Genomic DNA, 57,671 nt, shown 5'->3' on the forward strand with positions numbered 1-57,671 from the left:
TTAAATCAGCTTTCATTTAAGGGACAATGGCGACAGTACCAACAGCGTGTTCTCGATAAAGCCGAAAGCTTTATGGATGATGGAAAGATTCACTTGGTGGCTGCTCCTGGTTCTGGTAAAACAACCTTAGGAATTGAATTTATACAGCGTTTTGGTAATCCAACTTTAGTTTTAGTTCCGACAGTTACCATCCGTCAACAATGGGTAGATCGGATTAAACGAGCTTTTTTAAGTGATGACAATCTAGTAGAACAACTCATTTCACAAGATCTAAAAAAGCCGAAAGTCATTACAGTGGCAACCTACCAAGCTTTACATAGCGCCATGAATCAGGGTGTGGGTGAGAGTCTCGTTGAAGATACTGATGATAATGCTGAACAAGAGCATTTCGATTTTCAAGGGTTCGATATTCGAAAAACTTTTGGGGACCAAGATTTAGGGACTCTTTGTCTGGATGAATGCCATCATTTAAGAAATGAATGGTGGAAGAGTTTAGAGAGTTTTCAAAAAGCTTTTCCAAATATAAAGATGATTTCTTTGACAGCAACACCCCCATACGAGGGAGAACCTGCACTTTGGGAACGTTATATTAGCATGTGTGGTGAGATTGATGAAGAAATTACAGTGCCTGAACTTGTTAAGGAAGGGACGCTCTGTCCTCACCAGGACTATGTCTACTTCGCTTTTCCAACAAAGGAAGAACGTGCACAATTGGACCAATTTGAAAAGCAGAAACTTAACTTTCTAACTAAATTGTCTACAGATATAAACTTTTCGAACACTATTCAGTCTAGCTCAGCACTAAGTGGCCAAATTGGCGATGATGACCTATTGGCTAATCCTAAATACCTTTCCGCTACCCTGATTTTCTTACGGTCTAAAGAATTGCCTTTTCCTCAACGTTTTCAAGAACTTCTCTCTGCAAAAACCTTGCCAACTTTTACGCTTGACTGGTTTGAAACCTTGCTTAATGGCGTGATTTTCAAGGTCCCAAATTGGTATGGATTTACCGAGGAAGCCTTTAATCAGCTAAAGAGTGATTTGAAAGCAAATGGTCTTATCGAGAGAAATCAAGTTAAACTTATCCGGAATAAGAAGCAAGATGTCCTGCTTAATCAATCATTGGGAAAACTCAATGCTGTTAGAGATATTTTTAAGGCAGAATACCAGTCTCTAGAAAATAATCTCCGTCAACTTGTTTTGACAGACTTTATACGTAAGGATTTTCAAATTCATCTAGGCGATAACAGTGCACAATTTACACAACTAGGTGTGCTCTCTTACTTTGAATCTATTCGTAGAGAAATAATTGAACAATCTTGGACGGTGCCTGTGGCTGTATTGACAGGAAGTTTAGTGATTATTCCAACTTCAGCTAAAGAACATCTAGAGCGACTCATCCCTAATTCTCGTTTATCCTTTGATGTTATTGGACAGTTGAGCCAAGAAGACTATCTTAAGGTGAGTATTTCTGGTTCTCAGCATGATCTAGTGACTGCTCTTACCCAACTTTTCCAAGAAGGGCATATTCAGGTGATTATTGGGACCAAGTCTTTATTGGGCGAAGGTTGGGATGCCCCTTGTGTTAACACCCTTATTTTAGCTAGTTTTGTTGGAAGCTTCATGCTAAGTAATCAGATGCGAGGCCGTGCCATCCGTGTCTGGCCAGAAAATCCTAATAAAACGAGTAATATCTGGCATTTGGTTTCTATTAATTTATCACCTAGGAGATGGTTTGATTTTCAAGATGAGGAAGAAAAATACGATGAGACATTAGAGCTGCAGTTGTATGCACTTAGTCCTGACTTAGATTTGTTAGATCGGCGTATGACACAGTTTCTGGGCCTCCATTATCAAGAGCCTACTATCGAATCTGGTATTGATCGCCTTGACCTCAATCAAATAACTTTTAGCCGAAAGGGTCTAGAAAAACTTAATCAAAATGCCATTACACTATCTCAAAAACGTCAGGAGCTTAAAGACCGTTGGCAACAAGCCCTCCCGCTATACGAAGAAATGGAAGTGGTCAACCAAGTTGAGGTTGACAAACAATTTCTACCGTTGGTATACCTTAATGATTGGATGAAGGCCTTTCTTATTTCCCAAGCCCTTGCTGCCACTTTTTTTATTATTGATTTGGGAAGATATCTGATTGTTGGGAAGCCGTTTGATCAAAGACTACCTATATTCTTACTTGCGCTACTTGTACTGGCTATCTTTTGGGGAAGATATTTTATCTATAAGAGCCCCTATAAACGTTTGGAAATTTTTGGCAAAGCTATCCATCAAGCCCTGCTGGATTCAGGTCAGATTGAGACTAAAGAATCTGCTCCTAGAGTGGTAAAAGACAGTAAACAAGCGATTTATAACGCCATCTATCTCAAGGGTGCTAGCATGAGGGAAAAAGAAATCTTTGCTCAGACTATGACTGAATTTTACGCTCCTATCGAAAATCAACGCTATATCTTAAAGGCTTGTCACAAAGTGAAGGACCAAACCGAATTTTTTGCCGTTCCAAGTATGTTTGAAAAGCGAAAGGCAGATGCAGAGTCTTTCCTCCGACATATACAAAAAAGCCTAGGAAAATATGATCTTATTTATACGCGAAGTGTTCAAGGACGTCCTATTCTCCTAGAAGCCCGCATCAAGGCACTTGGAGATAAGCAAGAACGAACAGTTACACATAAAAAAGTCATGTCAACTTTAGAATGATAAATATCCCTAACCACTTTAACCGTTTTTATCATGATATAATAAACCAAAGAGAATATATTGGAGAATTCTATGACACTCACACATATTTTTTTCGACCTTGATGGTACCCTCGTTGATAGTTCTGAGGGTATTCACAATGGTTTTGTTCAAACTTTTGAAAGACTAGGCCTTCCTGTTCCTACTGATCAGAAAATTCGTACCTTTATGGGACCACCTCTCGAGGTTACCTTTAAAGAAGAGGTTAGTGAAGAAGGTGCTGCCCAAGCTGTCAAGGTTTATCGTGACTATTATGAGACCAAAGGACAATTGGAAGCTCACCTCTATGATGGCATTAAGGAAGTTCTTGAACAACTTAGTAAAGACCCTAACAAGAAAATCTTTATCACAACTTCAAAAAATGAACCCATTGCCCTAGAAATGTGCCAACACCTTGGGATTACTGAATATTTTGAAGGTATTTATGGCTCTACCCCTACTGCTTTTCATAAGGCTGATGTCTTGCAGCGTGCCATTACTGAAAATCAAGCCCCTAAAGACCAGTCCGTCATTGTTGGTGATACTAAGTTTGATTTGATTGGTGGAAAAACAGTTGGCATCAAAACAATAGCGGTGACCTGGGGATTCGGGGCTAACGAAACCCTATTAGCAGAAAATCCAGATTTTGTAGCTGAGACTACACAAGAACTTTGGGATATTTTGAAATAAAAATTAGAGCATGACCATACAATCATGCTCTTTTTGTCGCTTGTCATCAAGAAAATCTTGCCAAAGCCTTTTAAAATCATCTTTAATAAATTAAAAACCGGTAGTGGTCTCAAATAACATTCATTTTACTATTCTTATCTTTAATCATCATCTTCTATTACTAGATTCTCATCCTCATAAAAGACGACTTTCCCAGCTTTTACTTTAAAAGAATAACTGATTGAATCATGATTCTCATCCTTGGTATTGGAATAAAAGAAATTATATTTACCATTCGGAAGATCACTAGCATCTAACTTTTTAGCCGCATCTTTCATATCTTGTTCTTTGACTGATTCATTATCATCAATAAAAATAGTCATATAGACCAACTCTTTATCAATCAAGGTTTGAAATGGAATTTGATAGTAGCCTGCAAAGTCCTTCTTACCTTCCTTAAGATTTTCGGAGGCAATAGTATCCAATATTTTTTCCTTTTCATCATGACTGAAATAAGATAGAAAACTAAAAAACCTAATAGGAAGACCGAGATTTTGTTTTTTCAATTGTTTTTCAATTTTCTTCTCAACTTTTTTGACAGATTTCTGTTCCACAAATACTTCCTTATAGTGTAAAAATTGAATACTGTCATGAGAATCAGATGACCTATTTTCAGGAATAGCCCTATTGTTCTCTTCCAATTTTATTGTTTGCCCATCGTAGGTGTTCTCAGAATAGGTATAAGATACGTAGTAAGTTGGACTTTCTAGTGGAGTCCAATGTAAGTCAGTGATGGTAACTTTGCCATGAAGACCTACTTTATTACAATCTTCGATGATGATTCGCTTAATTTTTATGTAATCACTAGGCATCATCACCTTGCAACCGCTCAAAACCAAAACTGATAGCAGCAAGGGAATCAAGAATAGAATGCGATAGATTTTCTTTTTCATAGCTCTATCTCCTATAATCTAAAGCTAACAAAAGAAAGACAAGCGAGTGGAAAAATCTATTTTCTGAATATATGTATAACGTTACTCAATTAATGTAAACGGTTATATTATCTTATCTTTATTTTAACATTCTTTACATGAAATGTCAGATGAAATTGGATTCGTTCTTTTACTTCTCTTCTTTGCCAACCCAATCATTGTATTAAAAAAAATCTAGTAGACAGCCTCTACTAGAATTTTTTGTATTCTTATCAACTCATTTTCCCCACAAGAAAGCATTTAGAGGCTTATCAACCAAGGCTGTTTCATGGAGTTTACTGTGTTGGCCGTTAGGACCTGTGATTTCCTTTTCTTGGTAGGATTTGACATGACCTTTAAGCAGATAGGCTAGGGATTGACTGGATAGATTGGTCACGCGCTCATCACTCTCTTTACCTGTATTGCCATAGATGTTGAGGACTTCAACTTGTCCTTGAGGATAGTTGTCTCCAAGAGACAAGAGCTCCTCATATGACTCGGTCATGCTAGTTGGTTTTCCTTCGCCATCTAGAGAGTTATTTTCCGGTTCATTCATGCCGATGATCCCGTTAAAGTGTCCGGCGATATCCACCTGCTTAACTAGTTTAGGCAGACTAGTATCACTGCCGTGTTGGAGCATATAGTAGACGATGGCCATATTGCCGTATGAGTGACCAACCATATTCATCTCAGTAATTCCGTAGTTATCTTGGAGAGCTTTGACGACAGCGTAGGCATAGTCGCCCTGGTCCCTAGTGCTGGCACCTCGATTATTGTCAAAATTGACTAGGACAATAGGATTGATGGCACCTTTGGGAATAGAGCCGTCCAGAGTAACTTGCCCATCCTTATCCACCTTGGCATCAATGATAGTTTTAGTCACACCAGCGTCTTTTGCTGCATTGGCCATATGTCTTTCCGCACGACTGCTTGAGCCCCAACCATGGAAAAAAATAGTCGGACGGCTTGATTGAATAAATGTTTTTCTTGCTTCTGCTTTTACGGCCTGCGTTTGGTTTTGGGAAATAAAATACCAACCACCTACACAAACAAGACCAAGCATTGCTAAAAGACTGAAAATAAGAGCTTTTTTCTTCATAAATACCTTTCCAATTTGCTTTATGAAAGAGCAAGATGTTCCTAAACTCTTTTACTAGCAATACTAATTTTGAGCTAGTTCATCTTACATATTTTCTTTTATAACATATAAAAAGGCTTGGAAAAACAACTCTCTTGCATTACCAAGACTTTTGTATAACTTAACTAATCTAAAACAATCATAGATTTAATAGACTTGCGTTCATCCATATCTTTATAGGCTTGATTAATATCTTCCAAGCTATAGCTCTGGGTGAAGACGCGTCCTGGATTGATATCTCCATCCAATACAGCCTTGAGCAAGACTTGTTTGTCATAGGTAGTAACAGAGGCGGGTCCTCCACCAATCGTTGTATTTTGTCCAAAGGTAGATCCAATGGCACGATTTTCATAGTGTGGAACACCAACAAATCCCATACGGCCACCATTGTGAAGGACACCAAGAGCTTGGTCCACCGCTGCTTCAGTACCGACACATTCGAGAGCTGCATCTGCTCCCCCTCCGAGGATTTCACGAACCTTGGCAATGCCTTCTTCACCACGTTCGGCCACAACAGCTGTTGCACCTGACTCCAAAGCCATTTTTTGACGATCTTTGTGACGACTCATAAGGACAATTTGTGAAGCACCACGCATCTTAGCTGCGATGACAGCACATTGACCAACAGCCCCATCTCCGATAACGACCACCTTGTCACCTTTTTGCACATTAGCCACACGCGCCGCATGGTAACCCGTCGGCATGACATCAGCCAGTGTCAAAAGTGACTTGAGCATGCCTTCGCTATAATCTGAAGGTTGCCCAGGAATTTTGACAAGGGCCCAGTTGGCAAAGTGGAAACGGATATACTCAGCCTGCACGCCCCCAGACCAGTTATTACCTGGGTGGTTGTCACAAGAGCCATCAAAACCAGCACGACAGGCATCACACTGTCCACAACCATGTGTGAAAGGGGCAATGACAAAGTCACCTGGTTTTACTGTAGTAACTTCCTCACCAACTTCTTCGACAATTCCGATAGCCTCATGACCGCTATTTCTATGTCCTTCTTCCATTTCCGGATTACGGTAACTCCAAAGGTCCGATCCACAAACGCAAGTACGTACTATCTTGATAATGGCATCATCTGCCTCTTGAATGCTTGGACGTTTGATTTCCTCAATGCCGACCTGACCTGCCTTTGTGTAAACTGCTGATTTCATTTAAAAACCTCTATTCTTTCGTTTCTGATAGTATACACTTTTTAACAAGAAATCGCTCACATCAAACACTCCCTATTACGCTCATATTTAGTTACTTAATCATATTTTTTTCCATACTTCTTTTCAAGCATTTTCTTAACTAGATATGGCATCTTGACATTCTCTCGACCTTTTTTAGCAATCAATTTTTTGACGAAGTCAGGCATCTGAATATCTTCTTCCTCTTCTAAAATCTGTCCTGTGTTTGAAGGGGCTTCCAACTCATCAAAAGTCTCTAGTTGAGGTTGATAGTAACGATAGTCACCGTCTATATGAGACTGAATGGTTGAAAGAAGGGCTTTAATCAAACGAGAATCGCTATTTGGCATAGGAGGACGGTGATAGGCCACACCAAGCTCATGACAAAGCTCCTTACACTCCACATCATTATCAAAAAGAACCTCAATATGCTCACTAATAAAAGCTATCGGGACAAAAATATAATGGTTAGGGTGTTCCTTCTCATCACGAAGGTATTCTAAGACATCAGGTTTAATCCAAGGAATACCAATATCACTTTCACTCTGCCATGTATTGGTATACTGGTCTTCTTCAAGGCCTAAAATTTCCACAATCAAGCGAGTATTGTCATAAATCTGATCGATATAAGGATCACCAAAATCAAGTGCCAAAACTGGGACACTATGAGCTGAAAAAATCACCTTATAGCTGTCATCTCTAATTTGATCTAAAATATTTCGAATCTCATCAGCCCAGTAGTGAAGAAGTGAAGGTTCTTGGTACCAATCCTTGATAATTTGGAACCTAATCTGCTCACTTTCTAAAAATTTCTCATATCCCATGACAGAATAATAAGAATAATGGGGCTCTAAAATCAAGCACAAACATTCTTCAATTCCGTCATTCTCCATCTCTTTGATTACATCAGTGATAAAAGGGCGGGAAAATTTATTAGCAAAGTAGACCGACGCTCGTTCTCCAAGAGCAGTAGCAACCATGTCCACTTCTTCTCTAGTTATCCTTTGGAGTGGGGTTCCACCGATTCGGACGTAATTGTTATATAAAGTCTGAATTTCATGTGGTTCAGGACGAACCCCACGGCGTATATTTGTGAAAAATTCCGCTACTCCTTCATAGGTAATCTCTTCTGGTGACCCAAAGGTCATCATCAACACAGCTCTCTTACTCATAATTACTCCTTGTTCTACATTTGTTCTATTTTATCATGAAAATGCTTACTTTAGGGAACTTGGTATCAAAATAACTCTTAAAGGTAGACTCTAAGAGTTAAAAAAACAAACCTTAATGATGGTGTTTCTGCTCACTTTCTACTTCCAGCTCTTCGATATTTCTCTTGTGAGCTCGGTGGGTTGCCAAGTCTTCATCAACTTCGATGGTGACATTTTGAAAGCCACTCTCTTTGAGCAAGTCTCGGATAGACTCTTTACAGACCTCCATATGTTTGACATGGTCCAGACAAACATGGACAATAGCATTTTTCTCCAAGCCGTCCATGGTCCAAAGATTAAGCTGATTGATACTAGCGACATTATCCAACTGCTCTAAGTCATTCTTAACTTGCTTGATATCAACCCCTTCTGGCACAGCATCCAGAAAAATCTTGAGCGTGCTCCAAAAACGTGGAATGGCTTTGGACAGAATAAAGAAGGAAATAGCAAGAGACAAGAGGGGATCTAGGATATACCAGTCAGTAAATCGGAGGACAATGGCCATCAAGATGACAGCCAACCAACCCAAGGTATCTTCCAAAAAATGTAGGCTGAGAATGGATTCATTCTTGGTCTGCCCCTTACGAATCACCAGACTTGCTAAGACATTCACACTGATGGCAATGATTCCAAGCCAGAGAAGACCTTCTTCATTGACAGGTTGTGGGTGAAAGAGTTTGACCAAATTTTCCAAAATCACCATACCAGACCCTGTCATCAGAATCACAGCGGTCACCATGGCCCCTAAAAGGCTAAAACGCTTGTAGCCCAAGGTATAATGATTATCCTCCTCTCGATTAGAGATTGTTTCTAGAAAGGCTGAGAACCCAATTGCTAGAGCATCCCCCAAGTCGTGTACAGAATCAGCGAGAACCGCACTGGAACCAAAAATTCCACCCGCAATAAATTCAACAATGGCAAAGCTTAGATTCAAGAAAAAAGCCAACCAAACCGCATATTTTGTCTTCATTATATTACTTCCTTTGTTATAATAGATTCATGAACATCATGTTCATTATCTATTATCCAATACTATCAACAGAAAGGATAGGGGCAAACCGTTCGCTGTGTACGTTACTGAACAGTTTGTTCATAGTGTCCATATGACTGCACAAGACCGTCGCATTACCAAGACTAGAAAAGCCATCTATCAAGCTTTCTTGCACTTACTTAACCAAAAAGATTATGAGGCCATCACCGTTCAGGAGATTATTGACTTGGCTGATGTGGGGCGTTCGACCTTTTACAGCCATTATGAGAGCAAAGAGTTACTACTGGATGAGCTCTGCCAAAAGCTCTTTCACCATTTGTTTGAGCGTGCTCAATACCTCTCTCCACAAGACTACTTGGCCCATATCTTTCAACATTTCAAGAAAAATCAAGACCATGTAACCAGTCTCTTGCTTTCAAAAAACGATTATTTTATCCGGCAGCTGCGAAAAGAACTGGAACATGACGTCTATCCAATGGTAGCCGACGAACTGATTCAATCACACCCCAACATTCCTCACTCCTATCTCAAGCACCTGGTTGTCAGCCACTTTATCGAAACCCTCAGCTGGTGGCTAAAAAATGGAAAGTCCTATAACGAACAGGAAGTTGTCCAGTTTTATTTGGAGATACTGAAAGTTGGTTCAAACTAGAAAGAAGTTTTTTTAATGACCCTCACTCAATTTTATTTTCTCTTTCCAGCCTTATTCATGCTTCACGAACTTGAGGAAATCATATGGATGCCCTCCTTTGTCAAAAAACTATCAGCACAGTTTCCAGATATTCGATTCCTTTCTTATTACACTCCTTTTACTTTCAGTGCCATTGTCTTGGAGCAGTTTCTGACCCTGCTTCTATCACTTTTTCTTAGCTACCAGTTTAGCAACTATACTATTTACGCAACCATTGTAATTGCTTATATCTACCATATTTTCGGACATCTGATTCAGACAATTGTCCTTCGAAAATATGTTCCTGGCTTGTTAACGGGCAGTTTAACGAGCTTGTTCTCCATCGCATTTCTAAAAATTGAAATTTCAGTCAAACTCTATGGTTACTCTTTTTTGACTTTACTGGTTATCGTTTTAAATCTTGTAGTATCATTTATGATTCTTAATAAAATCAGTCATAAAAAATAGCACTCAGACAATCATATCTTAGAAAGGAAACATCTATGTCACTTTATCTTATCTTTAGCATCATCACAGTCTTCTTATCCCTTGCTTTTGCTCTTCTTCATTTAATGGCCAGTCTTTCAGAATTAAGAAAGCACAAGAATACTCTAGGAAATCGGCTTCTCCTTATCGGAAGCAACCTTGCGACCTTCTCTCTCATCCTCTACTTCTTTTTCCCGATTGTCGCACTATCTCTTTGGCTGATTGGTTGTGGGTTGATTTGCTACGGAGCCTATTGGAATGGCAAGCACAAAGAAAACTTCCATCTAGCCCACCATGTCATTCGGATTGGAATCGCTCTGATTCTTACTATTTTGTTAGCCCTCATCTAAGAAAAACTCAAGGTTTCATTGATAAAACCTGAGTTTTTTTATTTATGTGACTTTCAGTCTGTCTCGCTCCGTTAGGTGCGAGACAAAAGAACCACCCGCTATGATATTTAACCTGTCTATTTGACAGAGTGCATACCATAGACGGGTGGTTTTAATTATTTTCTACGGGGTTTTAGAGCAGAAAGTCCATTTGATTTAATAGTCTGTAGCAGGTAGGGCCAAGCATTCGTATCGATTTTCACATCTTTCCCTATTCCAAGGCGCTTCATCTGTTCTTCATAATAACTAACACCAATAATTGGTCCCAACGATTTATCCAGTTGAGAAATCTTCGTTGTTAAGCGAGGGGTAGAAAGATTTAAGTTCCCTGTTTTTTGATAATCTTGAACTAACCTAGCGTTTAAAACGAAAGGTCTAGCAAGGCCAATCATTGATACTCCGTTAGTCAAGGCCTCTTTCATTTGTTGACTTTTGCGAAAGCCTCCTGTTGAGACAATTGGAATATCTGTTAGGTCAGAAAGTGCTACCGCATAACTCAAAAAACTTGCTCCTTTTTCATGCTCACTACCAAAAACCGGCGCTTCATAATTTCCGCCAGAAATTTCAATCAAATCAATTCCTAGTTGTGACATAGTTTTGACTACCTGTTTGCAATCCTCAAAGTCAAATCCTTGCTCCTTAAAATCAGTTGCATTCAGTTTTAGGGCAATTGTAAACCTTGTTCCAACTATATTTCTCATCCTTTGGAAAATTTCTACTAGGAAACGCATCCGATTTTCAAGACTTCCTCCATAGTTATCAGTCCGTTGATTATCCGCTGGTGATAAAAATTGGTTGATCAGATAGCCGTGTGCAGCGTGGATTTGAACTCCAGAAAAACCTGCTTCCTTAGCTAAAAGTGCTGCAGTAACAAATTTTTCTTTAGCCTCTTCAATCTCTGTCAGTGTCATTTGGCGTGGGTGACGAAAGGCAGATGCAGAAGTCCCACTTATGGGAATGGCACTGGGAGCGATGGGTTCTTGGTTAATGGTACGGTACATCTGTTTTCCTGGATGATTGATTTGAAGTAGGATGGGTGTATTATGCTTTTTTCCAACCTTGGCCCAGTCTGAAAATAGTGATAAATCAGATTTTGTGTCCAAAACGACATTTCCTGGTTCTCCAAGATAGCGCCTATCCACCATGACATTTCCAGAAACTAAGACCCCGATTGACTGTTTTGACCAATGTTCATACAAGGTAATTAATTCCCTGTTGGGATTGTGATGTTGGTCAGCCATCGTCTCACTCATTGCTGATTTGAAAAATCTATTTCTAAATCGAGCGCCGTTGGGCAAAACCAAATCATCTAATAGGATGTCACTCATACCAATCCTTTCTCATAAGTCGTAATGGCCTGTTCACAATAGTGTAGGAGCTTTTGAGCTTTCTCAAAAGTATAGCCTTTTTCAGATACAGACTTGACTTTCTTTTCATCAAAGTAGTAGCCAGTCAAGCCCCTGACTTCTTCTGATAAGGTGAGATAATAACCTGTTTCGATTCCCTGATCTAGATCTTTTGAGAGAGATTTCATCAGGCGTCCAAAGAGGGACTTCTTCGTTTTTTCATCACTAGAGTTATTCCCTAAGTTAGTCGAGATAAGACCAGGATGGTAGGCATTAATAGTGATATTTGAACCTTTTAAAAAGAAATCTCTTGCTAGATAGCGTGTCATCCAAATGGTATAGAGTTTGGAATTATTATAGGCCAATCCTGGATTGTATTCTTTCTCAAATCCAAAGTCAAAATCCTTGATCTTGGCAAAATGATGCATATAGGAAGAGGTATTAATGACACGACCGTCAGGCGATTCTTCTAATAGAGTACTTAGCTCGGTTGTCAAAATATAGGGAACCAGAACAGACAGCATAAAGGTTAGTTCGACGTTTTCAGAACTCGCTTTTCGCTCTTTCCCTGCATACAGTCCTGCATTGTTAAACAAGACATCGATACTTTGAAAGTCTCGCTTGATTTCCTCCGCAAAGCGATAAACATCATCTAATTTTGAAAAATCTGCCAAGTAGCTCGAAACTCTGCCTCTCAGGGAAACGGCCCGAACCTCTTGAAGCGCCAATTCCAGTTTTTGAGGATTTCGTCCATGAAGAATGACCTGATGACCTTCACTAGCCAGTTTCTTTGCCAAGTGCTTTCCAATGCCATCCGTAGCACCTGTTATTAGAATGGTTTTGACCATATTAGTCCTCCAAGAAAGCAATGAGTTCTTTTGAAAACTCTTCTGCATGTTGGAAGATCGAACCGTGACCGGCATTTGGATAGATGATGAGCTTACTATCTTTTATTTTCTCATGCATATCATAAGAATTTTCTGTTGGAACCTGCATATCCTTGTCTCCGTTGACGATTAAGGTTGGTTGGGTGATAAATTGAAGGTCGTCCTGCGAATCTTTTCCCCAACGTTTAATAGCTTTGAGTTGCGTCAAGAAACCAGCCACACTAATGTCTTTGTCCGCAAATTCCTTGGTTCGCATTCCCATTCGTCCTAGAACTTTCAAGGCTTCGATTTTTCCTTGTTCATCATGCTTATAGAAGATATAGCGTTTAGGATCGATGCGCTCGAGTCCAGCTTTAAACATATAGTTAAAGGTTTTCCCTGTGACCTTATCGACCTCTTTTCCACCTCGAGGTCCTGTTCCCGCCAAGATGAGACGGTTGACCAAATCAGGCTTGATTCGGATGATTTCTTGGGCAATCATACCCCCCATAGAAAGGCCAAGGAGATTGATCTTATCGTAACCAAGGGCTTTTACAAAGTCAATTGTCTGCTCAGCCATTCCAGGAATGGTTGGCGCCACTTTGCCTTGACTGGCTCCGACACCAGGAAGGTCGACCACAATCACATGGTGTTTTTCAGCAATCAAGTCCAAGAGTTTTGGATCCCAGTTGTCGAGAGTTGCTGCCAAATGGACCAGCATCAGAAGAGGCAGTTTTGATTTGCCTTTGCTGAGTTCGCGATAGGCGATTTTGTTCCCGTCGACAGTGATGTATTGATTTTTAGTTGTAAGATATGACATTGTGTTTTCCTTTTTATTTCTTAAAGCTGAGGACTGTTTTTCCACGTGAGCGCCCATTAGCGACCTTGTCTAAGGCGCTATTCACCTCTTCAAATGGATAGACTGTATCGATAGATGGCTTGATTTCTAATTTGCTAAAGAGGTCAGCTACCTCTTGTAATTGAGCACCATTGCTTTCTACAAAGATAAAATAGTAGTGAACACCGTATTTGTCAGCCATCTTATCAAATTTGTGACCGGCTAAGCCAAGAATCATCTGTTTCCATTTTGGCAGCTTCATGCGTTTGGCAAAATCACCATTTGGCATAGCCCGAAGGGACACAAGATGACCACCTTTTTTCATGATAGACATTTGTTTTTCAGTTTCAGCTCCACCAAGGGTATCGAGGACATAATCAACCTGGCTAACCGTTTTTGTATAATCCTCTGTTTTGTAATCGATAAAACGGTCTGCTCCTAGGTTCAAAACACGCTCAGCGCTATCTCCAGCCCCATTGGTAATGACCTTCAAACCTTTAGCTTTAGCAATCGGAATGGCCATTCCACCAACACCACCTGTACCACCAGAGATAAAGATGGTTTTGCCAGCTTGAGCCCCCATGAGTTCTAAAGCTTGCATAATGGTCAAGGCAGTCAAAGGAACAGCAGCGGCTTCCTCGTCTGAAAGATAGTCTGGAACTTTAGCTAGAGCCTGACTATCGACAGCTACGTATTCTGCAAAGGCACCAATGTGGTCGAGTGGTAAACGCCCAAAAACTCGGTCTCCGACTTTGAGATTTTTGACTTGTCTACCGGTCTCTTCAATGATACCGACCACTTCATTTCCCGCAGTTTGTGGGAGTTTATAAGGGACGATCATATTGACTTCTCCTCGAGAAATCATGTTATCCAGAGGATTAACACCAGCTGCAGTGACTTTGACCAAGACTTCTTTGTCTGTGATACTTGCTTTTGCGATTTCTGTGATGTTAAGAGTGATATTCTTTTTGTTATAAGTAGTATGTTGTGCAGCTTTCATTGTCTTCTCTTTTCTATTTTTTGTTGTATCTGATATAGATACAAGTATAGTCTTTTTAAAACTGATCTGCATGCAAATCAGTTTCGTTTTTGTTTGGCATCTTTATAAAGATTGTTAATGACATCTTCTAAGGTTTGCTGGGCTAGTTCCTTCTCAAGTTGAGCTTCAGCACTAGCAAATAGTGATGAAACGGCAGCCTGGATATGTTTCCCTACTGGGCAATCCGGATTGCTATTTTGGTGAACAGGAAATAAGCTGATGTGGCTGACTTCTTGTGTGGCAAAATAAATGTTAAGTAAGGTGATGTCCTTTGGCGATTTACTAAGTTGGTAGCCCGTTTTTCCTTGATGAGACTGGATTAGTCCAGCATTTTTCAATAAGGCGATTACCTTTCGAATGTAACTCGCATTGGTGCCAACACTCTCAGCCAGAGCTTGTGAACTCAAGGTATCCTTGCTCTCACTAATCATGGTTAGGATATGCAGGGCTACTGAAAATTTCGTATCCATATAAACTCCTTTAGATAACCTGTATCTGATACAAGGACAAGTATATCACAAATAAAAAGAAAAGCAAGACTTTTGCTTCACTGTAAAAACACAAAAAAAGGACCCTACTGGATCCTCTTATTAATTGATAAACATAAGTATTAAGCTTTCTTAGCTGCCTTGCTCCATTGGTACCAACCAACAAGACTGTTGATAAGATAAATGAAGTATTTCCCTTGAATTTGAAGGCTTTCTCCCCACCAGAGGTAGATAGAGAAAATATTAGTGGCTGCCCAGAAAATCCATTGCTCACGATATACAGCTGTCATCAAGAGCTGACCAACACCGTTTGTCGCATCAGTAATAGAATCACGATAAGTACGATTAGCTCCAATTGACTGGTAAATAAGACCAAAAGCTAGCCACCAAAGTACACTAATTGAGAGGTACTTGGTCCATCCCACCGCATCCAATTTACGGGCAACAAATTCCTGCTGTTCTTTTTTGAACTGGGCTTGATAGATCAAAAAGTGTTAAAAATAAGACAGTAACCTCAGAATAGATACTGTCTTATCTCTTTTTTTTACTTAAAGCCTTGATAGACTTGACAAATGGTAGAAAAGAACCGTGAGTTCTTGCCAGAAGCTGAAGTTAATCCTTCAACCTGGAAAACCCGCAGAGGTGACTTTTTCTATACATCTCGATTTTTCTGGCAATAATCATTAACCGATAAATATGTCTGTGAATCACCCAGCGACTCCGCTATGTCCATAATCCGCGGTGGTAGTAATCCCACTCGCTGGACAAGTTCGTGATCGCTGAACAATTCCCGTGGACTGCCGGCGAAGCCAAACTTCCCGTGTTCCATAACATACACCGACTCAAACTCGGCGGCGACCCAATCCATGTCATGGGTGATGGTCACAACTTGGTGACCCGAATCAGCCAACTGATGGAAAATTGCGGTCAACTTGCGCCGGCTTTCCCAATCAAGCGACATCATCGGCTCATCAAATAAATAAATCGCCGGATCCACTGCCAAAACTGTGGCAACGCTCAACAGCTTGCGTTCCGACAATGACAGGTCATATGGACTTTCAGCTGCTTTATCATCCAAGCCAACTCTTTTTAGAGCCGCTAAAGCCCGCCTCGTAATCGTGTCGTGGTCATCCATGACCTGCGCGACACTCCACTCCACCTCTCGTTGAACGGTCGGGTTGAAAAGCTGATCGTCAGGATTCTGAAAAGTAATCCCAACCTTCAGTAACTTTTCGACTGGTTTAAGATCATTAAAATTTTCTCCATCGATCTTAATCACACCGGTTTGTGGTGTCAGCAAGCCCGTCAACAATTTGAAGAGCGTTGATTTACCGGCACCATTTTGGCCGACAATCGCCACCATCGGATCGGCGAAGTGTTTGTCTTCAACATCCAAGCTAAAGGACCGTTCCGGATAAGTGAACGTCAGGTGGTTCAGTTCAATTGTGGACATAACAAGCCTCCTTCAGATCAGCGCCATTCACCGGATACCGGCCATCAGCCAAGTGCCAATCCATTTTTTGAGCAAGTTGCTGGATTGTCGGGGCTGGAATCTGCCAGTCAGCTGCCAAATGATTAAACACCTCACCCGGCCTGCCCTGGGCTACCAATTGACCCTCGTGCAGCACCCACACAACGTCGGCGACTTCGCACAAATCGTCAATTTCACTAGTGACAATGAAGACAGTTGTCTCTTTGACTTGGGCCAGCCATTGGAAAAATTGCCGGCGGCCAAGGGGATCCATCTGACTGGTCGGATCATCCATAATCAAAACAGCAGGATTAGCCACAATCGCCGTGGCAATTGCCAACCGCTGGATCTGACCACCGGAAAGGCTCTCGGGACGCAAATTCAGCTGTTCAATCAGCCCCATTTGCGTGGCAACTTCTTCAACCCGTTTTTGAATCAGTCCTTCAGCCATTCCCTGATTAATCAAGTCAAAGGCGATTTCATCGGCAACCGTGTCTGCCAACCCGCTTAGTTGGCCAGCTGGATTTTGCAGTACAACTCCATTCATGGCATTATAAACGGGCCAATTGTCGGACACTCGCTGGCCAAACATGTGCCAGTCGCCCTCAATCTCAGCAGACACAATTTTGGGAATGACCCCTGCCAGCACACGGCACAAAGTCGATTTGCCGGAGTGGCTATTCCCGATAATCCCAACCACCTGGCCGGTATGAACCTCCGCGTTAATCTGACGCAGTTGTGGTTGCTCAGTACCCGGATAACGGGTGGTCAAATTTTCAATTACAATCCGTTTATTTTCTTCCATATCTTCCACCCAATCAATAAAATTGCCAATCCAGTCAGACCAATGTGCAGCGTCCGCGACAGGCGATACACGCGCTGGGAGGTTCTGACAATCCGGTTGGGATTATCAAAACCTCTCAGTTGGAGCGAAATCGACCGCGCCATCGATTGATCCAAGGTCTTAATCACCAATGGAATTAGAACCGGCAGGACTGACTTTAATTTCTGAATCAACGTTTTTTGCGGATTGGTTCCGCGAACTTTTTGTGCCTGCTGGATTTTCCGCATATTGCGCATCATTTCCGGCAAAATATAGCACACCGACATCAGAACGTAGACGGTTTTATAAGACAATCCGGACAGTTCCAAATAGGCCGCGTTTTCTGAAATACTCGTGGTCACTATAAAAAAGCCACTGGTCAAAATAATCACCAATACTCGACAACCCAGAGTGGTGGCGTAAATCAGGCCTTCTTTGTAGAACGACACCCCAAGCACAGAAAACAGCACAGTTTGATTCCGACTGTAAAATAACCCTTGGATGATCAGCATGGTGCAAATCAGAAACAGGCTGAATCCCAGCGCCTTAAAGATGGTAGAACTCAATTTGGAAAATAACAATAGCAATGTTGCGACAAGAATTAATCCGGCCTGAAGCAATAAATTCATACTGGCAAAGCTCAACAACGTCATGTCCAAGATGAACAAGAGCTTAGTAATCGGATCGATCACCTGGTACCACTTGAGCTTGACCCGTGGCGCTCCAGAAATCAATGTTTGATCAGTCATCATTTATCACCGCTAAAGAAGTGCACCATCCGCTTCGGCAGCTGACGATAGATGAAGAATGCCAGGTAGGCCACGCAGACTTTATCCAAAATATCCAAGACAAACTCATCGGTAAATGAGGCCAGCCACACTGGTGCATGATTGGCGACCATTACCGCAAACAATGAGTCACCCCAAGCGATACCGGTCTGACCACCCCAAAAGATGACGTTGAGTGGCGTTGAAATGACAGCTGAAACGATGGCAATAATAATAGCAGAAACAAATACTCGTCGCGCTGACGAGAACCACCCATTGGCGTGCAAAACTCCGACAGCAATCCCAATTCCGATGCTGGTAATCGCATACACGGTTGAAATTGGCGATAAGGTCAGCCCATAGATCACGTTGTTGATGAAACCACTGATGGCACCGGCAACCGGCCCAGCCAACATGCTGGCAAGAAAGGTTCCCAAAGATCCCAGCCAAACGGGCAACTTTAACCCCTCCGCCAAGGCTTTGGCAACATAGTTAATCCCCACGGCAGCGGGAATCAAAGTCATGGTGGAAGCACTTAACTTAAATTTCCACATACTGGTACGATGAATCGGTTCTGTTTTCATAATCTTCTCCTTTTGTTTTTAAAGAGCCGTGTCAGGAATGACTTTCGGACGCAACGCTCTATAGAATAGTTAATAGAACTATTTAGTCTTTTCACAATACCAACCGTAGTCGACATAGATTAATATAGTAAAATTACTATTTCTAAGTTCATACTCTATATCATACGCTTATTTTCAAAATTGTCAAGTCTTTTCTGAAAATTCTTCAAGAAATATGAGATAATTTAAAATGCCTAGCTCAGCTAGACATCTTTTGTTTGGATTATTAGTCTAATTGTTATTGATAATACTTCTACTCTTTTGTAGTGGATTGAAATTTAGTCCATAACATAAATTTCTCCACAGCTATAGAGGGCAGCTTTTCCCGCAAGATAAAGCCTATCGCCTTCTAGTCGACAAATAAGATGACCACTTCTCTTAGAGGCTTGATAAGCTCTAAATTCTACTTGTCCTAACTTATTAGCCCATAAAGGAATGACATGACAATGCCCTGACCCACAGACTGGATCTTCCTCAATAGATAATTTTGGAGCAAAACTTCTCGTAACGGTATCATAGTTTTTACCTTTAGCTGTGATATTTAGGAGTAAGCCATCTAATGCTTTTACTTTATCGAAATCTGGAGTCGCAGCAATAACATCATTTTCATGAGGGAGGATACAGACTAGATCTCTTCCAAGCCACGCTTCAAGCGGACGGACGCCGATTGCTTCTTCCATCTCACTTGTTACTGGAACTTTGTGCATCGAGTAAACTGGGAAATTCAGCTCATATAGCTCTCCTCTTTTGGTTACCAAAAGCTCCCCACTCTGAGTTGTAAAGGTTAGACTATCAACATCTACTTCTATAAATTGAAAGAGAATGAAGGCAGTTGCTAAAGTAGCATGACCACACAAATCGATTTCTCCACCGGGAGTAAACCAACGTAAATCGTAATAACCGTTCTTTTTTACCGTAAAAGCTGTCTCAGAGAGATTATTTTCTTTGGCAATATTCTGTAAGGTATTATCCGACAACCATTCGTCCAGAAGACAAACAGCAGCTGGGTTCCCTTTAAAAACGGTATCTGTAAAAGCATCAACGATAAATTGTGGGATGGTATATTGACTTATTGACATGAAGGGCTCCTTAAATTATTGTTCTTATTAAATCTGAGAGTTCAAGAGAATGCTTAATCATGTGATATATACTATTTGTTAATCCTATCCTTATTCACTAAACCACGCCATACTCGGTGAGTTCATTATTATTTTAGTCAGCTCTTGAGGACTTTCTTGTGCTCCTTTTATAATCCACTCAGTAATCACTCCAATAAGTCCTGAAACAAACATATTTATGGCATATTGTTCTGGCATGTTAAAAGTCTCAACGATGATGGGAACTGAAGACGGGGTGTCCTCTATAACTCCATTAATAAAGGAACGTACATTATCTGCGAAACTAAAATCATGCTTTTGAGCAATTTGTGAAAAAAGGGAAATATCTTCTGCAAAGTAAGTCAGTACCTCTTCCAGCGCCTTTTGAGGATTGCCTCTCTTTCTTTCAAGTATTTCAGTAATATCTTGCATGGTTTCTTCTTTTAGTTGTTGGAGAAAGTCTTCCTTGTCTATATAATGCAGGTAAAAAGTTGAACGATTAATACCTGCTTTTTTTGTCAATTGACTAACAGAAATATCATTAAGATTGTTTTTAGACAAGAGAAGAATAAAAGCTTGTCTTATATCATCTTTAGTAGTTGTTTTTCGTTGTTGCATAGGGTCTCCTTAAATAGACATGTTGTTGTTTCTATTATATTCTCAATAAAGACATTGTCAAGAGCTGTAGCTTATTACTACATTTTTTAACTTTTTGACGACTTAAGACATCTTAAATCTTATTTCAACATATTGTCTATTTTTGTTGTAGCATTTTGTTTTGAAATGATTTATAATAACCTCCGCATTAATTCAACAAGTTGTTGTTTTAACGCTTATTAACCTATAAAGGAGACAATGCGCAATGGCATATATTGAAATGAAACACAGTTACAAACGGTATAAAACTGGTGATGTGGAAATCATCGCAAACAATGATATTAACTTTGAGATTGAAAAAGGAGAGTTGGTTATCATACTAGGTTCCTCTGGCGCTGGGAAGTCAACCGTCCTTAACATTCTTGGTGGCATGGACACCAATGACGAAGGAAAAGTAATCATCGATGGTAAAGACATCTCCAATTATAACGCTAAACAACTAACAGCTTATCGCAGAGACGATGTTGGTTTTGTTTTTCAATTCTATAACTTAGTATCAAACTTAACAGCCAAAGAAAATGTTGAATTGGCCTCTGAAATCGTATCAGATGCCAAAGATGCTGAACAAACCCTATATGACGTTGGTCTTGGTAAACGCATCAACAACTTTCCTGCACAGTTATCTGGTGGGGAGCAACAACGGGTAGCCATCGCTCGTGCCGTAGCGAAAAATCCTAAGATTCTCCTCTGTGACGAACCGACAGGTGCCTTAGATTATAATACCGGAAAACAGGTCTTAAAGATTCTCCAAGACAAGGCTCGTAATGAAGGTGCTACAGTTATCATTGTCACTCATAATGGAGCTCTTGCACCAATCGCAGATCGTGTCATTCGTATGCATGATGCTCGTGTCCAAAGTATCGAACTCAATTCAAATCCTCAAGATATCGATACTCTCGAGTACTAGAAAGGATGCCTCATGAATCGTAAAACTTATTGGAAGGATGTCAGAAAGTCTTTCGCCAGTTCTAAAGGACGCGTGATTTCTATTGCTTCACTCATGGCTTTGGGGTCTTTCGCCCTTGTGGGTCTAAAGGTGACGACTCCTGATATGCAACACACTGCAACAAACTATTTCACCAAACACCAAACAGCTGACCTCACGCTTACTGGTAGCTATGGTCTTAACCAATCGGATCAAGACCTTATAAATCAAGTCTCATCAGATGCAAACATTGAGTACGGTTACTTTAAAGATGTAGTTCTGAAAAATTCCACTGATGCCTTTCGACTATTTTCAAAACCTAAAGACATCTCAACTTATGAGGTCGTAAAAGGAAAACTTCCAAACAAGCAAGGTGAGATTGCTCTTTCCTCAGTCTATCAAGACAAATATAAGATTGGTGACAAAATTGACTTTAGTGAAAAAAAGGCTGACAACGGTAAAGATGTCTTAAAAGAACACAGTTTTACCATCACTGGCTTTGTTCAGTCGTCTGAAATTTTATCAACTGTAGACCTTGGTTCATCTACAGCTGGTAGTGGGGAGCTCAAAGGTTATGCGGTTGTTCCTGAATCAAGTTTTGACTCTGATGTCTACATGATTGCACGATTAGCTTACAAAGATGTAAGTACTGCTAATCCCTATACACAGGATTACACTGACAAAATTTCCAAACACAAGGATGATCTTAAAAAATTAGTAAAAAATCAACCAGCTAAACGTTTGAAAGAATTAAAAGCTGATCCTCAAGCTGAAATTGACCAACAAACAAGTCAACTTCAGACAGCAGAGACTGAACTTAACCAAAAAGTGGAACAAACCAAAGCAAGTGGTCAAGATAAGAACCCTCTTATTCAGGAGCAATTGACACAAGCACAAAATGAAATAGCTGCTAAGAAGGAGCAACTAAAGGAAGCTCAGGAAAAAGTAGATAGCATTACCGAACCAAGTTATGATGTCTACACACGTCATGAAGCTCCTTGGTCACAAGGTTATGTTTCCTATGAGACTAACGCTTCTGTTTTTAAGAATCTAAGTAATATCTTTCCTGTTATTCTCTACTTTATTGCTGCCTTGGTAACCTTCGTAACGATGGGACGCTTCGTTGAAGAAGAACGCATTAAGGCTGGGACATTTAAAGCTCTTGGTTACCAAAATAAGGACATCATCCGTAAATTCCTCATTTATGGATTTGTAACCAGCATGATTGGTACTGCTATTGGTGTTGTTGCTGGGCATGTTCTTCTTCCTTCCATCATATACAGTGGCTTTAAGAATAGTATCCTAATCGCACCTATTGAACTACACTTCTATCCTTTTAAAACTGTTCTAGCCATTATTCTTGCTCTCTTGTCCGCTGTTCTTCCTGCCTTTATAGTGGCTAAGCGTGAATTAGGTCAAAAGCCAGCTCAACTTCTTCTTCCAAAACCTCCAACATCAGGTTCTAAGATTCTTCTTGAGCGCATCAGCCCTCTTTGGAAACGAATGAGCTTTACACAAAAAGTAACTGCCCGTAATATTTTCCGATACAAGCAACGGATGTTCATGACTATTTTCGGTGTTTGTGGTTCAATCGCTCTTCTTTTTGCTGGACTCGGTATTCGTTCTTCTATTGGAGATCTTAACACTCGCCAATTCCCTAACATCATTCGTTACGATATGATTGTAGCCAATAAGGATAATCTTAATGAGCAAGAAAAAGAGAACTTACAACAATTAATAAACAAAAACAACGTCAAGGAGCATCTTTCTATTCATTACGAAACACTATCAAAAGATGTAGGAAGTAATAATGATCGTCAAGATATCACAACACTTGTCATCAAAGACAAAGATAAAAACACACTTCAAAATTACATCAAACTTAATGATCGTAAAACTGGTCAGAAACTAGATTTGACAGACAAAGGTATTATTATCTCTGAGAAGTTGGCAGACCTAGCCGGTGTTTCTGTCGGTGATTATATAACCGTTCAAAATAGTCAGGACAAGGACATTAAACTCAAAGTTGCTGGTATTTCTGAGATGTACATGGGACACTTCATCTTTATGAATGAAACTACTTATAAGAATGCTTTCGGTGAAAAAGCTAACCAGAATGCTAATCTTCTTACACTGAAGAATCACTCAGATAAAAATGTTGAGAAAATAGCAAGTCAATTTATGAAGCTTGATGGTGTAAAAGGCGTTGTTCAAAATACAACTCAAAAAGCACAAATCAAGACTATTGTAAACTCACTTAGTCGTGTTATGGCAGTATTGATTGGTGTTTCTATCCTTCTTGCTTTTGTTGTTCTCTTCAATCTGACTAATATCAATGTGGCAGAGCGTATTCGCGAATTATCAACCATTAAGGTTCTAGGTTTCTTTAATAAAGAAGTGACGCTCTACATTTATCGAGAAACAATTTATCTTTCACTCATTGGTATCTTGGTTGGATTCGGAGTTGGATTGGGACTGCATCAATACATGGTAGATGTTATCCCTCCTGACAATACCATGTTCAATCCAAGTCTTGGCTGGCTCATCTACGCCGTTCCAACACTTGTAGTTATTGTCATTCTGACAGGTCTGGGTGTCTTTGTAAACCAACATCTTAAGATAGTCAATATGCTCGAAGCTCTGAAATCTGTTGAGTAACAAATAATATAACCTAATTTGTAGAACTGAAATGCTAGAATCGCTTCGTCGTTTTAGATAAAAAAATCTCAAGTTTATGACTTGAGATTTCAGATTGAAGATAAAGAGGCTGGGACAAAAGTCCTAGCCTCTCAATTGTCTTTGGAGTGTCGAGCAAGACGCAGTGGTTGAGTGGGCTCTACTACGCTAATTTCATCAGCTTTTACAGCCCTACTCAACTGTGCGGAGGTGGGACGACGAAATCGAATTCTAACGAATTACCGATTTCTGTTCCACTCTCCTATGAATGTTCATCACGTGATGTGAGGGGCAAATAAAGAGTGATTTTCGTATAGCTATTAGCCTTAGAATCAATCTCCATATGATAGCTAGTCCCAAACTGTAACCGCAAGCGTTGATCCACATTTTTCAAACCAACGCCTCCTAGTCGAAGAAGGGTTTGGTCTGTCGACTCAGACAAGGCAAAGCCTCGTCCATTATCGTAAATCGTCAGGACCACTTGTTCTTCTTTGATTTCCGAAGTGACTCGTATCATGCCCGGCCGATCCATCTCCTTGATGCCATGATAGATGGCATTCTCCACTAAGGGTTGTAGGACCAGCTTAGGAAGCTGATAATCTCCCAACATCTCCTCTTCTAAAATTTCATAATTCAACTTATCCCCATAGCGTTGTTTCTGAATGAAGAGATACTGGCTCACATGGTCTATTTCATCCTGAAGACTAATTTGTTCTTGTCCTTGATTGAGAGCAAGGCGGAAATATTTGGCTAGGGACTTAGTCAAGTCAACCACGCGCTGACCATCATTAAACTCAGCCATCCAGACAATGGTATCCAAGGTGTTATAGAGGAAATGTGGATTGATCTGGGCTGAAAGAGCTCGCAGTTCATAGCGTCGTGCATTTTGTTCCTCATCTTTAACCAATTGCATAAGGTTTTCAATTTGATCCAACATACGGTTGAAGGCTTGAGCAAGATCTACCAATTCAGGCGATCCCTTGGTGGTCGCCCGCAAGTGGGAATCACCAGCTCCTATTTTCAGAATGACAGCCTGCAAGTCTTGTAGAGGTTTAATCCACAAGCGCAGAATGAACCAGATTCCCAGCCAGCACATGATGAGGACGAAAGCCCCTAAACCTATAAAGGAATAAAGCATCTGTGACTGAAGCATCTGGAGACCTTCCAGAGAAGCCACTCCAATTAAGGTCCAATCACTCTCTGGTATAGCAATTTGGTAGACAAAGTTCTGCCCCTTTTGGGCATAGCCATCCTTGACAGCAATATAGGGTTGCATGGCCTGCATTTCCTGACTGGAAGAATAGACTGTCTTTTTAGGATGGTAGACAAATTCATGCTTCTGATTGACGATGAAACTAAAGCCTTTTTTGCCTAGTTGGAGATGATCCAGATAAGCCTCTAGACTCTGATAATCAATATCTAGGCGCAAAACTCCTAGATTTTGACCAGAAGCATCCACCACTTCCTGGGTGATAGAAATCACCCACTTGTCCTTCTCTGAAGACAAGGATTCCTTCCGGGCCGGCGTCAAGACTGGAATGGCCCTCTCCTTGATAGCTTCCTGATACCAGCTTTCGTTCATCATATCCGATGAGGTCTGCATGCTAATTTGAGAATCCGTAGCAACGAGGCGTCCATCCTTGGTCACCAAGACAGCCGAAACCAGATCTGGGTCTGTCTCAATAATGGTTCGCATCAGACTTTGAACGGATTCTGGGCTTACCTCCTTGTCTTGAGCAAACTGACGAATACTCTCTTCTTTGCTGAGGACCGAGGTGGTCTGCTTCAATTTTTTCAGATAGGAGTTGATAAACTGACTACTCTGGTCGATACTATTGCGGGTTGTCCGCTCCGTCAGTTGGCCAATGGTTGCTGAGCTAGTTTGATAGTATAGACTACCGACTAAACCCAAGAGCAAGAGAATGAAGACAAATACATAGACAATCAGCTGAATCAGCAAAGGGTATCGTTTCATTCATGCTCTCCTTTTTTGTATTGTCTTGGGGTTACACCGACTACTTGTTTAAAGCGTTGAGAAAAATAGTTCATATCCTCAAAGCCAACCTGATCTGCAATCTCATAAATCTTGAGATCGGTCGTCAAGAGTAAAAGTTTGGCCTTTTTCATCCGTTCTTGGATCAAGTATTCTTGAAAAGGGAGGCCCAATTTTTTCTTGATTAGGACGCTCAGATAAGAGGGACTAAAACCCAGTTGAGAAGCCAAGTCCTTGAGGGTCAATTGGGAATCCGATAAGCGGGAATGAATAGCCTCTTCCAACTCTGTCGAAGGCCTCTGATCCACCAAGGTTTCAACCTGGGCTTTCTTTCGTTCCTCGTCTAGCTTATTCTTGACTTTCCCCAGCATCTCTTCAATATCCGCTTTTGAAAAGGGCTTGAGGAGATAGTCATCTGCTCCGAGTCGAATGGCTTTCCGAGCAAACTCAAAATCATCATAGCCTGTTAGAAAGATGATATGGCAGGACGGAGCTTTCTCTCGGACCAGTTGGGCCAAATCTAAGCCATTCATCTGTGGCATATTGATATCCGTCAAGAGAAGATCAGCCGGTTGTGCTTGAAATTTTTCCCAAGCTATTCGCCCATTCTCCGCTTGGTCAATGACCTTCATCCCAAACTGTTCATAATTCACTAGAGAAGTAAGTCCCTGCCGAACCAGCTCTTCGTCTTCTACAATCATGATTGAATACATGTGTTTCACCTACTTCCCTTTATTATACTCATTATATCAAAGTAGGTCGCAAAAAGTCTCAGACATAGTCCAACAAATAGCCGTAGCCCTTTTCAGCCATCTCTGCTTTAGGAATGAATTTAATTGACAAACTATTGATGCAGTAGCGAAGACCACCTTTTTCCTTAGGTCCATCAGTAAAGACGTGGCCTAGATGGGAATTTCCTACTCGACTCCGAACCTCTGTCCGAGTCATATTGAAACTCTTATCTTCCTTGTAGGTTGCCACATCCGGACTAATGGGACGGCTAAAACTTGGCCAGCCACAACCAGAATCAAATTTATCCTTGGAGGAGAAGAGGGGCTCTCCTGTTACGACATCTACATAGATGCCCGCTTCAAACTTATCCCAATAGCGGTTAGAAAAAGCACGCTCTGTATCATTTTCTTGCGTCACTGCATATTCTTCGGGCGATAACTTCTTCTTGATCTCTTCATCGCTCGGCTTTGGATAGCGACTAGCGTCAATAACCGGATAAGAAGCTTGATTCACATCAATATGACAATAGCCATTCGGATGTTTCTGCAGATAATCCTGATGGTAGTCTTCTGCCTTGATATAATTAGCAAGTTCTTCTTTTTCTACAGCCAAAGGCTTATCATATTTCTTCGCCACTTCTTCAAATACTTGATTTATGGTTGGCAAATCTGCTTGATCGGTGTAATAAACTCCTGTCCGATATTGACTGCCCTGATCATTTCCTTGACGGTTTTTTGATGTTGGATCAATAATCCGGAAATAGTGTAGAAGCAGTTCTTTCAGAGAAACCTTCTTGACATTATAGGTGATGTGTACCGTTTCGGCATGCCCTGTTTGGTTGACCAGTTCATACTTGGTGGTATCCCCTTTACCATTAGCATAACCTGATTCGGCATCAATGACGCCTGGAACACGGGAAAAATACTCTTCCACACCCCAGAAGCAACCACCAGCTAGATAGATTTCTCGTTGGTCTTCTGGATTGACTTTTTCTTCCTTCTTTTTGATCTGCTCAGTCGTCGCATCTGATGTATCCAAGGCCATGGATCCTTTGATAAGGAAAAAGAGTCCAAAACAAAGCAGGCCCACTAAAAGAACGGAAATGAGTTTCCATTTTGTTTCCATTTTATGTCCTCCTTACTTCATTTCTTTTAGAGTCTGGACGATGTCTTCCTTACTCATATAGCCGATATGGGTCTTGGCGAGAGTTCCATCGCTCGCAATAAAGAGAGCAGATGGATAAGAGCGAATCCCATACTCTTTGAGCAAGTCCCCCTTACTGTCCATCAAGACTGGGAAATCTTTGTAGTCCAAAGCCTGGTACCAATTTTTAAAGTCATCGGCTGATTTTTCCCCATTGAATGTCGGAGCGACAACAGTTAGAACTACATAATCTTTCCCCTCCTCTGCCTTTGCTAAATCATTTGTGTCACCTAATGTTGAAAGACAGATTGAGCACCAGGAAGCCCAAAACTTGAGATAGACTTTCTTCCCTTTGTAATCTGATAAACGGTAGGTCTTGCCGTCTACTCCTTGCAGACTAAAATCCTGAACCTTCTTGCCAGCTTGCTCTGAACCTCCCGTTTTGGCTGTCTGCTTAGTCTCGCTTTTATTGGATGACTCCATCCCCTGGCCAGAGCAAGCCCCTAACAATCCTACACAGAAAAGTCCTGTCGCTATTAAAGCCATTTTTTTCATGTCTTCCTCCTCTTTAAATAGGGAGAAAGTCGCCCAAGCAGACGACCTCCTCTTCCTATTGTCCTTTATTGGTCTGATTTCATGTCAGATGAGTCACTCATGTCGTCCTTCATCCCTGAATCACTCGATTTCATCTCATCTTCTTTCATATCGTCTTTCATTTTAGAACTGCTGTCAGACATCATAGACGAATCTTTCATATCGTCTTTTTTCATGTCTTCCTTTTTCATGTCATCTTTTTTCATCATACTACTATTGTCTGTCTTTTTCATATTTGAATCAGACTTTTGTCCAGAACAAGCAGCTAAAGTGACGAGGCTAAGTGTAGCAATGGTAAGTGTAAGAATTTTTTTCATGATGTTTCTCCTTTAATTTTCCCAAATTAATGAAACAAGGATGCTAGGCTGTTGAGATTGCCCAGCATGAGCAAGATGCCCATCAAGATGATGAGAGCACCACCGATTTTTTTCAAGGTCCCCATATGGGGCTTGAGTTTGGCAAAGCGTTGCAAGACCCAGCCTGAAGCCAGAGCCAAGAGTAGGAAGGGAAGAGCTAAGCCCAAGGTGTAAACCAGCATTAAGAGCGCTCCTTGTAGAGCACCATTTCCTCCAGAAGCCGCAATCGCTAAAACGGAGCTCAATACAGGTCCGACACAAGGAGTCCACCCAAAACTAAAGGTCACTCCAATTAGAAAGGCATTGAAGAATTCGTTGCGTTTTTCGTCCTTCTTCAGTTGGATACTCTTTTGTTTTTGGAGTTGCTGAAAATTGATGAGGCCCATCTGATGGATTCCCAATAAGATGACAATCCCTCCTAGTAGGTAACGGAACCAGGGAGCATAAAGTACCTGACCCAGGGCACCCGCACCATAACCTAGGATGAGAAATACGGTTGATAGACCAGCAATAAAACAGAGGGTCTTAACCAAACCATACCAAGAAACATCTCTTCCAAAAATACGCACCGTTTTTTCATGCTCAGAATCTAATAAGATCCCTACATAGACGGGCATCAACGGTAAAATACACGGAGAGAAAAAAGATAAGACTCCCGCTAAGAATACTGAAATGGAAAACAAGCTATTTTCAATCATTTCAACTACCTCCCTTACTTTCTGACACTAGTATAAAGAAAAAATCTCTCTAAAAATAGAGAGATTGATATGCAAAAACTTGAATTTGATTAGGAGGTGAATTTCCCTATCTACCAATATCGAGGCTGGGACAAAAGTCCTAGCCTCGATATTGGTTTTGGATTGTCGAGCAAGACGCAGTGGTTGAGTGGGCTCTACTACGCTGATTTCATCAGCTTTTACAGCCCTACTCAACTGTGCGGAGGTGGGACGACGAAATCGAATTCTAACGAATTACCGATTTCTGTCCCACTCTCTTTTCTTGTCTCACGAAAACAACTTTTAAAAGTTGTTTTTCATTCTATATTTAGAAACTTGCTACTTCCACAAACCACCTAAGATTTGCTTTTCTAACAAGTCTAAGTCCTCTTCTGCCATTTCACCATTATCACCAACGATATATAGTTGAGAGAAGTAAGCTAACAAAGGCCCTATACAGATGCGAACCATTTGAGGAATGGTTAGTTCAGGATTAACACGTGAATCTGCCAGCAATTCCTTGTGGAGTATCAGAAGTTTATCCTGGATAGAATTCCAGATAAACTTCTGTTCATTTCTTAGTTTATTATTAGAGAATATTTCATGAAAAATGATTTTTATCAGAGCACGATTTTTTTTGAGATAGGTCATTCGATTATGGACAAGATAATGAACTTTTTCTTCTACCGTTTCAAAAGTTAACAGTTCTTCGAAAAAGCTCCCGAATAATCCTGGAACTACAGGGTGTAAAATAGCTGTTAACAAATCGACTTTCGTTTTAAAATACTTAAATAAGGTAGCCTGACTGAGTCCAGCATGCTTAGCTATGTTAAGGGTAGAGGTGCCATTATAGCCCTTGCTAGAAATGAGATCTACTGCCGACCGCATAATCTTTTTCTTCCCTTGAGGATAATCTGCCTCCTCTAAGTAATCTTCAAATGATTCAAAAATAGTCTTATCCATTGAACATTCAACCCTTTTAGTATTTTTTCGTGTTTTTCTTTAAACTTTACGATAACGGCGCAAGCCTACAATATTGAGGATTGTCAAAATGACAAGGAAAATCAGTAGAACGCCGATATTTGGCAAAACGTCTCCAATGCTACGTCCGTAAAGAATAATCTGACTCATTGCATCACCTGAGTAGGTCAATGGCAAAAATTTCCCTACCGTTTGAGCCCAGTCTCCCATTGATGACAATGGAATAATTCCAGAGAAAAAGAGCTGCGGCATAAAGACAAGGGGAATAAATTGCATCATTTGAAATTCTGATTTCGCCAAGGTAGACAAGAGAATTCCGAAGGCCAACGCCACAAGAGCCAGTACTACATTAACAATTATAACATTAAATAGATTTCCGACAACTTCTACATCTAATAACCAAATAGCTGCTAGGACTACGACTGCTGTTTGAAGAATCGCAATGAGTCCGTAAGACAACATGTAACCATAAACGATTTCAGAACGTTTGACTGGAGTTGCTAATAAACGCTCTAGTGTACCACTGGTACGCTCTTTCAAAAGTGCCATACCTGAAATCAAAAAAACAAAAAAGAAAACTACAAAGCCAATCAAAACTGGAATCATACTTGCAAAAAAACTTGTATGTTTATCACCATACTGGTAGGATTCCTTGATTTCTGGAGCTTTTGCCTCCAATTTCAATTGTGGAAGAGCTTGTTTGACACGAGCCATTAGTTGATTACTTCCTTCACTAGCGATACTCGTCCGCAATACTTGTCGAGTCATAGATGTTTTAGAGGCATCTGTATTAGCATAATCTACCTGATATTCACCATTTTTATAAGAAACCACTGCATCTACTTTTTCATCAGCTAAGTCTTTCTTTGCTTGATTGAGATCCTTGTAAGTCTGTACACTAACATGGTCCAGATCATCCATTTTTGTCACCAAACTAGTTGGCAGATCTTGTGTTGCTAGTTTAATATTCACGGCTGTACTAGCCGAAAACATGAGATTCATCAACCACATAATAAAGACTGGTGCTACAAACATCATGGCAAGAGTTCGTTTGTCACGAAACAATTCTTTCATCACTTTTTTCGCAATAGCCAAGGTTCTCATCCTACTCTCCTTCTGCTTTCAAAAAGACTTCTTCAATACTTGAAACACCATAGCCTTCTTTGAGATTTTTTGGTGTATCAAAGGCAATGATTTTTCCACCTAACAAGAGCCCAACCTTATCCGTAAGCTCTGCTTCATCCATAACATAGGTGGTGACTAGGATTCCTACCCCCTTGTCTCTGAGCGCCTTCAACTCTTGCCAGATTTTCTTACGAAGCGAAGGGTCGATTCCAACAGTTGGTTCGTCCAAAATCAAGAGTTGCGGATTTCCTAAAAGCGCAATGGCTAGCGACAAGCGTCGTTTCATCCCTCCGGAATAACCAGATACTGCCTTGTTTAAATGCTCTGTCAAATCGACTACTTGAGCTACATGGGCAATTTCTTCCTTTAAGTCTTTTTTTGATAGACCTTTTAGCTGACCGAAAAATTCCAAATTTTCTTGTCCTGACAAGGCCTCATAAAGAGCATCTGACTGGGCCATATAGCCAATATCTCCCAGAATGTGACGATTTGGCATGGTGTGGTCTAAGACTAAAGCCATACCGCTATCTGCCTTTTCCATTCCTAACATGGTTTTAATCATAGTTGATTTACCAGCACCTGATGGACCGATTAGACCAATGATTTCTCCAGACTGTAAATCAAAACCAACGTGATCTAAGACCATTTGACGACCAAAAGATTTTTCTAAATCTTGTAAATGTAGCAATGTTTTCATTTGCATCCTCCTAGGTGAGTGGTTACTCACTTTCGAATATGAGAATATTATAGTGAGTGTTCACTCACTTGTCAAGTGAAAAGTAAAATTTTCATAACAAAAAAACTTCGAATACAGGTCCTGCTTGGAAGGGAGGTAATTTCCTCAAATCATAATAGTCCTCTACTGCTTTTTTAAAACGAAAAACTTGTAAGGGACTACGCCCCTCCTCTGTCGGATATATATCGTACATATATGGATTAGCTTCCAACAACTCTCCAAGAGCTCTTTTCAAATCCATTCCACCTGACCCGTTAAAGAAATGGATTTACGATCCATAGTTCTTGTTCCTTGAGTCATCCCCGTCACCGCTACACGTCCATCTTCCTTAAATCACTTGTAGAGAGGTTTATAATTAGCCGTCAAAAAATAAACTGTTTTCCCATCCTCCCACATCATGTCCATAACAGCTGTATGAGGATGTCCTATTTTATCAACCGTTGCCACTACAACAGTGGGAATCTCTTCTACTAGTACTTTCAAATAAGGCATTATAAGAGACCATGTCTTTCTTTAATTTTACTTCTATATCGAAACTTTATGATTTTTTTGTAAATTTATCGATTAGATCTTTCAAGTCTTTCGATGTCTTAATAATTTCAAAAATAAAAAAACTTTCCTAATCATCTAGGAAAGTTCTCAATATAATCTATTAATATCTTTAAACAAGCTTATTCAGCCTTTGTAATATCTTCACGCATTTCATCGACATTGAATTTAGCGAAGAGATACTGACGATCTTGAACTGGGAAACGTTGATCAAGTTGGTCAACTGGACCGACTTCAACAATACCATTATCAATAATGAAGTCCATGACATGCCCACCAAATGACAAATCATCTGAAATAAAATGCAAATGATAACCGGCTACACTAACCCCGTGGAACATTTCAGGTGTCCAAATCCCAACGATAGTACCAGAAATATTATCAGCTTCGTACTCTGGTTGATGAGTCGCAACTTCAGCAAATTTCGTATCAGGAGTCGACTTAGGTATCATGCGGACATGCATGTGTTTAAAATGCCCTTTAATCTTAATAGACCGGAAGAGATTAACACCATCATAGTATGATTCAATGCGCTCTTCAAGTTCTTTATCAGTCATTTCAAAACGTTGACGGAAGATAACTTCAGCTTGGTGAGGTACGACTGCTGCATAGGGAACTTTTTCATCTGGAGAAACTTCTACCACTTCGACTTTACCTTCAGAGCCTTTAGCTTGATAGGCTTTGCCATCTAGAACAATCAATTCCCCATCAATAGAATCTAATGTTCCAAGACCCAAGTCTCCATGCTCCAACAATTCACCAACTGTTAAAGTACCTCCATAAAGCCCAGCCATCAAGGCTCCCAAAGTATTATATTGAAATAATTTTATGGCTTCAGACATGTCTACACCCTCTTTTTAGTAAAATTCATCTGGCAAAATAGTTTCGCCGAGTTTAATATTATCTTTATAGTCAATTGGAACATCAATAAGGACTGGTCCATCTACAGCTTGAGCCAAGGCTTCTTGGAGCAAGCTAGAAAACTCCTCTTTACTTGTTGCACGATAACCTTTCGCTCCAAAGCTCTCAGCATATTTTACAAAATCTACAGGACCAAAGTCAACCCCAGATGAACGACCGTACTTCATTTCTTCTTGGAATTCCACCATATTGTAATGGCCATCGTTCCAGATAATATGAACAATTGGCAATTTCAATCGAACTGCTGTCTCCAATTCTTGTGCTGAGAAGAGGAAACCACCGTCACCAGAAACAGAAATGACTTTTGTCTTAGGACGAACCAAAGCTGCAGAGATGGCCCACGGAAGAGCAACCCCCAAAGTTTGCATCCCATTTGAGAAAAGCAAATGACGTGGTTCATAAGATTTGAAATAACGAGCCATCCAGATATAGTGACTACCAACGTCAACGGTAACTGTCATATCATCATCCGTTTGTTCTTGTAAAACCTCAATTAAATCGAGTGGATGTACGGTACCTTCTTCAGGCTGACGGTCAAATTTAACATCTTCGACGACTGTATTTTTTAACCCTTTAAGATACTCTACTGAACCTTCAGGTAATTTGTAGCCCTGAATAGCAGGCAAAAGCAAATCTAAAGTTGCTTCTACATTACCAATCAATTCACGTTCTGGCTGGAAGTAAGTATCCACCTCAGCAGGTTCAACATCAATTACGATAATACGTGCTGAAATTTCAGCATTCCAGTTACGTGCTTCATACTCAATTGGGTCATAACCAATGGCAATTATCAAGTCCGACTTCTTAAGCAACATGTCCCCCGGTTGGTTACGGAAAAGACCTACACGACCAAAGAAAGTATCCTCTTCAAGGTCACGTGACACGATACCAGCACCTTGGAAAGTTTCAACAACTGGTAATTTAACATGTTTCAAAATCTGGCGAATAGAGTAAGTTACAGCTTCTGATGAAGCATCGTTCCCTAAAAGTAAGACTGGCAATACGGCATTTTTAATCGCCTGTGCGAGATAGTTAATATCAGAAACAGATGCTGAACCAAGTTTTGGATCTGTCATAGGCTTGATAGCCTTAACACTGACCGGAGCATCAGTCACGTCTTGAGGAATTGAAATAAAGCTTGCACCCGGTTTCCCTGACTTAGCATGGCGATAGGCATTCGCTACCGTTTCAGAAAGGGTATTAGCATCATGTACTTCAGCAGCATACTTGGTAATCGGTTCAAGCATAGCAACGTTATTCATTGATTGATGGGCACGTTTCAAAAGATCTGCACGCTTAACCTGACCACCAATAGCAAGAACAGGATCTCCTTCATCTGTCGCTGTTACCAAACCAGTAGCCAAATTTGAGACACCTGGACCAGATGTTACCAATACGACACCGGGTTTCCCTGTGATACGTCCAACACCTTGAGCCATAAAAGCAGCATTTTGCTCATGACGGGCAACAATCAATTCAGGTCCCTTATCTTCCAAAGTATCAAAAACCCTATCGATTTTTGCACCTGGAATCCCAAAGACATAATCAACATCATGGTTGATCAAACTATCAACCACTAAATCCGCACCATACAATTGCTTTTCTTCTGACATGAACACAGTCCTTCTGGCCCTAAAATGATAGAGCCAATTTTCCTTTCAAGTATAAGTCACAAAGTGTCAAAGTCTGCTCATTATTTCACAAACTTGTATCACTTCACAATTCTGTTATCATTATAGCACAGTTTTCAGACAATCTTGTGAAAAAAAGATTGTGAAATTTTGAACTTCTATCACAAAAAAAACACCTGATAACCATCAGATGTTCATGTATTTTTTACCTTAGCAAACTCTCGATTAAGATAATTTTGCAAGCCTTCAAAAATCTCTATTAACTGGAGATAATTAGACAAGCTTGAGCGACCAGGGATATCTACGACATCCAAAGAAATGCGTTCCAGGTCTTTTTCATAGAGAATGCGGAAGGATACCACTACTTGATCAGAAAAATAATTCTCCCCTGCTAAAATAAAACACTCATAGATGATGCCAACAGGATTAGCAACCTTCAACTCAATACGAATTGCGCCTAATCTCAAGGCCTCCACTTGCTGAAAACGCTCCAGAATAGCCTGTCGCTGACTGGGGATAAAACTCATGATATCCATAGTGGCCCTCCTAAGATTCCTTTTTGTCTATTATAGCCTAAAGCTGAGAAAAATGCTTGTGTAGGGTTTGTAGAAGCCTCATTGGCATTCAAGAATACTTAGTCAACCCCTTTGTAGTCTCTAAAGTCTGACTTAATACTGGAATCGTAATCATGTTTATCCACCCAATCCTTTAAATCAGCAAAAGAATGAATTTCCTTCCTAATACCAGCACCGTCCTCTACAGAAATTACAATTGCTTGCTCTCCATTTGTTCCCAACCAATGTAAGATATCATTGGTTTGCTCTTCAGGGGAAAAATAGATTTGTGATTGTTTGTCGTACTCTCTATCTCTATAGGACTCATATTGAGCCAATTTCTTTTTATAGGCTTTATATTCCCTATCGTAATCCTTTTGAACTTTTTGACGTGCTTTTTCGTAAGCTCGATAGTCTTTCTGATAATCTTGTTGAGCCTTTTTGTTCAGAATCTCACTGAAACTTAAAGTTTTAACAGGAAAAATAGAATCAGGAAAAACATTAAATTCTGGAACTTTCTTTGTTTCGCTTGGTTTATCAGGTTCTTTCCTTTTCACTGGCTCAGTTGGACCGACCGGAAAATCTCCCTCCTTACCTTGACGGGTCAATAGTTTAAATTTCTTTAAGGTATTACTGTTTGTTCTTGTCTGATTAACAGCCTCTTCGTAAATATGCTTAACCTCAGAATTTTCTTTAAATAGATTAATTTGATTCTCTTGTTTTGAAGTAGCTACATTATCAATCTCTAGGATCACATTTAGATGAGCAGATAAATAGCTGTCCTCTGGGGCTGGTGACTTCCTTAAAAGCTCATCCAAGTTTCCTTCTCTCTTTAAATATCCCCACATGGTGCTATCATTCACCTGATTACGAGCAGAACTCTTATCACCAAAATAAAGCATTTCATCCTTACTGTAAGAATAATCTGGTAGGTCTCTAGTTAAAAATTGATTCGTATCTAAATTGTAAGCAAATTTCTTGCCACTTTGAGAATTCTCCAAGTAAACATAATCATAACCATCAATCGAGCTTAAAGACACAGCCAACTCCTTAATATCTTTAAAATCTTTTATTTTCTTCAAATATGGGGTCAAATTAATAATTTTCTTTTCAAAATTTTTGTTGATATCATAAACTACCAAATGAGCTTGATGGAGACTACTCATGGTGTCGTAATAGCGAACAAAATGATTTCTACCAATTATCTCAGTAGCTACATTATCTTCAGAATTATAGTAAGTGGGTTCTTGATGACTAATGGCACCATATTGTTGACGTCTACCAAAAATCCCATTGGAAGTTACTTTATCAGCTTTTAGAGCAATCTGTAACTCTTCTACAGCTTTTTCATGAAATTTGTGCTTTGTATATATATTTCCTAAAAAGAAAAGCATTAGTAAAGTCGCAGTATAAATCCTTCCATGCTTTGAGAAGGGAAATCTTAAAATCATCTTTATCATAACTTTTATTACAAAAATAGCCAGAACATCACATTCTGACTATTACTCTTATTTCTCATCTTCGTCCATTGAAAGTACTGACAAGAAGGCTTCTTGTGGGACTTCAACCGAACCGATAGCTTTCATACGTTTTTTACCGGCTTTTTGTTTTTCGAGGAGTTTACGTTTACGTGAAACGTCACCACCGTAACATTTTGCCAAGACATTTTTACGAAGGGCTTTGATATCTGTACGGGCAACAATTTTTTGACCGATAGCCGCTTGGATAGGCACTTCGAATTGTTGACGTGGAATGATTTTCTTAAGTTTATCAACGATAAGTTTTCCACGCTCGTAGGCAAATTCCTTATGCACGATGAAGCTAAGGGCATCGACCTTGTCACCATTAAGGAGAATATCCATTTTCACCAATTGTGAGCGACGGTATTCTGACAATTCATAGTCGAAACTTGCATAACCACGAGTTGATGATTTCAATTTATCAAAGAAATCAAAGACGATTTCAGCAAGTGGAATCTGATAGATAACGTTAACACGATTATCATCAATATATTCCATGGTTTCAAAATCACCACGTTTACGTTGTGCCAACTCCATAACAGCACCAACGTATTCTTGAGGAACCATGATTTGAGCTTTAACATAAGGCTCTTCGATGGCATCAATACGTGTAGGATCTGGGAATTCAGATGGGTTAGACACTTCAAGCATCTCACCGTCAGTAGTGTTAACATGGTAAACTACCGATGGTGCTGTCATGATGAGATCAATGTTAAACTCACGTTCCAAACGCTCTTGGATAACATCCATATGAAGAAGACCCAAGAAACCACAACGGAAACCAAAACCAAGGGCTTGAGACGTTTCAGGCTCAAACTGAAGACTGGCATCGTTCAACTGGAGCTTTTCAAGAGCTTCACGCAAGTCATTGTATTTATTAGACTCAATTGGATAAAGACCGGCGAAGACCATTGGATTCATTTGCTTATAGCCATGGAGTGGCTCAGCTGCTGGATTATCCGCAAGTGTTACTGTATCACCGACACGAGTATCCGCAACAGTCTTAATTGAGGCCGCGATATAACCAACATCACCTGTTGCAAGGTAGTCACGGCCAACAGCTTTAGGCGTGAAGATACCAACCTCAGTAACGTCAAAAGTCTTGCCATTAGACATCATTTGAATCTTATCACCCGGTTTAACCATTCCGTTAACCACACGCACTTGGAGGATAACCCCACGGTAGGCATCATAAACAGAGTCAAAGATAAGGGCTTGGAGAGGCGCTTCGACTTCACCTTGAGGTGCAGGAACTTTCTCAACGATTTGTTCGAGAATCTCCTCGATACCGATACCAGCTTTAGCTGATGCAAGCACGGCTTCAGAAGCATCTAATCCGATTACATCTTCAACCTCTGTACGCACACGTTCAGGATCTGCAGCTGGAAGGTCGATTTTATTGATAACTGGTAAGATTTCCAAGTCATTATCTAGGGCCAAGTAAACATTGGCAAGTGTTTGCGCTTCAATCCCTTGAGCAGCATCCACCACCAAGATTGCACCCTCACAGGCAGCAAGAGAACGTGACACTTCATAAGTAAAGTCCACGTGTCCTGGTGTGTCGATAAGGTGGAAAATATATGTTTCACCATCTTTAGCTGTATAGTTAAGCTCAATGGCATTTAGTTTGATAGTGATACCACGTTCACGCTCGAGGTCCATACTATCAAGGAGTTGCGCCTGCATCTCACGACTTGATACTGTCTCAGTCTTTTCCAAAATACGGTCAGCAAGGGTTGATTTACCGTGGTCAATATGGGCAATAATAGAGAAGTTACGAATCTTCTCCTGTCGTTGTTTTAATTCTTCAATATTTGGCATTTTTATCTTTCCTAGTTCTTACTTGTGATTATAAAAAAACTAATCGTTACCTTCTATTATACAAAAAAGACAGGCTTTTGCCTATCTCTATCTACCAGATTACATAGGTTATTCATACTTAGTTGTCTTTAACCAAACATCAAAGAAATTTCTTCTTTTAATGAGTTTATTACTTTAGAAGTAGCTTCATTAGTAACAAAATTCTGAACAATTACAGATGTTCTAAGCATCTTTACCACTAAACAAAGAATATGTAATATTTTTGATAAACTTACTAATTAAAAAAGAATACAATAATCTTTTTTAGAAATAAATAGTTGAAAGGATATTTATGTTTAAGAAAATTTTATCAGTAGCACTTGCCTACGTAGGAATCATTGTCAGTGCAGGACTCTCCTCTGGACAGGACCTTATGCAATATTTTGTTAGCTTTGGATTAGTCGGCTTATTAGGCGTTTTAGTTCTCGCTGTACTTAATGCTTTTTTTGGGAAAATAATCCTTACACTAGGAAGTTATTATCGATCTAATGACCATTCTGAAGTATTATCAAAAATAGCTCATCCAATTACCAATAAAATCTTAGACCTATCCCTTATTATTTCTTGTTTTGTTATTGGTTTTGTCATGATTGCTGGAGCAGGTTCTAATTTGCATCAGCAGTTTGGTTTTCCTATTTGGATTGGTGCCTTGATTTGTACAGCCCTAGTCATTATCGTCAGTTTTATGGACTTTGAGAAAATCACTAATATCATTGGAATATTCACACCAATAATAATTATTATGATACTCATTATTGCTGGTCAAACTTTTATCGGTAAAAGTTACAACCTTAACCATCTAGATATGGTTGCTCGTCAACTTACACCCGCAATGCCGAATATTTGGATGGCTGTCATAAATTATTTTGCACTTTGTGTGATGACCGGTGTATCCATGGCATTTGTACTTGGAGGCTCAATTATGCGAATTGGTGTCGCCAAAAAAAGTGGTACCATTGGTGGTGCTATAGTCGGATTGATTATTGCTGTTGCTTCACTTGTCTTATTCGCTAATGTAGATAGTATAAAAGGTGTCGATATTCCCATGTTAATTTTAGCCAACAGGGTTCATCCATTGTTTGCGTTTACCTACGCAATTGTAATATTTGGTTTAATATTTAACACTGCCTTTAGTCTTTTTTATGCTCTCGCTAAACGATTCTCAGGTGATAATGTCAAGAAGTTTCGTATTTACCTTATCGTCTCGATAATAATTGGTTTCATTCTTTCATTTATGGGATTCAAGGAACTTGTCGGACTCATGTATCCAATTTTGGGATATATTGGAATGATCATGTTATTTGTCTTAACAGTTGCTTGGATACGAGACAAACAAAATATTAATGAAGAAATGAACTTGCGTCGTCAAATGATTACTCTAATTAACAAAAAATTCCATCCTAAAAAAGTTTACTCAAAAAAAGATAAAGAAAAATATAACGCTTTAGGGGAAGAATCAATCATTCAAACAAGTGAGTTAAAAAAAGATATACATGACCTTGTGGAAGATGAAAACAGCTAAAATATAACAGTAAAAAAGTCCAAACCGCTACAGTTTGGACTTTTTACTTCTTAAAAGTATCGTTGTAGTGCTTATTAATAATTGCCGAGCGCTTGTTTTCTGTTGAACTACTTGAAAATGGAGCTAAACCGAAGGCTAGTACAACAATTCCCAATAGAATGAGACTAAAAAATGGGTGCTCTATAATATAGTGTAAAATGTCTGACATAGAAAGGCTCCTTTTAAATCATAATTATTTACGATTATATTATCAGAAATATTATGTTTTATCAAGCAAAAAAAGAGAGCCTTTCGCTCTCCTTTTATTTTAATGGAATTGCATCCCACCATCCACGATGATGGTTTGACCTGTGATGTAGTTTGAGTCAGGTCCAGCTAAGAAGCTAACTGCTGCTGCCACATCTTCAGGTTCTGACAAACGTTTGAGAGTAATATCTTTAGCAAAAGTTTGCATACCCCATTCATCATCTTTACCAGCGTTCTTACCAACTTCATGAGCAATGTCAAACATCATTGGAGTCTTAACGATACCTGGTGCATACGCATTGACAGTGATACCTGAATCAGCCAAGTCACGCGCCAAAGTTTGAGTGATACCACGCACTGCGAATTTAGTACCACCATATACAGTTAAGTTAGGGTTACCTACGACACCTGCTTGTGAAGTCGCATTGATGATTTTACCACCATGACCAAGTGCTTTAAATTGTGCTTGTGCAGCTTGAGCACCCCAGATAACACCACCGACATTTATGTTAAATGTACGTTGGAACTGTTCTTCAGTAATAGTATCAAGTGGTGTTGTTGGTGCCACACCGGCATTATTAACAACAACATTCAAGTCGCCAAAGTGATCAACAACTTTTTGGAAAGCAGCTGCTACTTCAGCTTGTTTAGACACATCAGCTACAACCGCAAATGCCTTGTCTGCTGACAATTCAGCAACAGCTTTTTCTGCAGTTTCAGCGTTGTAGTCCAATACTCCGACTTTAAAACCATCTTCAACCAAACGTTTTGCAATCGCAAAACCAATACCTTGACCTGCACCTGTAACAATAGCAACTTTTGACATACGAAATCCTCCTCTACCAATTAGAGTCACTGGCTTAATACCGAGCCTTATCTCAATTGGAATACGCTAAGTTAGTCAAGTTCTGGCAAAGTCATTTTCATAGGCTTTGTCTTAACTCAATTAAAATTCTACCCCTTTATGAAAACGTAGTCAAGTAATTATCAAACTTTTCTGAAAACAAATAAGACCACCCTTGGGTGACCTTATTCCTATTATTCTTCAAATTCAAAACCTATTGCTTCCATATCGTCCAAGCCACCCAAGTTAGTCACCTTAGTATAGCCTCGCTCTTTAAGAACTGATGCAGCAAATTCTGCACGAGGTCCCATTTTACAATAGAGGTAAATTGAAGCGTCTTTTTCAGCTGGAATCTCAGCAGAAAAAAATTGTGTATGAGGAATCAAGAGGGCATTCTTAACATGAACTTCTGAATACTCTTCTGGACTTCTGACATCAATTAACAGTCCACCCTTAGCTAAATCAGATTGAATCTGTACTAAATCCATCTTACTCACCAAACCAAATCTGAATTTCTCGAGCCGCAGATTCTTCTGAATCAGAGCCATGAACAATATTTGGAATCATGTCCCCATCTGGTGCTGTTGCAAAGTCTCCACGAATAGTTCCAGGGGTAGCATCGCCAGGATTAGTTGCTCCCATCATATCACGCCATGACTTGATAACACCTGGGCCAGACATAATACCAATAACTGATGGACCACTCATCATGAATTCCGCAATACTAGGAAAAAAAGGTTTATCAACCAATTGAGCATAATGTTCTTTAAGACGTTCTTCGTCAAGCATCAGCATCTCCATACGCTCAATAACGAAGCCACGTCGCTCAATTCGATCAAGCACTTGGCCAATTAGATGGCGTTTAACAGCATCTGGTTTAATAATAAAGAATGTTTTTTGCATGTTCCCAACCTTCATTGTTTTCTTTTCATTTTACCATAGGAAGTATCATTTTGCAGGGTAAAACCTTATATAGTCTTAAACTATACCCTCAGAAAGAAATTAACTATTTTTTATTAATTCAAATAAAAAGTATCATGGAAATAAAATGATATTTTGAGGTTAATTTTATGACAAAATCTAAATTCCAATTAGTAGGTTCTCTTCTTCGTCCTGCGGATCTCCGTAAATATAAGGACGAAATCGAGCACCGTGACGACATCCAGTATCCTTTCTATGATGCCCTTCCTGGTTATCAAGAAACTGAAACTGCAGATATTAAGCAAATTGTGGCTGACCAAAAAGCTAACGGTATTGACATCCTTACTGATGGTGAGTTTGGACGTTCTATGTGGCATTTAGACTTTGTCTGGGGATTTAAAGGAATTGAACGCTACATTGCTGAGCATGGCTACACTTTTAAAGACCATGATGGTGGTCAATATGAAACACGTAAAGATATCGGTATTCGCATCACTGAGCCGCTCTCAGGTAAGAACCACCATTACCTAGATATTTACAAATTGGTTAAAGTTGAAGCTGGTGATGAAGATACCAAACAAACTATCTGGGGACCTGCTCATGCCTACACTGAACTTGCTATCTTTGACCGTTTGGCTGGTCCTGGACAAGTCTACGAAACAAATGAAGACCTCAAAAAAGGTATCATTAATGCCTATAAAGAATTCTTGGAAGAATACAAGGCTGTCGGTGGAAAAATTGTTCAATTTGATGACTGTCTCTGGGAACTTTTTGACCCATCAAACCCTGCAAGTTTCTTTGCGGAAGGTAATTCTGATTTAGCAGAATTGGCTGATGAGTTTGTAGCTATCAATAACGAGGTTGTAGACTATGCTCACGAAATTGGTTTAACGGTTTGGACGCACAACTGTCGTGGTAACTATGAAAGCCGTTCTGCTGCCGAAGGAACTTACGAAGCCATCGCTAAGAAGTTCTTGGCAGAGCAACACTATGACCGTTTCTTCCTTGAGTGGGATAGCGACACCGCTGGTGATATCAAAGCTCTCGAAGCCCTCAAAGACAGCAAAGCTGAAGTTGTACTAGGACTTTTGTCTTCTAAAACTACTGACCTTGATGACGAAGAACGTGTCCTCGATTTGCTTGAAAAAGCGAGTCAAATCCTTCCAAAAGAACGTCTCTTCCTCTCTCACCAATGTGGTTTTGCCTCATGTGACTCAGGTAATGAGTTGGCAACACCTCAACAATGGGCTAAAATTAAACAAGGTCAAGAAATCGCCAAGAAATTTTTTGGCTAATCGATATTTCTATTCGCTCCTCTCTAATAAAAAAGCCTTCACTTTTGTGAGGGCTTTTTATGTTAGCATTAAGCATCTATAAAAGTTTGCAAATCCTTAAGAGCTCGCTCAGCAATTTTTTCATAGCGCTCTTTCTTGTCACGAATACGTGGGCCTTCCAGTTCTTTGATAATACCGAAGTTAACATTCATTGGTTGGAAATGTTTACTTTCAGCATGTGTCACATAATATGGAAGACTCCCGATAGCTGTTGTGTGAGGGAAGATAACCTCATCTTCACCCATAAAGAGACGGGCAGCATTAATGCCGGCAACCAAACCTGAGGCAGCTGATTCAACATAACCTTCTACACCAGTCATTTGTCCCGCAAAGAACAAGTTAGGGTTTGATTTTGACTGGAAAGTCTGTTTGAGCAAGTTTGGTGAATCCATATACGAGTTGCGGTGCATTACCCCGTAACGTACAAATTCTGCATTTTCAAGACCTGGAATCATTTGGAAGACACGCTTTTGCTCTCCCCATTTAAGGTGGGTTTGGAAACCAACGATATTGTAGAGGCTACCAGCCGCATTGTCCTGACGAAGCTGAACAACCGCATAAGGTGTCTTAAAGTCGCCGTCACGTGGCCCTTTGTAATCTTCAGGATACTCCAAACCAACTGGTTTCATAGGACCATAGAGCATTGTCTTGATACCACGTTTAGCCATAACCTCGATAGGCATACAGCCCTCGAAATACTTTTCTTTTTCAAAAGAATTCAAAGGAGCTTCTTCAGCTGTTGTCAAGGCCTCGTGGAAGGCCATGAACTCTTCCTTGGTCATTGGACAGTTTAGGTAAGCTGCTTCACCCTTGTCATAGCGTGACTTAAGGTAGACTTTGTTCATGTCGATAGTCGCTTTATCAACAATCGGTGCAGCGGCATCATAGAAATAGAACCCATCTCCACCGTTAAGCTTGTGAATTTTTTCAGCTAAAGCATCAGAAGTCAAAGGACCTGAAGCAATAACTGTAATGGCATCATCAGGAATTTCTGTGATTTCTTCACGGATAACTTCAATTAATGGATTGTTCTCAATTTCAGCTGTCACTGCTTCTGCATAACCTTCACGGTCAACCGCCATGGCACCACCAGCTGGCACACGGTGAGCTTCTCCATTACGCATAATGATAGAGTCCAAGCGACGCATTTCTTCTTTAAGAAGCCCTACAGCATTTGTCAAGCTATCGCCACGGAAAGAGTTAGAGCAAACCAATTCTGCAAAGTTTGTTGTCTTATGCTGAGGTGTTGCTTTGACCCCACGCATTTCATATAGTTTTACCGGAATACCACGTTTAGCAATCTGATAAGCTGCTTCAGAGCCGGCCAAACCGGCTCCAATCACGTTAATATAATCTGCTTTTGATTGAGACATGACACTAATACCTCTTCGAGAACAAGATGAAATCCTGCCCCCACAAATCTTTCTTCATTTTTACTCTAAGTAGTATAGCAAAAAACTCCTCATCTGGCGACTAGGAGTCATCTGTATTTAAAGGGGTAAAATGATCGTCACTCTAGCACCATGTGTGTTATCGTCATTCGAAAGAGCAAGACTACCATGGTGTAAGCGAATAATATCATTGGCAATAGTCAGACCAAGGCCACTATGATTGCGGCTCTGTCTACTTTTATCCTCTTGATAAAAGAGCTGAGTAGCCTTTTCAAGAGATTCAAGGGAAAATCCTGAACCAGAATCAAGGCAGATAAACTTGAATTCATCTTCTTCTACCCTAGCGGTCAGGAGCAACTGACTGCCACTGGGTGTATGCTCTACGGCATTCGAAACGATATTCATAAAAGCTCGATTCAACAAGGACCTGTCCCAATAGCCTATGATTTCTTTCTCAATTTCTTTCTTGTCAAATACTACATTGATTTGTTTCGTTTGTGCTAGTGACAAGGTTTGATCGTAAATGTCTTCAACAAATTCCTTAACCGAAATGTCTTCAAGCGACAAAGTTTTCGTCAAACTCGTTTTGTTGACTTCAGACAACTCTTTCACATAAGAATCAACCTGTGCAATCCCTTTTTGAAAATGCTCTAACAAGTCCATCTGTTCCGCATCCAAGGGCGTCATGGCTAAGAGTTCCGCATTTCCACGAGCAACTGTAAGGGGTGTCTTCAGGTCATGGGTTAAGGCTGAAATCTGATTTTGCTTATCCTGCTCTGCCTTCCAATTTTCCATCAAGGACTCACGAAGTGCTACCCGCATGTGATCCAAACCACTTAAAACCTGATTGAATTCCTTAATAGTAGACTGAGAAGTTTGAAACTCCAAATCTTGTTGGGAAATTTTTTCAGTAGCCCTTAATATAGGTTTAAGTTGCTGACTCAATTTATTTGCATAGTAAAAAGTTAAAATAATAAATATGATTAAGATAGATACAAACATTGAACCAATCATCATAAGATCAGCATTGGGAAAATGCTGGTTCATCCAAGCGTTACGGTACCGAGGTGATAGTTGATAATTGACAATGACTATGCCATCTGACCGTTCAAAAGACTGAAAATAGCCGTATATCCCACCGTGAGCATTCTTGAATTGGTAATTTAGTAAGGATTCTTCTTGCAAGTTAACTGGCATGTTAGACTTCTTAAGCCTGAAATCCCTAGTCAAAAAGACATAGCGAGTACCATCAGGCAAGACATTTGGATTAAAGACCTTAGAAGTTTCAATATTACTTCTCAAAGCAGACAAATCACTCTCAACTTGATTTGCTGGAATCACAACGCCAAAATGATAAGACAAGCTGAACAAAGACAAAATAAGTAGGCTACTGATTGCCGATAGGACCGTCAAGCTGACAACATAAGATAACAATAGTGTTCTTAGAGAGTGTTCTCGTTTTTTAATTAGTGCCACTTGTAACCAGTCCCCCAGACTGTTTCAATAGGATTTTGCCCAACTTCTTTGAGCTTTGCACGGATATTTTTGATATGTTCAGCCACTGCTGTGGGACTCCCTTTATCCTCATAGCCGTACAGATGCGTGTAGATTTGTTCTTTTGAAAAGACTTGGCCCTTATTTTCAGCCAAAAATTGACAAATACCGTACTCCGACTTAGTCAAATCTAACAACTGATTCTCAATATAAAGCTCCTGAGCAGACAAATCAAACTGAAAATCACCAAGTGAAAGCTTATGATGGCGCTCACGATGTTCCCGTCTCAAGTGAGCAGCCACACGCGCTTGAAGTTCTTTAACCCCAAATGGTTTGCAAATATAATCATCTGCACCATAAGTCAAGCCTTGGACAATATCAGCCTCTTGCGTTTTGGCTGTAATAAAGAGGATGGGGCAATCCACCTGATCACGAATCTCATGACAAAACTGGAGACCGTCAACATCAGGCATCATGATATCCAGTAAAATCAAGTCAAATCGAGGTAAAGAGTTCTTATCCAAATCTAAAACACTCGTAAGCCCTGTCACATTATGGTTTTGGAGCTCTAAAGCCTTTACAACCAATTGAACAATATCTTCTTGATCATCAATAACAAGTATTTGAGCCATAAGCTTTCCTTTCGTTCACAGTTACCTTTATCATATCATCTATAGAAGACAACTGACAAGGCGTAGAGTAGATAAATATGTGTTGGATAAAAAACATAGAATAAATATTTTGACCCGTTTCCTCTTTGACCGTTATAACAAAGCATCAAAGGAGCTGCGAATAGTTCCATCCATTCAATGTATTTAAACATTAAATCGTGAAAAGAAGGTCTAGTTAGAACAATCGCCATTAGTAGCCAAACAAGACTAACACTCACAAAAGCAAGCACTTCTTTCTTAAGATTCTTATGACAAAGATACATAGCGATACCAGTCAAAAGCAACCATGTTCCTCCATCACTAATAATTGTATGAACTGGTAGCACTGTAAAATTGAGTAAATTTAGTAGAAAACCTAACATAGGTTTGTTTGAGCTTAGCAGATAAAAAGGTGCCATTAACCATGGAAGCAATAAGGGGAAAAGTAAGGTTGGGATTCCTTTTAGATATTTCCTTTCTTGAATCCAAGCGATACCCTGAAGAGCAACGAGCAAAATAGCGAACGACGACAACATCATATTTTGTGGAAAGAAACCATCTGGTCTCACAAGAGGATGTAAAAAATTATAGAAACCAAACTGAATCAATCCCATCAAAATTGCTAAAGCATAAATTTTTAGGAAGTATTTCTTTCGATTGTGTGTATGAACGAAACCTTCAATCACAGAAAAAAGAAACAAGGGGGCCGCTAATCTCCCAATCATAGTAAACCAAATTGGTATTTTCCCTGTATAATCAAAAAAGTAATGAATATGGTCGAATACCATAGTAATGAGGGCTATATATTTGAGTTGGAAACCTGTCAAACTTAAACGTTTCATAATAACTCTCCTTTCTTTTCATCCTTAGTATAAAAAACAAATTAACTAACATAGTTTACTTTTCCGACAAACTATTAAACTTATTTTAGGATAATCATGTAAGACTAATACTCTATCCATGATATTTCTTATATTATCTTTTTATTCTGAAATCTATGGAACAAATAAATAACATAGTAACTCCAACTATCCATAAAGGCAAGGTAGTGAGTTGACTCCAATCACCAATGAGAATGCTGTTAATCGGAAAAGCAATAGGAAGCCAATTAATAGTTAAGAAGACTTTATTACTTGCGAAAATAATAAAAATTATTTCAACCATAGAGATAATGATATTACTAGTACTATTCAGACTAACTTGTATAAAATAATGAAAATGATTAAGAAAGATTATTAGTATCCAACTTGATACCATTAGTAGGAAACTATTAATCCAATTCTTAAGGAGGAGGTTTATGATAATCCAACTAAATAAAGAAGGCAATGTAAGGATTAAGTCTGTTATTAAAAGTTTAACCAGCCACAAGATCCTTTTCTTAGGGTAACTTGAGATTTCTTGATAATGATTAGCGAATTTTTCCTGTTCAATCCCTAAAATGGACAAGAAAGCTGTCAAAAGCGGATAACATAAAAAAGATAAGATAGCTAGATTGCTTATAGATATGCCTTTGGGTACAAGCCTCACATATAGTGGAATTGTAAGGGTTTCTAATACCGCAAAACTGATAACAAGATAGAGACCTACTGTGTTTTTTAATTTAAGTAACTCACTCCTTAACACTTGATTCCCTCCTTTTTAGGATATACGATAAAAGAATTGTCATTATCATTGATAAAATAATAATAAGCGGCACTTGCAAAATGCTGGTTTGATTTTGATTTGTAAGAATATCTCCCGATGGTTTAAGGTTTAATAAAAATTGAGCTATTTTGTAGTGATAGGTATAAGGCAAGACGAACCAAAATGGAGTCTGAGCAATAAATGGTGCTATTAATAGACAAACAAACGTATTAAGGGCTAATAGTATTAAATGGCCCAAATATTTAGACATCAGATAAAGAAAAGGAATATTCCATAAAGTTATCGTCCAAATTAATATTAATGAAATAGCTGTTTTATGAAAATTTATTGGAATAATACCTGTGTAAATAAAAGCAACGAGATAGATGAAAACCAGTAAAAATAGACTAGAGATCAATGTTCTCATTCCGATAAGCACCATTTTCATCAAGGTAATATTCCAAGTGAAACGCTTGTTTGTAATATTTTGATATTGACCTGCCTGATTTTCTAAACGTCTATCAACTATGAACAATAGACCATTCACTAGATATAGAAAGATAGCTTCCCACCAATAGACTGAAAAGGGAACAAAAATCTGTAATCCTCCCATTAAAAAGGCTATAAGAACGGTTAAAAACGGTATGATTATTAAGAATTTAGTTGTTCCTAAATGTCGTAATTTGAACAATTCCGAATAGAATACTTTTTGCATATCAGTAACCCCCATGAACAATTTTAAAGAAGAGTCTCTCAAGACTATCTACATTTTTATTTTCACCATCATATTGTATTTTACCTTTATCGAGAATAAGAATATGATCGGCAATCTTACTTATTTCTAAAAGTTGATGGCTAGAAACCAGAATTGTCATCCCTTTTGCCTTCAAAGAATGAATAAGGTCTAGCAGTTCTTTTATACCATCAGGATCAAGTCCATTAGTAGGCTCATCAAGAATTAAAAATTGGGGATCGGTTAAAATAGCCATGCCAATTCCTAATCGTTGCTTCATACCTAATGAAAATTTACCGGCCTTTTTCTTTCCAGTATTTAAAAGACCAATTATTTCTAAGGTTTTAATAATCTTTGAATCAGGAATATCATATAGTAACGCTTTTGTTTTTAAATTATCAAAAGCTGAAAGGTTGTGATAAATAGCGGGTGCTTCAATTAATGCACCTAATGATTGTTTGCCTTCTGGTACACCATCGAATTGAATTTCTCCACTACTTTTGGGAAGCAAACCAAAAAGTATTTTCATCAGTGTCGACTTACCAGCACCATTAACCCCTAAGAGACCACAAACTGTTCCAGATTCAATAGTAAATGTGACATTGTCTAAAATAGTCTTATCTTTGTAGGATTTTGAAAGTTGTTTAACAGTTATTTGCATTGGTACACCTCTTTTAGAATAAGTGATTTTTCAATATAAGCTTATATCTTAACTAATATCAAAAACCACTTACTTTCCTTTCTTTCATCCTTAGTATAAAAAACAAATTTAAGGAAAGTATCAGTTTTTTGGATAAAATACAAAAAAACTATCCCAAGTCTTAACTTGAGATAGCTTTCTTTATTTAACAATAGATTCTTTGTAGTCACACTCTTCGTTACTACAGATGACTTGCTTACCGCCACCACGGACCTTCTTCTCGACAAGGTAATCACCTGATTTAGGACAGTTACGTCCGACAGGGATATCCCACGACGTAAATTCACAGTCAGGATAGCGATCACAACCGTAGAAGACACGATTACGTTTTGTCTTACGTTCGATGACCTGACCTTGACCACAGGTTGGACAAGTAACGCCAATTTCTTTAGTAATGGCCTTGGTGTTATGACAGTCTGGGAAATTACTACATGCGTAGAACTTACCGTAACGACCAAGTTTGATGACCATTGGGTGACCACAGAGGTCACAATCAAAACCAGCAGGCTCATCCTTAATTTGGATTTTTTCAATACCTTCTTCAGCTTTTTCCAATTCTTTTTGGAAAGGTTTGAAGAATTCATCAATAACCTTCTGCCATTGTTCCTTACCGATTTCGACTTTATCGAGTTTCCCTTCCATCTCGGCAGTGAATTTAACATCCACGATGTCTGGGAAGAATTCGACGATCAAGCTATTTACGATTTCACCAAGTTCAGTTGGTTCAAAACGTTTTGCCACCAATTTGACATAGTAGCGACGTTGGATAACATCAAGCGTTGGCGCATATGTTGACGGACGACCAACACCATTTTCTTCCAGCGTCTTAATCAGTGTCGCTTCAGAATAGCGTGCAGGTGGTTGCGTAAAGTGTTGTTCAGGCGTTGTCACAACCTTCTTAACCGTATCACCTTCAGCCATATCAGGAAGCATTTTATTTTTATCAGAGTCGTTGTAAACGGCCATATAACCGTCGAACTTGATTTGGCTTCCATTTGCAGTGAAAATGACACCATTTTGAGACAAGGTCACCTTCATCGTATCAAATACTGCAGCCGTCATTTGACTGGCCACAAAACGATTCCAAATAAGGGTATAGAGCTTGAGCTGATCCTTATCCAAATACTTGGCAATGCTTTCTGGTGTTTGGAAAACATTTGAAGGACGAATAGCCTCGTGGGCATCTTGCGCCGCTGAGCTATTTTTCACCTTACTACCATGCTTAGAATACTTAGAACCAAAGCGTTCTGTAATAAATTCAGCAGCTTGGTTTTGTGCCACCGGACTGATACGTGTAGAGTCCGTACGCATATAGGTAATCAAACCTTGGGCTCCTGAACCAAGATTAATCCCCTCGTACAACTGCTGAGCAACCATCATGGTTTTACGTGTACGGAAGTTAATCTTATTGGCAGCATCCTGTTGGAGAGAGGAGGTAGTATATGGCAATGGTGCATTACGACGGCGTTCTTTTTTCTCTACCTTATCTACGTTGAAGTCGTCACTTGTGATACGAGAAAGAACAGCTTGAACATCGTCATTATTATTGAGCTTAAGCTTTTTACCATCCAACCCATAGAAGCTAGCCTGGAACTTCTTAGCCCCCTTCTTAAAGGCACCATCAATAGTCCAATATTCTTCTGGTTTAAAGGCCTTGATTTCATTCTCACGGTCAATAATAAGCTTAAGAGCTACCGATTGGACACGCCCTGCAGAAAGACCTTTCTTAACCTTCTTCCAAAGAAGAGGTGAAATAGAGTAACCCACAATACGGTCCAAGACACGACGAGCTTGCTGCGCATCTACCAAGTCCATGTCAATGGCGCGTGGCTCCACAAAGGCATTTTTCACTGCATCTTTAGTAATTTCGTTAAAGACGACACGATTTTTTTCCTCTGGCTCTAATCCAAGAATATGTGACAAATGCCATGAAATGGCTTCCCCTTCACGGTCCGGGTCACTTGCGAGAAAGACTTGCTTGGCTTTTTTAGCCTCTTTCTTCAATTCATTGATAAGAGGACCTTTACCACGAATATTAATGTACTGAGGTTCGTAGTTGTTTTCAAAATCAATAGACATACTTGATTTTTTCAAATCACGGATATGCCCAACAGAGGCTACAACTTTATAATTGCGCCCAAGGTACTTTTCGATGGTTTTTGCTTTTGCAGGAGACTCCACGATAACCAAATTTTTCTTTGGTGTCGCCCTCTTTTTAGTCGTCTTTTTAGCCGTTATTTTCTTTGTTGCTTTAGTTTTTGTTGTCGTTGCTGTCGCCATAGACTATTTCCTTATAATGTTATAAACTGGCTGCGCCACTCATCTGTCTAAAATCTAGTCACAAGACATTAAAAAATGTAACATCTTGGACCGAGCAACTAACATGATACCGTCCTTTTCTTTAACTGTCAATAAAAAACTTTTTCCCTATAGGAGAAGTTTGATTTTCAAGAAAACTCTGAAAGGATGTCAAACCCTGTCGTAATACACTTTGCACCCTCTTGAATCAAGTGATGACATCCATCCGATTTTCCGTCTAAAATATTTCCAGGTATGGCGAAAACATCTCTTCCTTCTTCCATTGCACGCTCACAAGTAATAAGACTTCCCGAGCGAAGCTTAGCTTCAACCACCATAACCCCTTGACACAATCCAGAAATTATCCGATTTCGTTCAGGGAAATGGTATTTAAGTGGCTGTTCATCCGGTCCATATTCTGAAAGAACTAAATGATTTTTGGACATATAGTCTTGCAAAGCTTTATTTTCTTTTGGATAATAAACATCAAGTCCTGTCCCGATAACTGCAATGGTCTTTCCTTTATTTTTCAAGGCCTCCATATGTGCACAAGTATCAATCCCACGCGCCAAACCACTCACAATAGTAAAGTGATTTCCAAGTTCACTAACAATTTTTCGAACAGACTGTTCGCCTATTTCGGAGCACTTTCTTGCCCCAACAACAGCTAGCTTTGGTTTACTCAGCAAATCAATATTCCCTTGATAAAAGAGGAGGACAGGTGGATTATAGCTATGCTTCAGCTCAATGGGATACTCCTTATCAAAAATTGATAAGGTCGGAAAACGTTGAAAATCTTCCTTAAGCTGCTTAATATCTAAATTCTTGTATTTTTCCATAAAGAGAACGGCATTTTTAGACTTAGATACCACTGCCATATCACGTAAGCTCAGTTTTTTATCTTGATTTTTTTGATAGTCTAAAATATTAAGAATATTTAAATTTGTCAATCCAGCTGCTTTTAGTTTAAAAAGTTCAAAGTTATTCATGTAACTACCTCCATTTCATTATTCGCAAGAGAAATAGAAAAAAAGCCCCTTCAGGGAACTTTGTTAATTATAAGGCATTTTCAGAAGTAAAATATGATGCTGCTCCTAAGAGGTTACTGTCGTTATGGAAATGACAAGCTTGAATTGTTATCGGCTCAAAACCTAATTCTGACTTTTCATTAAATAACTCTTCATAAGCATTAACAATACCTTCTATCAAAGCATTTTGGCTGCTGATGCCTCCACCGATAACAACTCCATCCAACTTGAATAAACTCTGCAAATTAAGAATCAGAACAGCAATTTCATGACAATAGTCCTTAAATAGACGTTTTAGTTGTTCAGAGTGATTTTCATCTAAAGCGGAGAAAACGGCTAAACCATCATCCTGTTCTAAATCAAGTATTTGACTAGCTTCATGAACGAAACCTACCGCAGAACCTTTATTATCGACAAGACTAAATAGAGCATGCTTAAATAGCCCCCACTGGAAAGGAAGAACGGTTTGACCCATACTTTGGGGACTTGGAGCACGCAAATATTGGGTAACCGATAGTGGAGTTAACAAAGCCCCCTGCGAGACAAGACCTAAGCCAACACCAGTACCCAAAACTAAGACAGCACCACAATCCAAATCCTGTAAACTACCATATCTTGCTTCAGCCAAAGCTGCTGCATCAGCATCATTGATGAGCTTTACAGGCAGTTGAAATATTTTGGACAAGCGTGTCCCAAGAGGAATAGCTGTCAAATAAGGAATGAGACCACCCTTGAAAACAAAACCGCGTTTACTATTAATTTCGCCCGGGCATGCAATGGCAATACCAGAGATATCATTCTCAAATGATGAGACTATACTTTCTAAAGTCTGCCAAAAGTCGTCTATTGTCGTTGGAGTTGGCTCTTTTGATTGATTGCAAATTCTAAAATCATCATCGACTAATCCAAATTTGATAAAGGTTCCTCCGATATCAATAGCTAAAATCACTCCACTTCACCTACTTTTTTATTATTGACTTTATTGGTTCAAAGCTTCTTCTATGAATTGGTGTAACACCCAACTTATCTATGCCAGACAGATGATCTTTGGTGCCATAGCCTGCATTTTTGGCAAAAGCGTATCCAGGAAACTCCTGATCAAAGTCAGCCATCATCTTATCCCGAGTTACCTTTGCTACGATCGAAGCTGCTGCGATAGATAAAGAATTAGCATCCCCTTTTATAATTGATGTTTGTCCTATTGGTAGGTCCAAGATCATGGCATCAATTAACAAATGTTCTGGTTTGGGACTCAGTTTTTCAATAGCTTCAGCCATGGCAAGCTTGGTTGCTTCATAAATATTGACGTCATCAATCACATGATTATCCTTAATACCAATACCGACAGCTACTGCTTCCTCCATTACCTGCTTATAGATAGCTTCATGTTTAGATTTTGGAATCTTTTTACTGTCATTGAGACCCTTTATTTTGCAAAGCTTTGGTAAGATAACCGCTGCAGCTACAACTGGGCCAGCTAAAGGACCACGTCCAACTTCATCAACACCTGCAATAAGTTCAACTCCCTGAGCATAAAGCGATTTTTCGTAACTGAGCATCATTTCTAAGCGTTCTTCCTCAGCAATCTCAGCCAGGATAGCTTTGCGACGTTGCTTGATGGCAGTCTGTACACCAGCTCGACTATCTTCCTCAAAACTTGCCCATCGGTAGTCATCAAGATCTGTCAATGCTGCCAATTGCTCCTTGACTTCTTTAATTGTCGCCATCAGTATCGACCCCAACAATATCAAGTGTGTAACGGCCTAGTTTTCCATCACGAACTTCTTTGACAAATAGATTATAAAAACGGTCATAATCTTCACGAAAGCCAAGTTTTCGAGTCATTTCCATAATGATTTCTGGTGCCTCTTCTTCAAGTTCAATCCCTTTGAAGCGTTCCTCTAAACGTTCAGGATAGTAAGTTTTAAAATAGTTGAGTCCAAATATCGTCACTTCATCCATTGGCAATAGCTGGTCCTTGATGGCACCAGTCAAAGCGAGTTTCAATCCAACCAATTCATCTTCAAACTTAGGCCACAAAATACCTGGAGTATCAAGAATTTCCAAGTCTTTATTAGACTTCAACCACTGTTGACCTTTTGTAACGCCGGGTTTATTTCCTACAACAGCAATCTTTTTACCAGCTAAGCGGTTCATCAAGGTAGATTTCCCTGCATTTGGAATCCCAATAATCATGGTTCGTAAGGTCTCTTTCTGAATACCACGTTCACGTAGTCGTCGAATCTTGTCAGCCATAAGACTCTTAGCAGCATCTGTTACCAATTTAACTGTAGATTGTTCCTTGGAATTGATGGCCAAGGTTTTAATCCCTTGACTCTTAAAATAGGTACGCCATTCTTTCGTACGATTACTGTCAGCGAGGTCAGCCTTATTGAGAATTAGAAGCTTTGGTTTATCGCCAACAATTTTAGTCAACATAGGGTTCTGACTCGAAAGTGGCAAACGTGCATCCACTAAAATTGTAACAAAATCAACATGTTTAAGGTTCTCCTGAACCTGTCGACGGGCCTTAGACATGTGGCCTGGAAACCATTGAATAGTAGCCATATATGTTTCTCCTTTTGTATTCTTAGCAAAATATTATTTAAAATCTTTAAAAAAAGCCAAATCATTGGCTTTGCTTTACTTATTATTATAACAGATTTAATTTGAGATGCCCAATTGATAAAAGTTGCCTACCCCTCAACAGGCATAAAGTTACCAACAATCTTACCAATGATTCGAGGATCTTCATCATAAGGAGCAAACTTGTCTCCATAGCGTTTATTAAGAGAAACTAAGCGAAGACCGTCCTCCTCACGATAAACCTTTTTGATATAAGTTTGGCCATCCCAATCTACAGCATAGACAGCGCCATCATAATCAAAACCTGTTTGTTTGATTAGCACTACTTCACCATTTAGGTAGGTAGGTTCCATAGAGTCTCCAAATACCCATGATGCAAAATCATGATCTAATTCTTCATCATAGAAAACTTCATCATAATTGCCATCACCAAAATAAGTATAACCTGTTCCGGCTGATAAACGCTCGAAAACTTTGTAAGAGTAAAGTGGAATAACAGGTGCTTTCTTCTTTTCTGCTTCTTGCTCCTCCAGAAGAGCTTTAGTGAGTCGCAAAGCTTCTTGTCGATTTTCCTCATTTAATTCCAAGTACACTTCTACAATCTCATGTTCAGACAAAAAATATGTTTCAGCTACACCAAAAAGTTCAGCCAATACCGTAAGATTCTTTTGATTTGGCTTTGTCTTACCGTTTTCCCAGTTAAAATAAGAGGAGCGTGAAATCCCTAGATGCTTAGCTACTGATGCTTGACTCATTCCTTGCGCTTCTCGAATTTCTTTAAGTCTTTGTCCTGAAAACATAGCTACCTCCGTAAGTTAATAAACTAACATAATTTTAT

Annotated in this window: 56 protein-coding genes and 1 pseudogene (1 of these 57 running past the window's edge); 9 read left to right on the top strand and 48 right to left on the bottom strand. The window is 39.6% G+C overall.

Annotated elements, in window-relative coordinates:
• Both ACYVQ1_RS03245 and ACYVQ1_RS03250 read left to right on the top strand, forming a co-directional pair.
• Positions 1-2,712: the 3' portion of a DEAD/DEAH box helicase family protein gene (locus ACYVQ1_RS03245; RefSeq protein WP_461249803.1), read on the top strand. The gene continues 3 nt to the left of window position 1, outside the view; the window shows 2,712 of its 2,715 coding nt (coding positions 4-2,715); the start codon falls outside the window, past its left edge; it ends in the stop codon at positions 2,710-2,712.
• Between the two features lie 72 nt (positions 2,713-2,784).
• Positions 2,785-3,420 carry an HAD hydrolase-like protein gene (locus ACYVQ1_RS03250; protein WP_461249804.1) on the top strand — a complete coding sequence of 212 codons (636 nt, stop codon included), beginning with the start codon at positions 2,785-2,787 and terminating at the stop codon, positions 3,418-3,420.
• Positions 3,421-3,560: 140 nt separating this feature from the next.
• Here ACYVQ1_RS03250 and ACYVQ1_RS03255 read toward each other — a convergent pair whose 3' ends face one another.
• The 5 genes from ACYVQ1_RS03255 to ACYVQ1_RS03275 form a co-directional block, all read right to left on the bottom strand.
• Positions 3,561-4,352 carry a hypothetical protein gene (locus tag ACYVQ1_RS03255; protein ID WP_461249805.1) on the bottom strand — a complete coding sequence of 264 codons (792 nt, stop codon included), beginning with the start codon at positions 4,350-4,352 and terminating at the stop codon, positions 3,561-3,563.
• A 256-nt stretch (positions 4,353-4,608) separates the two neighbouring features.
• Positions 4,609-5,469, bottom strand: coding sequence for an alpha/beta hydrolase (locus ACYVQ1_RS03260; RefSeq protein ID WP_461249806.1), 861 nt, complete (start codon positions 5,467-5,469; stop codon positions 4,609-4,611).
• A gap of 164 nt (positions 5,470-5,633) precedes the next feature.
• Positions 5,634-6,671, bottom strand: coding sequence for an alcohol dehydrogenase catalytic domain-containing protein (locus ACYVQ1_RS03265; RefSeq protein ID WP_461249807.1), 1,038 nt, complete (start codon positions 6,669-6,671; stop codon positions 5,634-5,636).
• A gap of 95 nt (positions 6,672-6,766) precedes the next feature.
• Positions 6,767-7,861 (bottom strand): ferrochelatase, encoded by a 1,095-nt coding sequence (gene hemH, locus ACYVQ1_RS03270; protein WP_461249808.1) that lies wholly within the window; start codon positions 7,859-7,861, stop codon positions 6,767-6,769.
• Positions 7,862-7,973: 112 nt separating this feature from the next.
• Positions 7,974-8,870: a cation diffusion facilitator family transporter gene (locus tag ACYVQ1_RS03275; protein WP_461249809.1), complete on the bottom strand. Its 897-nt coding sequence runs from the start codon at positions 8,868-8,870 to the stop codon at positions 7,974-7,976.
• Positions 8,871-9,003: 133 nt separating this feature from the next.
• Here ACYVQ1_RS03275 and ACYVQ1_RS03280 point away from each other — a divergent pair, with 133 nt between their 5' ends.
• From ACYVQ1_RS03280 to ACYVQ1_RS03290, 3 genes are read left to right on the top strand one after another with little or no spacing between them, the layout of a single operon-like run.
• On the top strand, positions 9,004-9,543 hold the full coding sequence (locus ACYVQ1_RS03280; RefSeq protein WP_461249859.1) for a TetR/AcrR family transcriptional regulator: 540 nt from the start codon (positions 9,004-9,006) through the stop codon (positions 9,541-9,543).
• Between the two features lie 15 nt (positions 9,544-9,558).
• Entirely contained in the window at positions 9,559-10,029 is a 471-nt protein-coding gene (locus ACYVQ1_RS03285) for an HXXEE domain-containing protein (protein WP_461249810.1), read from the top strand.
• 35 nt (positions 10,030-10,064) lie between these two features.
• On the top strand, positions 10,065-10,397 hold the full coding sequence (locus tag ACYVQ1_RS03290) for a glucuronide permease (protein ID WP_461249811.1): 333 nt from the start codon (positions 10,065-10,067) through the stop codon (positions 10,395-10,397).
• Between the two features lie 155 nt (positions 10,398-10,552).
• Here the strand turns inward: ACYVQ1_RS03290 and ACYVQ1_RS03295 are convergent, their stop codons facing one another.
• The 12 genes and pseudogenes from ACYVQ1_RS03295 to ACYVQ1_RS03350 all read right to left on the bottom strand — a co-directional run bounded on the left by ACYVQ1_RS03295 (position 10,553) and on the right by ACYVQ1_RS03350 (position 20,412).
• Entirely contained in the window at positions 10,553-11,764 is a 1,212-nt protein-coding gene (locus ACYVQ1_RS03295) for an NADH:flavin oxidoreductase/NADH oxidase family protein (protein WP_461249812.1), read from the bottom strand.
• Complete coding sequence (locus ACYVQ1_RS03300) at positions 11,761-12,630, bottom strand: SDR family NAD(P)-dependent oxidoreductase (RefSeq protein ID WP_461249813.1); 870 nt, start codon at positions 12,628-12,630, stop codon at positions 11,761-11,763. The genes ACYVQ1_RS03295 and ACYVQ1_RS03300 overlap by 4 nt, the downstream gene beginning before the upstream one ends.
• 1 nt (position 12,631) lies before the next feature.
• Positions 12,632-13,468 (bottom strand): alpha/beta fold hydrolase, encoded by an 837-nt coding sequence (locus ACYVQ1_RS03305; RefSeq protein WP_461249814.1) that lies wholly within the window; start codon positions 13,466-13,468, stop codon positions 12,632-12,634.
• Between the two features lie 13 nt (positions 13,469-13,481).
• Positions 13,482-14,486, bottom strand: coding sequence for an NADP-dependent oxidoreductase (locus ACYVQ1_RS03310; RefSeq protein WP_461249815.1), 1,005 nt, complete (start codon positions 14,484-14,486; stop codon positions 13,482-13,484).
• Positions 14,487-14,563: 77 nt separating this feature from the next.
• Positions 14,564-14,995 (bottom strand): Rrf2 family transcriptional regulator, encoded by a 432-nt coding sequence (locus ACYVQ1_RS03315; protein WP_461249816.1) that lies wholly within the window; start codon positions 14,993-14,995, stop codon positions 14,564-14,566.
• A 140-nt stretch (positions 14,996-15,135) separates the two neighbouring features.
• A pseudogene (pnuC, locus tag ACYVQ1_RS03320) lies at positions 15,136-15,498 on the bottom strand (nicotinamide riboside transporter PnuC); the annotation flags it as partial.
• Between the two features lie 167 nt (positions 15,499-15,665).
• Positions 15,666-16,466 carry an energy-coupling factor ABC transporter ATP-binding protein gene (locus ACYVQ1_RS03325; RefSeq protein WP_002891034.1) on the bottom strand — a complete coding sequence of 267 codons (801 nt, stop codon included), beginning with the start codon at positions 16,464-16,466 and terminating at the stop codon, positions 15,666-15,668.
• A complete protein-coding gene (locus tag ACYVQ1_RS03330) occupies positions 16,453-17,289 on the bottom strand; it encodes an ABC transporter ATP-binding protein (RefSeq protein WP_021144110.1) in 837 nt (278 codons plus the stop codon). The genes ACYVQ1_RS03325 and ACYVQ1_RS03330 overlap by 14 nt, the downstream gene beginning before the upstream one ends.
• Positions 17,265-18,056 carry an energy-coupling factor transporter transmembrane component T gene (locus ACYVQ1_RS03335; RefSeq protein WP_461249817.1) on the bottom strand — a complete coding sequence of 264 codons (792 nt, stop codon included), beginning with the start codon at positions 18,054-18,056 and terminating at the stop codon, positions 17,265-17,267. Before ACYVQ1_RS03335 ends, ACYVQ1_RS03330 begins: the two co-directional genes overlap by 25 nt.
• Positions 18,056-18,658 (bottom strand): hypothetical protein, encoded by a 603-nt coding sequence (locus tag ACYVQ1_RS03340; RefSeq protein ID WP_064524371.1) that lies wholly within the window; start codon positions 18,656-18,658, stop codon positions 18,056-18,058. Before ACYVQ1_RS03340 ends, ACYVQ1_RS03335 begins: the two co-directional genes overlap by 1 nt.
• A gap of 317 nt (positions 18,659-18,975) precedes the next feature.
• On the bottom strand, positions 18,976-19,776 hold the full coding sequence (locus ACYVQ1_RS03345) for a PhzF family phenazine biosynthesis protein (protein WP_461249818.1): 801 nt from the start codon (positions 19,774-19,776) through the stop codon (positions 18,976-18,978).
• Positions 19,777-19,866: 90 nt separating this feature from the next.
• Positions 19,867-20,412: a TetR/AcrR family transcriptional regulator gene (locus ACYVQ1_RS03350; RefSeq protein WP_461249819.1), complete on the bottom strand. Its 546-nt coding sequence runs from the start codon at positions 20,410-20,412 to the stop codon at positions 19,867-19,869.
• 244 nt (positions 20,413-20,656) lie between these two features.
• Between ACYVQ1_RS03350 and ACYVQ1_RS03355 the strand changes: the two genes are divergently transcribed.
• Positions 20,657-21,358 (top strand): ABC transporter ATP-binding protein, encoded by a 702-nt coding sequence (locus ACYVQ1_RS03355; protein ID WP_461249820.1) that lies wholly within the window; start codon positions 20,657-20,659, stop codon positions 21,356-21,358.
• Between the two features lie 12 nt (positions 21,359-21,370).
• Positions 21,371-24,034 (top strand): FtsX-like permease family protein, encoded by a 2,664-nt coding sequence (locus ACYVQ1_RS03360; RefSeq protein ID WP_461249821.1) that lies wholly within the window; start codon positions 21,371-21,373, stop codon positions 24,032-24,034.
• 280 nt (positions 24,035-24,314) lie between these two features.
• On the opposite strand, the gene ACYVQ1_RS03365 is transcribed toward ACYVQ1_RS03360, so the two are convergent.
• The 15 genes from ACYVQ1_RS03365 to lepA all read right to left on the bottom strand — a co-directional run bounded on the left by ACYVQ1_RS03365 (position 24,315) and on the right by lepA (position 39,424).
• Positions 24,315-26,027: a cache domain-containing sensor histidine kinase gene (locus ACYVQ1_RS03365; protein ID WP_461249822.1), complete on the bottom strand. Its 1,713-nt coding sequence runs from the start codon at positions 26,025-26,027 to the stop codon at positions 24,315-24,317.
• Entirely contained in the window at positions 26,024-26,758 is a 735-nt protein-coding gene (locus tag ACYVQ1_RS03370; RefSeq protein WP_129822354.1) for a response regulator transcription factor, read from the bottom strand. Before ACYVQ1_RS03370 ends, ACYVQ1_RS03365 begins: the two co-directional genes overlap by 4 nt.
• 58 nt (positions 26,759-26,816) lie before the next feature.
• Positions 26,817-27,902: a peptide-methionine (R)-S-oxide reductase MsrB gene (gene msrB / locus ACYVQ1_RS03375; RefSeq protein WP_461249823.1), complete on the bottom strand. Its 1,086-nt coding sequence runs from the start codon at positions 27,900-27,902 to the stop codon at positions 26,817-26,819.
• 12 nt (positions 27,903-27,914) lie between these two features.
• Positions 27,915-28,475 (bottom strand): TlpA family protein disulfide reductase, encoded by a 561-nt coding sequence (locus tag ACYVQ1_RS03380; protein ID WP_461249824.1) that lies wholly within the window; start codon positions 28,473-28,475, stop codon positions 27,915-27,917.
• A 65-nt stretch (positions 28,476-28,540) separates the two neighbouring features.
• Positions 28,541-28,831 (bottom strand): hypothetical protein, encoded by a 291-nt coding sequence (locus ACYVQ1_RS03385; protein WP_461249825.1) that lies wholly within the window; start codon positions 28,829-28,831, stop codon positions 28,541-28,543.
• Positions 28,832-28,857: 26 nt separating this feature from the next.
• Positions 28,858-29,568 (bottom strand): thiol-disulfide oxidoreductase-associated membrane protein CcdA2, encoded by a 711-nt coding sequence (gene ccdA2 / locus ACYVQ1_RS03390; RefSeq protein WP_461249826.1) that lies wholly within the window; start codon positions 29,566-29,568, stop codon positions 28,858-28,860.
• Between the two features lie 357 nt (positions 29,569-29,925).
• Complete coding sequence (locus ACYVQ1_RS03395; RefSeq protein WP_461249827.1) at positions 29,926-30,549, bottom strand: TetR/AcrR family transcriptional regulator; 624 nt, start codon at positions 30,547-30,549, stop codon at positions 29,926-29,928.
• A 39-nt stretch (positions 30,550-30,588) separates the two neighbouring features.
• Complete coding sequence (locus ACYVQ1_RS03400) at positions 30,589-31,671, bottom strand: ABC transporter permease (RefSeq protein WP_461249828.1); 1,083 nt, start codon at positions 31,669-31,671, stop codon at positions 30,589-30,591.
• 1 nt (position 31,672) lies between these two features.
• Complete coding sequence (locus ACYVQ1_RS03405) at positions 31,673-32,389, bottom strand: ABC transporter ATP-binding protein (protein WP_461249829.1); 717 nt, start codon at positions 32,387-32,389, stop codon at positions 31,673-31,675.
• Positions 32,390-32,761: 372 nt separating this feature from the next.
• Positions 32,762-32,911, bottom strand: coding sequence for a hypothetical protein (locus tag ACYVQ1_RS03410; protein ID WP_461258405.1), 150 nt, complete (start codon positions 32,909-32,911; stop codon positions 32,762-32,764).
• A 188-nt stretch (positions 32,912-33,099) separates the two neighbouring features.
• The gene (gene budA, locus ACYVQ1_RS03415) at positions 33,100-33,819 is read right to left on the bottom strand and encodes an acetolactate decarboxylase (RefSeq protein ID WP_156246750.1); all 720 of its coding nucleotides are present in this window, start codon (positions 33,817-33,819) and stop codon (positions 33,100-33,102) included.
• A gap of 15 nt (positions 33,820-33,834) precedes the next feature.
• Positions 33,835-35,511, bottom strand: coding sequence for an acetolactate synthase AlsS (alsS, locus tag ACYVQ1_RS03420; RefSeq protein WP_461249831.1), 1,677 nt, complete (start codon positions 35,509-35,511; stop codon positions 33,835-33,837).
• 212 nt (positions 35,512-35,723) lie between these two features.
• The gene (locus tag ACYVQ1_RS03425) at positions 35,724-36,065 is read right to left on the bottom strand and encodes a hypothetical protein (RefSeq protein WP_461249832.1); all 342 of its coding nucleotides are present in this window, start codon (positions 36,063-36,065) and stop codon (positions 35,724-35,726) included.
• A gap of 98 nt (positions 36,066-36,163) precedes the next feature.
• The gene (locus tag ACYVQ1_RS03430) at positions 36,164-37,543 is read right to left on the bottom strand and encodes a hypothetical protein (protein ID WP_461249833.1); all 1,380 of its coding nucleotides are present in this window, start codon (positions 37,541-37,543) and stop codon (positions 36,164-36,166) included.
• A 48-nt stretch (positions 37,544-37,591) separates the two neighbouring features.
• Entirely contained in the window at positions 37,592-39,424 is a 1,833-nt protein-coding gene (lepA, locus tag ACYVQ1_RS03435) for a translation elongation factor 4 (RefSeq protein WP_002891049.1), read from the bottom strand.
• Between the two features lie 331 nt (positions 39,425-39,755).
• On the opposite strand from lepA, the gene ACYVQ1_RS03440 reads away from it, so the two are divergent.
• On the top strand, positions 39,756-40,985 hold the full coding sequence (locus tag ACYVQ1_RS03440; RefSeq protein WP_461249834.1) for a YkvI family membrane protein: 1,230 nt from the start codon (positions 39,756-39,758) through the stop codon (positions 40,983-40,985).
• A gap of 43 nt (positions 40,986-41,028) precedes the next feature.
• Here ACYVQ1_RS03440 and ACYVQ1_RS03445 read toward each other — a convergent pair whose 3' ends face one another.
• From ACYVQ1_RS03445 to ndk, 4 genes are all read right to left on the bottom strand, one after another.
• Positions 41,029-41,193, bottom strand: a complete 165-nt coding sequence (locus ACYVQ1_RS03445) for a hypothetical protein (protein WP_002891050.1) — start codon at positions 41,191-41,193, stop codon at positions 41,029-41,031.
• A gap of 99 nt (positions 41,194-41,292) precedes the next feature.
• Positions 41,293-42,057: a (S)-acetoin forming diacetyl reductase gene (locus ACYVQ1_RS03450; protein WP_002883902.1), complete on the bottom strand. Its 765-nt coding sequence runs from the start codon at positions 42,055-42,057 to the stop codon at positions 41,293-41,295.
• A 212-nt stretch (positions 42,058-42,269) separates the two neighbouring features.
• Positions 42,270-42,563, bottom strand: coding sequence for a rhodanese-like domain-containing protein (locus ACYVQ1_RS03455; RefSeq protein ID WP_461249835.1), 294 nt, complete (start codon positions 42,561-42,563; stop codon positions 42,270-42,272).
• Between the two features lies 1 nt (position 42,564).
• Complete coding sequence (gene ndk, locus ACYVQ1_RS03460; protein ID WP_461249836.1) at positions 42,565-42,978, bottom strand: nucleoside-diphosphate kinase; 414 nt, start codon at positions 42,976-42,978, stop codon at positions 42,565-42,567.
• 167 nt (positions 42,979-43,145) lie between these two features.
• On the opposite strand from ndk, the gene ACYVQ1_RS03465 reads away from it, so the two are divergent.
• Complete coding sequence (locus ACYVQ1_RS03465) at positions 43,146-44,291, top strand: cobalamin-independent methionine synthase II family protein (protein WP_461249837.1); 1,146 nt, start codon at positions 43,146-43,148, stop codon at positions 44,289-44,291.
• Between the two features lie 68 nt (positions 44,292-44,359).
• Here the strand turns inward: ACYVQ1_RS03465 and trmFO are convergent, their stop codons facing one another.
• From trmFO to ACYVQ1_RS03525, 12 genes are all read right to left on the bottom strand, one after another.
• The gene (gene trmFO, locus ACYVQ1_RS03470) at positions 44,360-45,703 is read right to left on the bottom strand and encodes a methylenetetrahydrofolate--tRNA-(uracil(54)-C(5))-methyltransferase (FADH(2)-oxidizing) TrmFO (protein ID WP_461249838.1); all 1,344 of its coding nucleotides are present in this window, start codon (positions 45,701-45,703) and stop codon (positions 44,360-44,362) included.
• 117 nt (positions 45,704-45,820) lie between these two features.
• Entirely contained in the window at positions 45,821-47,197 is a 1,377-nt protein-coding gene (locus ACYVQ1_RS03475; protein ID WP_461249839.1) for a sensor histidine kinase, read from the bottom strand.
• Positions 47,188-47,847 (bottom strand): response regulator transcription factor, encoded by a 660-nt coding sequence (locus tag ACYVQ1_RS03480; protein WP_461249840.1) that lies wholly within the window; start codon positions 47,845-47,847, stop codon positions 47,188-47,190. Before ACYVQ1_RS03480 ends, ACYVQ1_RS03475 begins: the two co-directional genes overlap by 10 nt.
• Positions 47,848-47,882: 35 nt before the next feature.
• Positions 47,883-48,707: a TraX family protein gene (locus ACYVQ1_RS03485; RefSeq protein WP_461249841.1), complete on the bottom strand. Its 825-nt coding sequence runs from the start codon at positions 48,705-48,707 to the stop codon at positions 47,883-47,885.
• A gap of 767 nt (positions 48,708-49,474) precedes the next feature.
• Entirely contained in the window at positions 49,475-50,203 is a 729-nt protein-coding gene (locus ACYVQ1_RS03490) for a lantibiotic immunity ABC transporter MutE/EpiE family permease subunit (protein ID WP_461249842.1), read from the bottom strand.
• Position 50,204: 1 nt separating this feature from the next.
• Complete coding sequence (locus ACYVQ1_RS03495; RefSeq protein WP_461249843.1) at positions 50,205-50,882, bottom strand: ABC transporter ATP-binding protein; 678 nt, start codon at positions 50,880-50,882, stop codon at positions 50,205-50,207.
• A gap of 180 nt (positions 50,883-51,062) precedes the next feature.
• Entirely contained in the window at positions 51,063-53,201 is a 2,139-nt protein-coding gene (gene topA / locus ACYVQ1_RS03500) for a type I DNA topoisomerase (RefSeq protein ID WP_461249844.1), read from the bottom strand.
• A 167-nt stretch (positions 53,202-53,368) separates the two neighbouring features.
• Positions 53,369-54,208: a DNA-processing protein DprA gene (gene dprA, locus ACYVQ1_RS03505; RefSeq protein ID WP_461249845.1), complete on the bottom strand. Its 840-nt coding sequence runs from the start codon at positions 54,206-54,208 to the stop codon at positions 53,369-53,371.
• A gap of 67 nt (positions 54,209-54,275) precedes the next feature.
• Positions 54,276-55,196, bottom strand: coding sequence for an ROK family protein (locus ACYVQ1_RS03510; protein ID WP_461249846.1), 921 nt, complete (start codon positions 55,194-55,196; stop codon positions 54,276-54,278).
• A gap of 10 nt (positions 55,197-55,206) precedes the next feature.
• Positions 55,207-55,974 (bottom strand): ribonuclease HII, encoded by a 768-nt coding sequence (locus tag ACYVQ1_RS03515; RefSeq protein ID WP_461249847.1) that lies wholly within the window; start codon positions 55,972-55,974, stop codon positions 55,207-55,209.
• Entirely contained in the window at positions 55,961-56,815 is an 855-nt protein-coding gene (gene ylqF, locus ACYVQ1_RS03520; protein ID WP_461249848.1) for a ribosome biogenesis GTPase YlqF, read from the bottom strand. The genes ACYVQ1_RS03515 and ylqF overlap by 14 nt, the downstream gene beginning before the upstream one ends.
• Positions 56,816-56,943: 128 nt before the next feature.
• Positions 56,944-57,633: an XRE family transcriptional regulator gene (locus ACYVQ1_RS03525; protein WP_461249849.1), complete on the bottom strand. Its 690-nt coding sequence runs from the start codon at positions 57,631-57,633 to the stop codon at positions 56,944-56,946.
• Positions 57,634-57,671: the final 38 nt, after the last annotated feature.

The organism is Streptococcus parasalivarius (assembly GCF_054785155.1).

Excerpts from the sequence above, each read along its gene's own strand:
- lepA (WP_002891049.1), bottom strand. The coding sequence starts at position 39,424 with ATGCCAAATATTGAAGAATTAAAACAACGACAGGAGAAGATTCGTAAC.
- ACYVQ1_RS03425 (WP_461249832.1), bottom strand. The coding sequence starts at position 36,065 with ATGGATATCATGAGTTTTATCCCCAGTCAGCGACAGGCTATTCTGGAG.
- dprA (WP_461249845.1), bottom strand. The coding sequence starts at position 54,208 with ATGAATAACTTTGAACTTTTTAAACTAAAAGCAGCTGGATTGACAAAT.
- ACYVQ1_RS03490 (WP_461249842.1), bottom strand. The coding sequence starts at position 50,203 with ATGCAAAAAGTATTCTATTCGGAATTGTTCAAATTACGACATTTAGGA.
- topA (WP_461249844.1), bottom strand. The coding sequence starts at position 53,201 with ATGGCGACAGCAACGACAACAAAAACTAAAGCAACAAAGAAAATAACG.
- ylqF (WP_461249848.1), bottom strand. The coding sequence starts at position 56,815 with ATGGCTACTATTCAATGGTTTCCAGGCCACATGTCTAAGGCCCGTCGA.
- ACYVQ1_RS03290 (WP_461249811.1), top strand. The coding sequence starts at position 10,065 with ATGTCACTTTATCTTATCTTTAGCATCATCACAGTCTTCTTATCCCTT.
- ACYVQ1_RS03450 (WP_002883902.1), bottom strand. The coding sequence starts at position 42,057 with ATGTCAAAAGTTGCTATTGTTACAGGTGCAGGTCAAGGTATTGGTTTT.
- ACYVQ1_RS03465 (WP_461249837.1), top strand. The coding sequence starts at position 43,146 with ATGACAAAATCTAAATTCCAATTAGTAGGTTCTCTTCTTCGTCCTGCG.
- ACYVQ1_RS03495 (WP_461249843.1), bottom strand. The coding sequence starts at position 50,882 with ATGCAAATAACTGTTAAACAACTTTCAAAATCCTACAAAGATAAGACT.
- ACYVQ1_RS03380 (WP_461249824.1), bottom strand. The coding sequence starts at position 28,475 with ATGAAAAAAATGGCTTTAATAGCGACAGGACTTTTCTGTGTAGGATTG.
- ACYVQ1_RS03395 (WP_461249827.1), bottom strand. The coding sequence starts at position 30,549 with ATGGATAAGACTATTTTTGAATCATTTGAAGATTACTTAGAGGAGGCA.
- ACYVQ1_RS03365 (WP_461249822.1), bottom strand. The coding sequence starts at position 26,027 with ATGAAACGATACCCTTTGCTGATTCAGCTGATTGTCTATGTATTTGTC.
- ACYVQ1_RS03315 (WP_461249816.1), bottom strand. The coding sequence starts at position 14,995 with ATGGATACGAAATTTTCAGTAGCCCTGCATATCCTAACCATGATTAGT.
- ACYVQ1_RS03430 (WP_461249833.1), bottom strand. The coding sequence starts at position 37,543 with ATGATAAAGATGATTTTAAGATTTCCCTTCTCAAAGCATGGAAGGATT.
- ACYVQ1_RS03370 (WP_129822354.1), bottom strand. The coding sequence starts at position 26,758 with ATGTATTCAATCATGATTGTAGAAGACGAAGAGCTGGTTCGGCAGGGA.
- ACYVQ1_RS03265 (WP_461249807.1), bottom strand. The coding sequence starts at position 6,671 with ATGAAATCAGCAGTTTACACAAAGGCAGGTCAGGTCGGCATTGAGGAA.
- ACYVQ1_RS03480 (WP_461249840.1), bottom strand. The coding sequence starts at position 47,847 with ATGGCTCAAATACTTGTTATTGATGATCAAGAAGATATTGTTCAATTG.
- ACYVQ1_RS03355 (WP_461249820.1), top strand. The coding sequence starts at position 20,657 with ATGGCATATATTGAAATGAAACACAGTTACAAACGGTATAAAACTGGT.
- ACYVQ1_RS03515 (WP_461249847.1), bottom strand. The coding sequence starts at position 55,974 with ATGGCGACAATTAAAGAAGTCAAGGAGCAATTGGCAGCATTGACAGAT.
- ACYVQ1_RS03440 (WP_461249834.1), top strand. The coding sequence starts at position 39,756 with ATGTTTAAGAAAATTTTATCAGTAGCACTTGCCTACGTAGGAATCATT.
- ACYVQ1_RS03360 (WP_461249821.1), top strand. The coding sequence starts at position 21,371 with ATGAATCGTAAAACTTATTGGAAGGATGTCAGAAAGTCTTTCGCCAGT.
- ACYVQ1_RS03400 (WP_461249828.1), bottom strand. The coding sequence starts at position 31,671 with ATGAGAACCTTGGCTATTGCGAAAAAAGTGATGAAAGAATTGTTTCGT.
- ACYVQ1_RS03300 (WP_461249813.1), bottom strand. The coding sequence starts at position 12,630 with ATGGTCAAAACCATTCTAATAACAGGTGCTACGGATGGCATTGGAAAG.
- ACYVQ1_RS03405 (WP_461249829.1), bottom strand. The coding sequence starts at position 32,389 with ATGAAAACATTGCTACATTTACAAGATTTAGAAAAATCTTTTGGTCGT.
- ACYVQ1_RS03485 (WP_461249841.1), bottom strand. The coding sequence starts at position 48,707 with ATGAAACGTTTAAGTTTGACAGGTTTCCAACTCAAATATATAGCCCTC.
- hemH (WP_461249808.1), bottom strand. The coding sequence starts at position 7,861 with ATGAGTAAGAGAGCTGTGTTGATGATGACCTTTGGGTCACCAGAAGAG.
- ACYVQ1_RS03330 (WP_021144110.1), bottom strand. The coding sequence starts at position 17,289 with ATGGAAGAAAATAAACGGATTGTAATTGAAAATTTGACCACCCGTTAT.
- ACYVQ1_RS03275 (WP_461249809.1), bottom strand. The coding sequence starts at position 8,870 with ATGAAGACAAAATATGCGGTTTGGTTGGCTTTTTTCTTGAATCTAAGC.
- ACYVQ1_RS03305 (WP_461249814.1), bottom strand. The coding sequence starts at position 13,468 with ATGTCATATCTTACAACTAAAAATCAATACATCACTGTCGACGGGAAC.
- trmFO (WP_461249838.1), bottom strand. The coding sequence starts at position 45,703 with ATGTCTCAATCAAAAGCAGATTATATTAACGTGATTGGAGCCGGTTTG.
- ACYVQ1_RS03340 (WP_064524371.1), bottom strand. The coding sequence starts at position 18,658 with ATGAAAACAGAACCGATTCATCGTACCAGTATGTGGAAATTTAAGTTA.
- ACYVQ1_RS03345 (WP_461249818.1), bottom strand. The coding sequence starts at position 19,776 with ATGTCAATAAGTCAATATACCATCCCACAATTTATCGTTGATGCTTTT.
- ACYVQ1_RS03255 (WP_461249805.1), bottom strand. The coding sequence starts at position 4,352 with ATGAAAAAGAAAATCTATCGCATTCTATTCTTGATTCCCTTGCTGCTA.
- ACYVQ1_RS03310 (WP_461249815.1), bottom strand. The coding sequence starts at position 14,486 with ATGAAAGCTGCACAACATACTACTTATAACAAAAAGAATATCACTCTT.
- ACYVQ1_RS03285 (WP_461249810.1), top strand. The coding sequence starts at position 9,559 with ATGACCCTCACTCAATTTTATTTTCTCTTTCCAGCCTTATTCATGCTT.
- alsS (WP_461249831.1), bottom strand. The coding sequence starts at position 35,511 with ATGTCAGAAGAAAAGCAATTGTATGGTGCGGATTTAGTGGTTGATAGT.
- ACYVQ1_RS03525 (WP_461249849.1), bottom strand. The coding sequence starts at position 57,633 with ATGTTTTCAGGACAAAGACTTAAAGAAATTCGAGAAGCGCAAGGAATG.
- ccdA2 (WP_461249826.1), bottom strand. The coding sequence starts at position 29,568 with ATGATTGAAAATAGCTTGTTTTCCATTTCAGTATTCTTAGCGGGAGTC.
- ACYVQ1_RS03250 (WP_461249804.1), top strand. The coding sequence starts at position 2,785 with ATGACACTCACACATATTTTTTTCGACCTTGATGGTACCCTCGTTGAT.
- msrB (WP_461249823.1), bottom strand. The coding sequence starts at position 27,902 with ATGGAAACAAAATGGAAACTCATTTCCGTTCTTTTAGTGGGCCTGCTT.
- ACYVQ1_RS03385 (WP_461249825.1), bottom strand. The coding sequence starts at position 28,831 with ATGAAAAAAATTCTTACACTTACCATTGCTACACTTAGCCTCGTCACT.
- ACYVQ1_RS03325 (WP_002891034.1), bottom strand. The coding sequence starts at position 16,466 with ATGTCCACAATTGAACTGAACCACCTGACGTTCACTTATCCGGAACGG.
- ACYVQ1_RS03445 (WP_002891050.1), bottom strand. The coding sequence starts at position 41,193 with ATGTCAGACATTTTACACTATATTATAGAGCACCCATTTTTTAGTCTC.
- ndk (WP_461249836.1), bottom strand. The coding sequence starts at position 42,978 with ATGCAAAAAACATTCTTTATTATTAAACCAGATGCTGTTAAACGCCAT.
- ACYVQ1_RS03335 (WP_461249817.1), bottom strand. The coding sequence starts at position 18,056 with ATGACTGATCAAACATTGATTTCTGGAGCGCCACGGGTCAAGCTCAAG.
- ACYVQ1_RS03280 (WP_461249859.1), top strand. The coding sequence starts at position 9,004 with ATGACTGCACAAGACCGTCGCATTACCAAGACTAGAAAAGCCATCTAT.
- ACYVQ1_RS03295 (WP_461249812.1), bottom strand. The coding sequence starts at position 11,764 with ATGAGTGACATCCTATTAGATGATTTGGTTTTGCCCAACGGCGCTCGA.
- ACYVQ1_RS03260 (WP_461249806.1), bottom strand. The coding sequence starts at position 5,469 with ATGAAGAAAAAAGCTCTTATTTTCAGTCTTTTAGCAATGCTTGGTCTT.
- ACYVQ1_RS03455 (WP_461249835.1), bottom strand. The coding sequence starts at position 42,563 with ATGGATTTAGTACAGATTCAATCTGATTTAGCTAAGGGTGGACTGTTA.
- budA (WP_156246750.1), bottom strand. The coding sequence starts at position 33,819 with ATGTCTGAAGCCATAAAATTATTTCAATATAATACTTTGGGAGCCTTG.
- ACYVQ1_RS03350 (WP_461249819.1), bottom strand. The coding sequence starts at position 20,412 with ATGCAACAACGAAAAACAACTACTAAAGATGATATAAGACAAGCTTTT.